Genomic DNA, 49,916 nt, shown 5'->3' on the forward strand with positions numbered 1-49,916 from the left:
TGTTGATCTGTTAAATTGTTTTCAATACATATCCAAATATCAAGATCAGATTTTACCGATTGTCCAAGAGAGCAAGTACTTCCCATCGAATATAAAGCGGAGATTGCCGGTGGTCGTGTTTGAGTTGGAGTTTGGTCTGTGGGTGGAATAAAATTAAATTTGCTTTTCAGTAGTTTATTTGCATCATTAGATAATTGATAACAAGCAATACTAGAAGGGATATAACCTTCTATATATCCAGGTAATTGAGGCGTATGGTAATGAAAAAGAGCGGGAAGTAGCAAAAATACCTGTTGAAATTCAGGCGACATACCAATAAGCGCACGCTCACGCTTTAAATTGGCAAGATCTTCGAGTTCTTTTTTAAGGTTATTGATATAATATTGCATAGCTTCAATTAGGTAAAACATGCGTATTAAACTAACGCTTTTATTAAATCTAGCATTTTATTCGTGTAAGGTAAATAGAACAACAATTTAAATTAAATGCTGAATAAAATTAATTATTATGATCACAATCGAAAAGATAACAAAACAGATTCAAAAAAAACAGATTATAAAATGTGTTGATAATAAAGCAGCTGTGCTATTGCCGATCGTTCATGTTGATGATCAACTCCAGCTATTGTTTCAAGTCAGATCAAAAAAGCTAAAATGGCAACCGGGGGATATCTGCTTTCCTGGTGGTCGTGTTGAATTAACGGATATTAATCCCGAACACACGGCTAAACGTGAAACCGCTGAAGAATTAGGCATTGCCCTTAATCAAATCACAATTTTAGGACAATTACCCAAATTTATTGCTACGTTAGGTATGATGATTTATCCATTTGTAGGCACAATAAATTCATTAGATGATTTGCAACTAAACCATGACGAAGTTGAGCAGATTTTTACAGTTCCTATTAAGTGGTTTATTGACAATCAACCACAATGTGCAACGATGTTTTTAGGACATAAACCTGCCGATAATTTTCCATTTGATGTTATTACTAATCGTTCAACCAGTTGGCAAAAAAGGTCTGAACATGCGGTCTATTTTTATCAGTATCAAAATTGGGTTATTTGAGGATTAACAGCACAATTGCTTAGATTTTTTATTGATACAATTGGTGAATAATCATTATCAACAAAATAATTAAAAACACACATCGATTAACACCATTTTAAGCAATTAGTGCTAGGTGATCGACAGTTTTATTAAAAGAACTTGAGGATTATTACTGAACGTCTTATAAAGGTGCTAGTTGTTTTACTATTCATTCCTGCCAAAACAACTATATGTCTTAACGCTTTTAACAAGTAGACAATGACAAGGCATTCTGGAGTTCTACAAGTTCGAATAATCTCGAAGCAATACCATTAAATCTGCAAATTAAATAAGCGTTAAATAGTGATTTTCTATTTTAATAATTCAAAAGTGAAGGATTTAATCATGAAACGTTTTACTAAATCTTCTATAGCTTTAGCTGTACTATTATCTTTACCTATTGCTAATCTTTATGCCGCTCAACCATTAACCGCTAAAGAAAGCCGCCACTTAATACCATTGAAAGAAATCTCAGTAACAGGAAGCTATTTACAAGCAGATAATGCTGCTGATGATATTTCACGTGCTGCAGATGAAGCAGGTGCTAAATATTATTATATTACAGCAATGGAAACTCCTGCTAGCGGAACTTCTTCAGATCGCGCTATTGTTTATGCCAATATTTATAAATCTAATGCACAACTAGCTGTCGAGCAAAACCCAACTACTTATAATGGTGTTGTTTCCTATGACCGCTCAAAAGCGCTTTTCTATTTACCATTTGAAGTTGTTAAATTTAAAGGTAATTACAACAACACTTCTGAAATTACTGAAGCAGCAAGTAAATTAGCCGCTGAAAAAAATGCCTACGCGTTTTATATCGATTCTATTTCATCAGTCGGTAGTCAAGACCAAGCTCAAGACATCGATGTTTTATTATATAAACAAGATGCACCAGTAAGAGATTATATCGTTACAACTGCAATACAAGGTCAAGATGCCTACGAAATCAGTAGCGAGGCATTTAAACGTATGACACCATACAAGACTATCAGCTTCCATGGTGTCTTTAACGACACTTCTGAAATCAGCGAAGCAGCACAAAAACATGCTGTTGCTGATGGCGCACATTTTTATTATGTAAAAGAAGTATCAAACAACGCAGCAAGTACAGCGCAAACTGTTTTTGTTAATTTATATAAATAAAGCATAAATTTATTTTTACTAAAATCAGCCCATGCAAGTAATTAACTTGCCTGCATGGGTTTTAGCTTAAAATTCATTCAGGAAAGGTGTTTATTTTATTGAAGTTTTTATTTTAATAAAAATGAACTATTTAATTACAATTAAGCAAGTAAAAGCACCGCTAAAATTCTATTCAGCAATGACAAATCTGCATTTTTATTTAATTAAAATGATATTTAGATAAGTAACATCCACTAAAAAAATAGTTATGTATGCATAGTTTAGTGTAAATAGTTGGCTGGGGTATCAGGATTCGAACCTGAGCATGGCGGGATCAAAACCCGCTGCCTTACCGCTTGGCTATACCCCAATGAAAGGGAGTGTGATATTTGGTATGGGTAGTGAGATTTGAACTCGCATACTTTCCGAAGCTATAATCTAAACCTAGCCGTCTACCAATTTAACTATATCCATTTAGGATAATAGAAAGAAGAAATTGCAAAAACAATAATAGACTGAATAATCAGATATCAAAAAATTGAGCAGTTGGAATGGCTGGGGTACCAGGATTCGAACCTGGGCGTGGCGGGATCAAAACCCGCTGCCTTACCGCTTGGCTATACCCCAATAAGGAAGACACTAAAATTAAATGGTGCGGGTGGAGAGACTTGAACTCACACACCTTGCGGCGCCAGAACCTAAATCTGGTGCGTCTACCAATTTCGCCACACCCGCACTGAATACTTCCAGTAAAAGTACTACCTAATCTTAATGGTGGCTACGACGGGACTCGAACCTGTGACCCCATCATTATGAGTGATGTGCTCTAACCAACTGAGCTACGTAGCCATTCATTCGCAACGTCATAACCAACACTGCGAGGCGCATTATGCTTGTATTACGCTAACTCGTCAACCATTTTTTTTAGATATTTTGAAAAAAAGTGACAACCGATTAAGATGCAATCAAATCCAGTTTAATAACGCTTCAATTCGCCTTTTTTGCAGTTCAAAATGAATCTGCTTTCCGGTGTAACCATCGGCAATAATGTGTTGTACATTGACATTATTGGCAACCTTATAAGCTTCTTTTAGATAATTTGCTTGTACAAATTCGGGAGTTTTGGCAAACGCTTGGCTTGCTATAATCAGTTGTTCAAGGTGTGAAGGGTTACGCCAGACATCGATACTATTTAGTAAAGAGACAATTTGCTCAGCAGTGAGCATTTGTATATGCTCAAGATCATGGCGATATTGCTGAACCATAACGGCGATTTTAGTGTAATGGTTAGGTGCTTTGATTTTTTTGCATAATACTTCAACCATTGACTTATTAGGTAACTGCGCGCATAACATGGCAAATCGGATTGTTAAATCATCAGTTAATAAAGCAGATTGTTTTAGTGCATCAACAATATTGGTTGATAAAACTAATGAGGGAAAGAGCAATGTCAACGCGCCACATTGTTCTAGCACTTGAAAGTAAATTTGCGGATTTTTTGCTGATAATGCTTTTTCGGTCTCTTTCCATACACGTTCGGCAGTTAGATAGCTAATTTCACCGGCTGATACCATTTGTTTCATTAGCGCTAAGGTTTGTGGAGCTACCGTAAAACCTAGCTGATAAAAACGTGCAGCAAAGCGAGCTACGCGCAAAATACGTAGTGGATCTTCACGAAAGGCAGGGGATACATGGCGTAAAATCTTATGTTTGATATCATCCACACCATGATAAGGATCGACAATATTGTCATTTTCGTCCATAGCAATGGCGTTAATGGTTAAGTCCCGACGAATAAGATCTTGTTCTAATGTAATTTCTTTACCAAAATCACAAATAAATCCCGTATAACCTTTACCGGATTTATGCTCAGTCCGAGCTAATGCATATTCTTCTTTTGTGGTGGGATGCAAAAATACAGGGAAGTCTTTACCAACTTGTTGGTACCCTAAAGCCAAAAGCTCGTCTGGCGTGGCACCAACAATAACCCAGTCATAGTCAGAAACAGGCAGATTCAACAATTTATCGCGTACACTGCCACCTACAAGATAGACTTTGCTCATCTATCACATCCAACGATCTTTCTTGCGTCGGTTAGGTATAATTCTTGGCAATATTAATCCTAAAATAAGTCCGCCTCCAGCAACAAGCCCTCCATAGGTAAACCAAGTTACAATAAGATCACGGCGTTTATCATCCACTTGATTTAGCAATGATTTAATCTGTGAACTCTGCTCTTTAACTTGTTGTTCTAAAGTTGTATTTTTATTTTGTAGTGTTGCTATTGTTTCTTCTGCCTGTTTTAGTTTTTCAGCATAGCCACTTACCAATTTTCGTTGATTGGTTTCAGCGTTATCTACTTTGTCTTGATATTCAGCAAGTTTTACTTCTAATGATGGAAAGCGTTCTTTATAGCTTGGCTGTTCATTTAGTTTATTTGTTTCAATCCAAGCTGTACTGCCATTATTAAGTCGAATTCGGGTGTATTTACCATCTGCACTTTTTTCAAGTTCGGTAACTTTTTCTCCAACTTTAACAGCATTAGAAAACGCATATTGTGAACCAGGACCTCGACGTAAATAAATATCAACATTATCAGTCACATATTTGTCTATAGCATAAGTATCAAAAGCCATCGCCAAAAACGAAAGCATCGCAATAATATTTTGTTTTTTCATTACATTTACCAAAAAAGCTCATAAATAAGCACATAATAACATAAATAAATGGCAATTCGCATAATCATTTTATACTAAGTCGTTTTAAATCTTAAAATGAAATCGATTACAATTTTCATGAGATCTTAATCACAAAATAGGAAATTAGAGATACTATTTATAAAAAATACGATATATTTTATACAAAATAGAAATTACAACTTTGGAGCCACTATGAATTATCGTCTTAGTAATAACAATATTGATGTTTTTTTTCGTACTGAGCCTTATGCTGAATTATGCTATTTTGGTAAACGATTACAAAACTCTCAACCAGAAATGGTCGATATGTTGCTACCTGCTGTGCCTAATTCTCGTATTGATGTCAATGTACCTTTCACCCTTTGTCCTGAAGAAGGCTTAGGTAATTTTAGTACACCGGGGCTTGAAGGGCACCGATCAGGCAAAGATTGGTCACCAGTTTTTTCAACTAAAGAAGTTATTAAAACTGATAATGACATAACGATCATTAGTGAAGATACTGTCGCTAAACTGCGTTTAACTAGTCATTTTATTTTAGATAAAAGCGGCGTGCTGCAATGTCAAAATATTTTAACTAATTTGGGCGATAAACCATATCAAGTTAATCGCTTTTCCATTACATTACCTATTCCTGAACGGGCACAAGAATTAATGGCTTTTAGTGGGCGTTGGATTAAAGAGTTTTTTCCTCATCGAACTAAAATATCACATTGTGGTTATTTGCAAGAAAATCGCCGTGGTCGAACATCGCACGAGTATTTTCCAGGAATGATAGTTGGCACGGAAAGCTTTAAAGAACAAACGGGCGAAGTTTGGGGATTCCATTTAGGTTGGAGTGGTAATCATCGCATTCAAGTTGCAGTTAAAAGTAATGGTAAGCGCTTTATTCAAGCTGAAGCACTTTATCTTGCTGGTGAAATTTCACTTGCTCAAGACGAGTCTTTAACAACGCCTTGGCTACATGCAACTTATAGTGATGAAGGCTTGAACAAAATGAGCCAACATTTTCATCAATACTTACGTAATAATATTATTAAGTTCTGTCATAATAAACCTAGACCTGTCCATCTTAATACATGGGAAGGTATCTTTTTTGACCATAACCCCGATTACATTATGAAAATGGCAACTAAAGCAGCCCAGATTGGTGTTGAGCGCTTTATTATTGATGACGGTTGGTTTGGTAAACGTGATGATGATTACCAAGGATTAGGTGATTGGTATTTAGATAAGCGAAAATACCCAAATGGCTTAGAACCTGTGATTAAGCATGTTAAAAATCTTGGAATGGAATTCGGTATTTGGGTTGAGCCAGAGATGATTAATAAAAATTCAGATCTTTATCGTGTTCACCCTGATTGGTTACTTGAGCTCCCAGGTTATCAACAACCAGAAGGCCGTCATCAGTATTTGCTTGATTTACAAAATCCTGCTGTATTTGAGTATTTACTTGAAAGGCTAACTTGGTTACTCGGTAGCCATGATATTGATTATATAAAATGGGATATGAATCGTGAAATTGTCCAACCTGGGCATGAAGGAAATCCGTCCATTGTGGGGCAAACAAAAACACTTTATCGATTACTTGATATTTTGCAAGAAAGATTCCCTAATGTTGAAATTGAATCTTGTTCGTCAGGTGGCGGACGTATCGATTATGAAATTTTAAAACGTACTCAACGTTTTTGGACTTCTGATTCTAACGATGCATTAGATAGACAAATCATTCAACGAGGTATGAGTTACTTCTTTCCTCCAGAAGTAATGGGTGCGCATATTGGTGGAAAATTATGCCATACCACATTTCGTGAACTACATATGAATTTACGCGGCCTAACTGCTTTATTTGGACATATGGGCGTCGAGCTCGATCCAGTAAAAGAGTCTGAGCAAGAACAAAAAGGTTTTGCACATTATATTAGTTTGCATAAACAATTGCGTTCTTTATTGCATAGTGGTAACACTGTGCGATTAGATGTTGATGATAGCCCTGCTATGCAAAGTTATGGTGTTGTTAGCCAAGACCAAAAAGAAGCTGCATTTATTATTGCTCAATTAACATTACCAACCTATGCGTTAAGTGGTAATTTGCGATTGGCTGGTTTGTTAGCTGATAAGCAATACCAAATTGAGGTGCTTGATATGCCAGATAATATTGATCCAAAAATAAATGGTCATGTTATGAAAGTATTACCACAATGGATGAAAGATAAAACAACACTATCTGGTGATTGGTTAATGAATGTAGGATTGCCGTTACCAGTACTCGATCCAGCAACAGCAATGTTAATAAAGTTAACCGCTAAATAATATTATTAACTTATTACATCATCAATTAGCAACAATTAGGGAATTAGTGCTTTTGCTAATTCCCTAATTGTTATTTTTATATAAAAGTACAACAAATTAATCGGTTTAAAAATACAAATAAAAAATAGTTAACTTTTGTTTTGCGCATCTTTTTTGTATTATATTTTAGGTTATATATAAAACGATATATTGATAAACATTAAATATAAAATTATAACTATCTATTAGTAGTAATTAATTAAAAGGTTTTTTATGACAACAATAAAAGATGTTGCACGTTTAGCTAAAGTTTCGGTTGCAACCGTATCTCGCGTTATTAATAACGCAAATAATGTACGAGATAACACCCGAGATACCGTAAAAAATGCTATGGAAAAATTAAACTACTATCCAGATGCCAATGCTCGAGCTTTGTCGCAACAAAATTCAAATACCATTGGTATTGTTGTAGCTGATGTTTCAGACCCCTTTTTTGGTGCTATGGTTAGTGCCGTTGAAAAAGTTGCCTCGCGAACGGGGAATTTTTTATTGATTGGTAATGGCTATCATAATGAACAACAAGAATATAATGCCATTACACAATTAATTGAACATCGTTGTTCGTCATTAGTTGTACATGCTAAAATGATCCCCGACAGTACTCTAAAAAAATTGATGCTACAAGTACCCGGTATGGTTTTGATTAATCGTATCGTAAAAGGATTTGAAAAACGCTGTATTGCTCTTGATGACCGTTACGGCTCTTATCTTGCAGTCAAGCATTTAATTCAACATGGACATACCCAAATTGGTTATTTATGTTCAAATCATAATATTTCTGATTCATCTGATCGTTTACAAGGCTATAAAGACGCATTGTTAGAACATGGTATTGATGTTAATGAAAACCTTATTGCGATTGGTTTGCCAAATGAAACTGGTGGCGAACAAGCAATGATGTCATTACTTGAACGTAACTGCCATATCACTGCAATTGCTTGTTATAACGATTCAATGGCAGCCGGTGCTATGTCTGTGCTTTATGATAATGATATTAAAATTCCAAGTAGTATTTCGATCATTGGTTTTGATGATCTTGTTTTATCACGCTATTTACACCCTAAATTAACCACCATCCGTTACCCTTTACAAACAATGGCTGAACAAGCGGCTGAATTAGCACTAAAGCTTGCCAAAGGAGATGATATTCCAACAAATTTGATTAACGTCTATATACCAACCTTAACTAAGCGTTATTCGGTAGCTATTATTAATAATAATTAAAATGTAGGTGTAGAAATTCCTCGCGTTGTTTACAGTAATTTGAGAAACACTGTAATAAATATACTCAGGATAGAACATACCGGAAGCGTCTGTAAAGTGAATGATGCAGTAATGTCACTAGCAGCCAAAACCTGCCGAAGCAAGTTAGCCATAAACTAACCGCAGTAGCAATCCCCGTCCTTTAGGGCGGGGAGGGTGTCAAATCTACAACCTTACGTTAAAACCAAACTTCTGTTTGTATACCAAAGCTAATTTGGTGATCTTTACCATTAAAATCAAATTTACTAATATCATTTTGTAACGCTTCTATATAAGAAACATAAAAACGAATATCAGGCCTTGAAGATAAAATACTTTTTCCAACTTTAAATGAATGGTAAAGCGTTGTTTTATATCCGGCTTCAACATAAGTTTTACTTTTAACTTTGTCTTTCTGACGAAAGTAACCTAGTTCAACACCGCTTTGATTGTAAGTATCCCATATATAAGCTGGTCTTATTGCTGATTTAAAACTCTTAAAATCGGTGTGTGCAAGATTAAGATCATAAGAATAAACATCATTCCCTGAAGTTAATGCTAAAGCATGAGCAACAATAATATTATCACTTAAATAGGCTTCTCCCTCTGATACTAGGCGATAAGCTTTACCTCCTGTATGTGTACCAATATAGTCATTATCCGAATTACTAGCAAATTCAGGGTTGTTAGTATTAATGTTAGCCAACTGTGAAGCAACAGAATTGGTTGCGGTCTGTAACGTAAACTGATTAAATCCACCAAAAAATTCATTTTGGCGCAATACAAAGCTACCAAGCCAAGCATTTTTAACCGATACATTATCTTGGATTTTAGATTTATTCGGTACCGAATAACGAGCATTCACACCAAGTGTTGCATTTTGCCATAATGGGATATCACGATAGCGAATTTCTAGTTCGTTTAAATCAACTTCTTCTTTTTTATATTGTTCAATTTTATTAACCTTACTATCATCACTACTAATTATTTCTTTTTTATTTTTCACATTTACATCTGCTCTAACTAATGATAGATCAAGAGCACCAATACCGACGTTAAGATTTTCAATACCAATACCTCCACCTGCTGGCGTTTTTTGTGTTTTCCAATCAAGCATTTGTATTTCATTATAAGGCAAAGAATGTTTACCCACCCATAATTTCGCATCAGGGAAACGTGGCACAAATCCTTTTGTTTCTAAATAAATATCTGAAAATTGCATAATATTGTCATCTTGCGTATTAAATAAACCCGCAGCTTTATTTATTGCCACGTTTCCATCAATCATAACAATTGCATCAACTCGCCTTCCATCTTGAGCATAAACTTTTTGCTTAAAGATAAGATCATACCAACCACCATATTCATTACCAAATCGACCTAATGCACCTTCAGCATAATTTTTAGGTTTACCATTGCTTGAAGTTGACCAACCACCACGGAAGTAACCATTATAAGAAAATCCTATTTCTTCTTTAATATAATCTTTAAATTCAGCTAAAGTAAATGAAGTTTTTTCTGGATGATTGCTTTCTTGCATAGTATCGGTTTTGGGTGTACTAACTAGTAAAATTTGATTATTATTTGCTTGTACAGGATTAACTGGAGCTTGTTGCTTTGTAATTGCTACATTTTGACTATTTTTAAGCACTTTTTTCTGATTATTTATAATAATTTGTTGTTTTTGAAGATGATTATTTAATTTAGAAAGTTGCTTATTAGAATCAATCAGTTGCTTTTTCAAATCATTGGACTCTTGGCTAAGTGCTAATAACTTTTGTTCTAATAACGCTATTCTTGCTTCTAACTCTTCTTGAGTTGCAGCCATAGCATTTGGTAAATAACATAAGCCTAGTATAGTTATTAAAACAACTCGTTTTGGTTTGATTTTACGTACTATTTTTTTTGAAATTTTCATTTTTCCCCCTATTCATTATTTTAAAAATAGATAAATATTTTTTAAATTTGAGAAAAAAAAACCTAAAGAATAGTTATAGCTATTCTTTAGGTTTTGCCCGCTATAAGTCGGTAACAATCCAATACTTTTTAATAGGTAGTTTCAATATAACCAATAAAAACGACTATTCAAAAACTAAATACTCATATTGTGATTAATCTCACATTAAAAATTATCATTTTATATACAAAGATAGCAAATATAGTCATCAGTTTTTAAATTGGTCAAAAACAATAGAAGTTATACTTAATAAATATGTATACGGTTACATAAAATGTTAACTAGATCACTGTTTTTAGCTGCATGTAATTTATAATTCTTAAAAATCAATAGTAATCCTTGTAATTATCATGAATCAGTATTACATCACAAACCGAATAGGTGGAGAATATATGAATCCTACTTTCAATGAAATTATAAACCGTCGCGATTGGAATAATTTATCTGTTTTGAATTTAAATCGACTTGAAACACATCCTAAATTTCATAGTTGGCGAGATAAAGAGCAAGCTAAAAATAATAGTGATTCAAATGCTGTATTATCATTAAATGGGGAGTGGTTTTTTAGCTATTTTACAAGTCCCAAGCAAGTTCCAGAGTCATGGTTACAAAAAGAACTTGATGCAACTACAATTGAAGTACCATCTAACTGGCAGTTGAAGGGATATGATGCGCCAGTTTATACCAATATACGTTATCCTTTTCCTTATAATCCGCCTTATGTGCCAGATGAAAATCCAACAGGATGTTATTCACGATATTTTTCTATGACTAAAGAGTGGCTAGCTAAAGGTGATACACGGATTATCTTTGATGGAGTTAGCGCTGCATTTCATCTTTGGTGTAATGGACAATGGGTTGGTTATTCGCAAGATAGTAGAATTCCAGCAGAATTTGATCTAACGCCTTTTTTGAAAGTCGGTAAAAACCGCATAGCTGTATTAGTTCTAAAATGGTGTGATGGCAGCTATCTTGAAGATCAAGATATGTGGCGGTTAAGTGGTATTTTCCGCAGCGTTTCATTATTAAATAAACCTAAATCACATTTACGTGATATTCACATTGATACTTTACTTGACGCTTGTTATCAAAATGCCACTTTATCTCTACAGGCCGATATTCAGCATGATGGAAATATGGATTTATTGGATGTAGGTATTGAATTGTGGCACCAAGATAAGTTAGTTGTCGAGCATATGCAATCAATTGGTTTACCCTTTGTTGACGAAAAAGGAGGATACACTGACCGTTTATGTTGTCAAATACCGGTTACTAAACCACAATTATGGAGCGCTGAAACCCCAAACCTTTATCGAATTGTGGTTAGTTTATATCACAAAAAAACAGGATTAATTGAATCAGAAGCTTATAACGTTGGATTTAGGACTATTGAAATTAAACATGGACAACTATGCTTAAATGGTAAACCACTATTAATTAAAGGCACAAATCGCCATGAGTTCTATCCTGATTTAGGATATGCATTAACCGAAGAAGCTATGTTGCATGATATAAAATTAATTAAACAACATAATTTTAATGCTGTTAGGTGTAGTCATTATCCTAATGATCCGCGTTGGTATGATCTTTGTGATCTATATGGACTTTATTTAGTTGATGAAGCCAATATTGAATCACATGGTATGTTTCCTATGTCTCGTTTGTCGGCCGATCCTAGATGGCTTGCAGCTTATAGTGAGCGAGTAACGCGAATGGTTCAGCGCGATCGCAATCATCCCTCTATTATAATCTGGTCACTCGGAAATGAATCAGGGCACGGATCAAACCACGATGCCCTTTATGCTTGGATCAAAAGTAACGATCCAACCCGCCCAGTACAATATGAAGGTGGTGGCGCTAATACTACCGCCACCGATATAATTTGCCCAATGTATGCCCGCGTTGAACAAGATCAGCCCCATCCTAACGTTCCAAAATGGGCAATACAAAAATGGATTTCATTACCTGACGAAAATCGTCCACTTATTTTATGTGAATATGCCCATGCAATGGGTAATAGCCTAGGTGGATTTTATAAATACTGGCAAGCGTTCAGACAATATCCTAGGCTACAAGGTGGGTTTATTTGGGAATGGGCTGATCATGGTATACGCCGTAAAAACCAATCTGGTGAAAGTTATTGGGCTTATGGTGGTGATTTTGGTGAGGCTTATCATGATAGGCAATTTTGTTTGGATGGATTAGTCTTTCCGGATAGAACTTCTCACCCAAGTTTGATTGAAGCCAAAAAAGTACAACAGCCATTCCAATTTAAGCTAATTAGTCAAAAACCGTTGGTTATTGATATTACAAGCGAATATCTATTTCACCATGCAAATAATGAAACTTTATATTGGGAATTGTTAGTTAATGGAAAAAAACATCAAAGCGGGAAAATAAAACTTGATATCAAGCCAGATAGTTCATTGCAAATAACTTTACTTGACAATATAGCAAATGATTTAAATTGTGAAGACTTACATTTATTAGTTCGTGTTATTCAAAACAAGGCTACACCATGGTCACAAGCTGGTCATATTGTTGCATGGGAACAGTGGAAATTAGCTAATTCTTATATTCCTTCATTAACTTTTTGCCAAGCAAACAATAAACTAAAATTGACTGAAACTAAAGATGATTACATCATTAATTACAAAAACCAAAGTTGGCTATTTAATAAAAAAACTGGCCAGCTTTACCAATGGACAAAAGGTAATAAACCATTATTAGCTTCACCTTTTGCTGATCAGTTTGTTCGTGCACCTATTGATAATGATATTGGTATTAGTGGCGATTTTGATAGTAATAATAATCCATTCGCTTGGGTTGAGCAGTGGAAAGCCGCTGGTTATTACGATCTAATCCACCAATGTTTAGGGATGCATATTACACAATCAACAGATAAGATTGTGATCGAAGCACTGCATGGATATTTGTTCAAAAACAAAAAAGTCATTCAAACTAAATGGCAATACCTGTTCGATCAAGAAGGCAAATTAACTTTATCTGTGCAAGTTGATATTGCTAATGATATGCCTGCACCGGCACGAATCGGTTTATGTTATCAAATGAAACAGATTCCTAAAAAAGTAAAATGGCTTGGCTTAGGGCCTCATGAAAATTATCCTGATCGAAAAACATCAGCTATTTTTGGTGATTGGTCGTTACCTTTTGCAGAACTTTATACACCTTATATTTATCCATGTGAAAATGGGTTACGTTGCGAGGTTAAAAGATTGCAACTTAATGAGATGATCATAACTGGACATCAGTTTAAATTTAACGTTAATCAATATGGGACAGAGCAATTAATAGAAAAAACTCATCGTCATTTATTGGAGCCTAGGTCATGCGCGTATATAAGTATTGATGCTTATCATATGGGAATTGGTGGAGATGATTCTTGGACACCAAATGTACATCGTGAGTTTTTATTGACAGATAAGCATTATAGCTATCAACTAGTATTTAAATGTTAATATGTAGGAAAACGCCAAGTTGTTTACAGTAGTTTTTCAAATTACTGTAAACAAAGTGAGTAATTTCGATAGTTTAAAATATATCAATAAATCAATTAGTCGTTTATTGACGGTTTACAAGAGGAGTGTGATATATACTCCCCCTATTTTATAGAGTGGATAAATTCATATCTATTTTTGCATTACACGCGTTTAAATATTTTAAAATCGTTTTTATATTTGTGTTAAGTGGTGATTTCTCAATTCTATTTATATTCGATGATGCAACACCTAAACGTTTTGCTAGCTCAGTTTGAGATAGTTTCGCATTTTTTCTCGCTTTCAGCAATAATTCACGCAATTTCCACTCGTCTTCAGCTTCATCATACGCAGCCCTCACCGCAGGGTTGGCGAGCGCGATATCTTTGATTTCACTAAATGTTGTGCTGTGTTTTTTACTCATCGTCAATCATCTCCTTTAGCCTTGTTCTTGCAATTTGTAGAGCGCTTGCTGGCGTTCTCATCGCTTTTCTTAAATAGATTAATTTAATTTGATTAGGAAATGTATAGTTAAATGGTGGGTCGTGAGCGATTATTCGGCACATCGTGTGCCTCACCCCTGCGGGGCCAACACTGCGTGTTGTTCAAATTTGTTCCGGACAAATTTGTCGAACACTGGCGTTCTCATCGCTTTTCTTGTTTTTGATTAGATCGATTTGATTTACTTAAGATTTATGTAGTTAAATGGTGGGTCGTGAGCGATTCGAACGCTCGACCAACGGATTAAAAGTCCGCTGCTCTACCGACTGAGCTAACGACCCATCTAGAGATGGTGGGTGATACCGGGTTCGAACCAGTGACCCCCTCCTTGTAAGGGAGGTGCTCTCCCAACTGAGCTAATCACCCCAAATGTTTTATCTCTAAAACGTCACGGCAAAGATTGGTGGGTGATACCGGGTTCGAACCAGTGACCCCCTCCTTGTAAGGGAGGTGCTCTCCCAACTGAGCTAATCACCCTTACCGTGTGGATGTGCATTATAAGGCACGTCTTGTTTCAGTCAACCTTTTTTTTTAAATTTCTCTAAAATCCACCTTGTTCGATTTAATTTTAAACATTTTTTGGGTGCTAGTTCGCAAAAATTACTTTTCTCTATTTTTATTTGGTAAAGAATTACTATGATAAAGCGATTCGGTTATCACAGATAAAAGTTAATTCATCATGGTTTTTAATAAAGAACGCGTCATTATTTATGTTCAGCCCGCTATTTTACGCTATAAGGCAGTTAGCTCTGCCAAGCAGATAACTACATTAGACACAAGCGATGGTTTAATTGCATTTCATTATCAAAATGAAGCCGATGTAGATTTATTTTTAAGTGATTTACAAAAAAAATTTGCTGGACGGACTGAATTTGAAATTAATTTGGATACCAATTTAATCCAAACGCAACAACTTGTCTTACCAGATATAAAGTTAAATTTAAGTGAATTGATTTTATATGTTGAAGCTAATATTTATAAATTATTTCAATTACCCACTAAAAATGTATTTTTTGATTTTATTTATCCAACTAAAAAAAATGAATATGTTACCGTGATGATAGCTGAGCGTAATTATATTGAAAGCTGGATAAATCTTTTTAAAAAGTATGAATTACCATTAACATTTGTTGGTTGTCGAGTTGACCATGCTAAAATTAATTTTTTACCGTGGCGACAAGAAAAGCAAATAAAACACCGGCGGCAATTAGCTTACACGATTGTTAGCCTTATTGGCGTAATTAGCTGTTTGCTTTGTTATTGGTGGATTCAAGCCCGAAATGAACAGCAATATTATGAGCAAAAACTGCTAGAACAGCAGCAAGTGGTACAAAAACTCACAGCTGAATTATCTAATTATTTACCTAACCCATCATTAAGTCAAAAACAGATTCAAGACGCATTATCGTTGCTTTCAGTGCAGTTACCTTCGGTGATTTGGTTGGACTCTTTTTATTATGAACAACAAAAAATTACGATTGATGGGCAAAGTTTTAATTATGTTGAGTTAACTAATTTTAATCAAAATCTATTAACGCTGAAAAATATCAGCGACAGCCGAATAAGCACTGTCTTATCTAATAAAACAAACTTAGTTTTTGAAATGGAAATACGCCTTAATGAACAGTGACTTTTTTAATCGCCCAATTTGGCAACAATATCTACTGTCTATATTTTGTTGTTTGACCGTTTTTGTGGTTGTTTATCTAATTTTTATTTACGACATTGAGCAACAAGTTAAATCAAATGCTAACGCGTATCGGCAAAAAATTACTGAAACGCAGCTATTACAGGCCAAAGTGAATCGTTACCAAACAAGTAAAAATAGTTTATATAGCTTGATATCAGAACAAGAATTAGCACAGGCGATCGAACAACATCACCTTGAGTTGAGCACCTTCAAGCGTTATCAAACAGACCAAACAGTGAATTGGGATATAGAGCTAAATGGTCAGTTTTTTAATTTTATGAATTTAATTTCATCATTGACCGATGACTTTTATTTTCTTGATTTTCAAAATCTAAAAATCAGTAAACAAGATCAGCAGTTACAGTTCAGCTTTACATTATTGTTTAAAAAGGATAATGGGTGATGCGTTATTTATTTTTATGCACCAGTTTATTATTTTTTGTCTGTTTTGATCTTAAAGCAGATAAACCTTTAGAACGGGATCCTTTTCAACCCTATTATTCGGTTTCTTGTAGTGAACAAAGCGAACAATTACTTGAACAAATTCAAGCTTGGCATTTTAGGGGGATGATGAAACAAATTGATCAACATTATCAGCAGATTTGGCTAGTATCTGATAATCAATGGCTAGCAATAACCGACGATGCGGTGCCAAATGTCTTATTTCCTTGGCATGTGCAATCTTTACTCAACGATAAAATTATTTGGCAAGCAGATTTACCTGATTATTGCCATCAAACTCTATCATGGACAATGCCTATCAATGAATAACGACACTAAAAATCAACGGCTAAATCACACTATTAACCTTGTGTGTCAAGCTAAAAGCAATTTGGCAATAACAATTATTTTCATTTTTTTTATTATTGGAATAAAAGTTAGTTATGCCAATATCGATCAATCATTAACAGTCAAACAGCAAAAAAATGTCTCAATGACATTTTATCAAACCGACATTGCCATCATTTTACAGGCGCTAGCCGATAGTAAACAGATGAATTTGGTTATGACAGAAGATCTCCCCATAAAGCAATCCATAAAATTAAATAACGTTGATTGGCACAAAGCACTAAAGATTGTATTAGACTCAGCAAATTTACACGCTGACATTGATGACAATATTTTGTTTATTTCTAAAGCGCCTGATCCTGATATATTATTGCAAAAAAAACAATTAGAACAAAAAGAACAAGAGCTTAGCCAACCACTTAACTCCTTATCAATAGCGATTAATCATGCTGATCCAACAACGTTAATCGAAACAATTCAGCAGCAAGGGCTACTATCCGAAAGGGGAAAGATAACACACGATAAACGCACCAATTCACTGATTATTACTGATTTAGCCAAACAATTTACTCACATCAAAAAATTAGTAAAAACGCTTGATAAACCTATGCCCCAAGTTCATATTTCAGCGCATATTGTCACTATGAGTGATGAAAGCATGTCACAGCTTGGTATTAAATGGGGGTACACAGGTAAATCATCGCAATTATTGGATAAGTTTGATGTTGGTCTTGGTGTTGCGCATCCGTCCACAACAGTGGGGTTTAATTTAGCAAAACTATCGGGGAGTTTGCTTAATTTAGAACTATCAGCACTTGAATCTGAAAATCAATTAGAAATTATCGCCAGTCCGAATTTACTTACCTCTAATCAAAACATGGCATCAATAAAACAAGGTACCGAAATCCCTTACGAAGTATCTAGCGGTAGCAATGGTGCAACGTCAATTGAATTTAAATCAGCGGTATTAGGGTTAGAAGTGACACCGAAAATACTGTCTGATGGTCGCATTATTTTAGATTTATATATTACACAAAATACGGCAGGGCGTTCAATAAAACGCAGTGATGGCGGTGAAGCGCTGGCAATTGATACGCAAGAGATCAAAACACAAGTACAAATAAAAAATGGAGAAACCCTGGTATTAGGGGGAATCTTTCAACAAGTTAATACTAATAACAAACGGCAAGTCCCAGGGGCTAGTGACATGCCAATAATTGGCAATTTATTTAAACACAACAGCAAAAAACAACAAAAACGCGAATTAGTTATTTTTATTACACCGCAATTGGTTGAGTAAATGTTAACACAGTTGTATCATACTAAAACTTGTGTTTAATCTTTGCTTTGATTGTCATTATTATTCAAAGCATATTATTTTAGCCATTACTATTTATTAGAAAAGTCGAGAATATTATGCATGTTGTTGCTTCTGATTTAGACGGGACTTTATTAACTCCTGAACATAACTTATCGCCTTATACCAAACAAGTTCTTCAAGCTCTACGCAAAAAAGATATTCACTTTGTTTTTGCAACTGGCAGACACCATATTGATGTTGCACAAATGCGCGAAAACATGGAAATAGATGCTTTTATGATAACCTCAAATGGTGCAAGAGTACATGATAGCCAAGGTAATTTAGTCTTTAGCCAAAGCATTGAACCATCACTGGCAAGCCAAATTGCTCAAATGAGCATGGATGATCCGCTAATTTATACTCACTTATATCGTGGTGATGATTGGTTAATTAATAAAGAAGATACATTTTCGTTAGCGTTTTACCGCCATACGCAGTTTACTTATCAATTATTTAATCCTCTTGACTTTGATACTACTAATATTGCTAAAATTTATTTTACAACGACTGATAATGCGCTTTACCAACACCTTGTTCAGCTAAAAAATCGCCTAGAGACAAAATTTGGTAATAAAATAAGTGTTGCCTTTTCAACATTAAATTGCCTTGAAGTTATGGCCGAAAATGTTTCTAAAGGCAGTGCATTAAAAAACGTTGTTGAAAAACTGGGTTACAGCTTAAAAGATAGCATCGCTTTTGGTGATGGTATGAACGATTACGAAATGCTAAAAGTGGCAGGTAAAGGCTGTATAATGCAAAATGGTAGTGCAGAATTAAAAAAATTATTGCCAGAATTAGAAGTCATTGGATCGAACGCTCAAGATGCAGTGCCTCATTATCTAAGTAAACTATTTTTATAATTAACAAAATATTAAAAAATGAACATAACTATCGACAAAGAACTCAACACACTTGGATTGCGTTGTCCAGAACCTATTATGCTAATTAGAAAAACCATCCGAGAACTTGCCATAGGGCAAGTTCTTTATATTATTGCGGATGATTTTGCCACCACGCGTGATGTGCCTAGCTTTTGCCGTCATATGGATCACGAATTACTCTCATTACAGATAGAATCTGAACCATATCAGTATTGGATTAAAAAATCACATTAATTAAAAGCCATCTTGGCAAAAAGTTTTAGAAAAGTATGTAGTTGCATCAAGTGAATTCAATCTGTTTTAAATAAAAACGTAATGTTCGCCAGTCATTAGGTTGAAGGTTATCAACCATTAACCAAAGTGTAGCGTTTTTTCCGTTTCGTCGAGATTTTAAATTTAAAATAACAACATAACGGAATATCAATGGCTTATGCATTAGGTACCAACGTTGTTTGTGCCAATATATTTGATTGATATAGTGAAATAATGCAAATTCCCCTTTAATTGTTTTCAAAAAACACATACTACGCCACCATTGTATTATTAATAATGGAATAATAATAAATGTGTAAAAATTTAAATATGTGTTAGCAAACATAACTAGGCAAAGTATGATTAATATTAAATAAAAAATCGTTGAAATTAGTAATTGTTGCTTTGATATACTTAGTTTTGTGCTCCACATAATACTTACTCTACTTAGTTAAAATAGAATTATTTCATGATTTTGTTAAAAAATGCTTAAAATAAAGCTAAAGATGGGAGATAATACACAAATATAATTATGTCTTAAAAGATGGGTGAACAATCATTATTCTGTATTGTATTAATGTGATATTCCTTTATTTAAAGACAATTTCACTAAATTTGGCGCAGAAAGGCTTCTGATGCATCGTTTTTGCTTTAAAAAATGTAGATAGGAAAGATTTGTGATATTAATTAGAGTGTTAAAAATTATTCTAAAACTATTCATTGGCCTATTTCTTTGTGGCTTAATTATTGGCATTTCAGGTTATAGTTATTATTCTAAAGACCTTCCTGATGTTGCAACATTAAAAGATATACGCTTACAAACACCCATGCAGGTGCTAAGTAAAGATGGTGAATTAATTGCCATTTTTGGTGAACGACGCAGAACACCGTTAAAATATGACGAGATTCCGCCAATAGTTGTTAATGCTGTTATCGCAACAGAAGACTCACGCTTTTACGAACATTTTGGTATCGACCCAATTGGTATTGCGCGAGCGATGTATATTGGTTTAAAGCAAAAAGGATTTTCTCAAGGGGGGAGTACTATCACTCAACAAGTTGCCAAAAACTTCTTTCTAACGCCTGAAAAAAGCATTGCACGGAAAGCAAAAGAAGTAATTCTAGCGATTCGTATGGAAAAAGAGCTATCAAAAAAGGAGATCATGGCACTATATCTTAACATGATCAACTTTGGCTCAAGAGCATACGGCGTTGCTGCGGCATCTTACACTTTTTTTGGTAAAACACCCGATCAATTAACAATTGACGAAGCGGCCTTATTAGCGGGCTTACCTAATGCACCATCAGCATATAATCCCATTTCTCATCCTGAACGCGCATTAACTAGACGTAATTGGGTATTAGGACGTATGTTAGATCAATCCTATATCACCCAAGCACAATATAACGAGGCCATTAACAAACCGCTTGGCACAAGTTATCACACACCACAAATCGAATTTTCAGCTCCTTATGTTGCCGAAATGGCGCGCCAATTTATGTATGATAAATTTGGCGAAAATGCCTACACAGACGGTTATAGAGTCTATACAACTATTTCAAAAACTGATCAAATAGCAGCAACAGAAACAGTACAAAAACATATTATTGATTATGATATCAGACATGGTTATCGTGGTGCTGAAAAAGTCCTATGGCAACCAAACGAAACCGCATGGGAAACAGATAAAATCCAACAAACACTTAACAAATACATATGCTATAGCGGCATGTGTCCAGCGGTAGTTATAACATCATCAGATGAAGAAGCAACAGCGGTACTATCTGATAAAAGTACTATAACCATTACATACCAAAATATGAAATGGGCGCGCCCATTTATTAGCGACACAAGACAAGGCGCTTTCCCTAAAAAAGTGTCTGATACGCTCAAAGCAGGGCAACTTATTTGGGTTAAAAAATCGGCTGAAAACTGGGAGCTAGCACAAATCCCTGCAGTTAATGCTGCGCTGGTATCGCTTGATTCAGACAATGGTGCAATTAAGGCAATTGTAGGTGGCTATGATTTTAACTTAAGCAAATTTAATCGAGCCACACAAGCACTAAGGCAATTAGGTTCTAACATTAAACCATTTATTTATGCGTCAACTTTAGAGCAAGGGCTAACAATGGCGACACTTCTTAATGATGCGCCTATTGTCCGCTCAGCCGGCAGTGCCACATGGCGACCTAAAAACTCACCACCAACTTATGCAGGACCATTACGGCTAAGAATTGGCTTAGGAATGTCTAAAAACGTCATGATGGTAAGGGCGTTACGTGCCGTTGGTATAGATTATGCGGCAAATTATTTAGAGCGTTTTGGCTTTCCTAAAGAAAACATCTCGCATAATGAATCATTAGCATTAGGTTCGGCCTCGTTTACTCCGTTACAAGTAGCAAGAGCGTATTCGGTTATTACCAATGGTGGTTACTTAATTACACCATATTTAATTGAAAAAATAGAATACAGCAATGGCACAGGCATGATTTATCAACATCAACCAATGATTGCTTGCCAAACTTGTAATGACGATGTCGTCACTGAGGATGTCAAACCCGTGGTATCGTTAGATAATGTCGAAAATGAAGTCAACGCAACAGACAGCGAAGAGCCAGAACAAGCCAACCTTAAATCTGACGACGATTTAGTATTGCCTAATATCAACCCAAATGACAATAATGCAGATGACACACCAAAATATGCACCACATACACTAAATAGTGGCATTGCCTTTATTATGAAAGATGGGCTTCGATCGATTGTATTTGGTGGTTCAGATTGGCAAGGTACGGCATGGCGCGGAAAAGCACTTGGCAGGAAAGACGTTGGCGGTAAAACAGGAACAACCAACTCATCTAAAGACGTTTGGTTTTCGGGCTTTGGTGGCAATATAGTGACCACCGTTTGGATGGGTTTTGATGACCACCGTCGTAACTTAGGACGAACATTCCGAGCCGAAGCGGGCGCTGTAACAGCAAATCCTATATGGGTTGATTATATGAAAGTAGCCCTAAAAGATGTTCCTGTAAAACAAGATGTAAAACCTGACAATGTGATTTCGGTCACTATCGATCAAAAAACAGGCCTATTACCTAGCTCTGGCTCTAAAACCATGTCAGAATATTTTATCAAAGGCACTGAACCAACGGGTTATGCGACAAAAGAAGTGGGTACGAAAGTAACCGATTCTGAAGGCAACACATCAGAACTATTCTGATAAAGGGCTTAACATGAATGGCTCAATAAGAATTATTGGCGGAAAGTGGCGTGGGCGAAAATTAACAGTGCTTGACAAGCAAGGACTACGCCCAACCACCGATCGCATTAAAGAAACCCTATATAACTGGTTAATGCCGGTTATCCATGGCAGCCATTGCTTGGATTGTTTTGCAGGTAGTGGATCACTTGGCTTTGAAGCCGCATCAAGAGGTGCCAAAAGCGTCACCTTGCTTGAAAAAGACAAACAAGTTGCCCAGCTACTTAACAAAAACAAACAACTAATTGCGTGCGATGTTATCGAAATTTATCAAACTGACACCCTTGAGTGGCTCAAAAAAACAGCCCCAAAACAGTTTGATATTGTATTTATCGATCCGCCGTTTCACCAATCATTGGTTGCCAAAACAGTCAGCCAACTTGAGCAAAATAATTGGCTCAAACCATCGGCTTATATCTATATTGAAACAGAAATAGGGCACGACCTAACAACCTATATCCCAACTCATTGGCACTTACATCGCGAAAAAACCGCCGGTCAAGTTCACAGCTACCTTTTTATACGGAAAGACAATTAATGTTCATCTTTATTGGCAAAACTTTATACTCATTGATGTGGCTATTTTTATTATTTAACCTAATTCACCCTTACCCAAAACCAGCAAATGTGGTTGCTATTGTAGGGTTAATCGCTTTTGCGGTTACTCATGGCTTACAAGCATGGATGTTAAACTCAACCATGACCAAACAAGAAAAACAACAAGACAAATTCAAAGTATTGCGCCTGTTTTTATTTGGTTTTTTTGAATCACTTAGTTGGAAAGATAAAAAATAAAAAATAATGGTAAAAAGTGGTTGCTAGACACAAAAATTTTTGTATAATGCTCCCACTTCTTTCCAAGTACCTCAATAAGCGGGAATAGCTCAGTTGGTAGAGCACGACCTTGCCAAGGTCGGGGTCGCGAGTTCGAACCTCGTTTCCCGCTCCAATTCATAATGCATAACGTTGTTAAACTTTTCGAATTTAGCGGAGCAAAACTTCCATTTTATGCATGGAAACTATTTTAAAAACCAGAAGGCTTTATTTCAAAGCAGGCGTTGCTCAGTGTCAAATTACTAAAAAGCGACAGATGGAAATGTTGATTGATGCATATAACTACGCTTTCAACTATCATGACAACAAAATTAGTTTTCGTTCCGGTGAGGGATTGTTGGATTATCCATATGACAGTGAAGGTTACAAATATTTAAACTTAGCCTTAATTACCTAATTACTTAGGAAGTATTAAATTATTAAATAAGAATTACTTTTTAATTATTTTTTTAATACTGGATCATTACTAGGTAAACAGGACTTATGTAACACGGTCAAAACGATCATTTTCTTTGAATCTTGGATAAAGTAAATAATATGACTTTGACTGGGAAAATAGTAAATTCCCTTATCATATTGCACGGCAATACTTGGCGACTGAGCAAGCAAAAAGATTGTTTTATGCAAGCCTATAAGATAATCTTTCGCTTTCTCTTTACCCCAGTTTTTTATAGAATACTGATAAATATTTTTTATTTGTTTGGCTGCATGTCGAGTAATTTTTATTGATAGCACGATTAGCCCTTTAATAGATTATTAAAGAAGGCATCGGCATCTACTATGCTAGCTTCTTCAACGTCTTTTAATCCAAGCTTGATTTGCGCATCAACATGATTTTTTTTCATCGTTTCAAATAGCTGATATTCTTCCATCGACATCATCACTAACACGGGCTTACCGTTTTTAGTGACTGTTACCGGTGCAGCTTGTGCACTAAGAATTGCCTCGCCAAATCGGTTTTTGACCTCATAAGCGGTTAGAACTTTAGTTGACATTTTATTTTCCTTTCTAGCTAAAATAGCTAATTTGTCTAAATTTTACCTGTTCTAAAAAATGCGTCAATAATTACTTTATAACTGTTTGATTATTTTTTATAAAACATGCAACTACATTATTATCAAGCATATATTTCACTCGTCGATTCCCTCTAGTGGATCGCTTTCTTCAATGCCTTGCTCTCTAGTTTCAGGGCTTAAGAAGTTATCTGGAACATCGCCAGAAGCATTAGCTGTGGCTATGAGTTTTAATAGCTCACTCCAATTATCATTTTTTGGGATAAAATGACACTCCTGTAATTGGGTCTTTTTTTATAAAAACCTCTTTTGTATCAAATCTGAACTTAGCTAGTAAGCGAACTGCTTGGCTACGGCCTGTCATAAATATTTTAGCCGTTTAAGTCATATTTGTTTTTTGTGATATATATTATGATATGTATCAGCATTATATGCTCTACATCAATCAAGTCCACCTCAACGAATTACTTCGCTAAATCAAAAATCCCCGCAATGATTTGCCGACTATAAACATCACTCATTTGCCAATCAATCGCATTTTGCGCTGCGTTATCAATCACTCGTTTTAACTCATGCTCATTTATATTGAGTTGCCCAAGCGTGGTTGGCGTGCCGATTTTGTTGAACCAAGCTCTTAATGCTTCAATACCTTGTTCAGCCGTTGATAAACCAAAAATTTGTTCAGCAAAACGTTGGAACTGTTTTGGGTTACGACTGTGATACCATGTCATCCAAGCGGGCATAACTACCGATAATCCCGCACCATGAGGAACATCACAAATGGCGCTCATAGCGTGTTCAATCATATGATTTGGATAGCTAAATCCAGCGGTACCTACATACGTTAAACCATTTAAGGCTAACGTTGCCGCCCAAGCAAATTCACCACGTGCATCTAAATCATTGGGATTTTGCAGTAGCCGTTCAGTTGTTCGCATGACGGTTTTTATATTGGCTTCGATTTGCAAATTAATCAATTCGGGTTGAACAGTTGCGGTGAAGTATCCCTCAATAGAATGCGCAATAATATCAGCGGCAGAATAGACCAGATAATCACGGCTAATGGTGGTTTGTAATTTAGGATTAATCACCGACACTTTTGGAAACAAACTAAAACCATGAATTGGGTATTTTTGTTTTGTATCTTCGTTAGTGATAACGCCGCCATTGTTCATTTCGCTACCGGTTGCAGCTAAGGTCATGACATCAAAAATATTAAGCGCTTTGGTTACTTGGGTGCCAGTAAAAAAATCCCAAACATCGCCATCGTACAAACTACCAGCTGCAATCGCTTTAGCGCTATCTAAACACGATCCACCACCAATACTAAGAACACTATCAGCACCAAATTGTTTAGCTATTGCAATCCCTTCACGCACTTTGCTTAAAACGGGGTTACTTTTTATTTTACCACATTGGGTAAATTCAATGCCGTTTTCGCATAGGCTAGTTGTAATATCATCAAATAAACCAGACTGTTTAATGCGGTCACTGCCAAAGATGATAACGACTTTTTTGGCGCCAAATTCTTTCATATAGCGCCCTATGTTTTTTTCTTTATCAATACCAAACTCTATACGCGTTGGATTTTGAAAACTAAATTCATGCATAATTTATTCCTTTAGATAATATAATGTTCATTCAAAATTAATTGTTGTTATCCCACCAATATTTTGCTGTGGCGCCACCATCGATTAATATGTCACTGCCAGTTATGTAGGCGCCTTTGTCTGACATAATAAATTCGGCAAGGTTAGCGACTTCGTCAGGTGTACCGCCTCGGCCAGCGGGAAGCTGTTTTAGCATATTGCGATAAAAGTCCTTGCGTTCACCATTAAGTTCGTCATTTGCTAATGGTGTGTGGATAATGCCTGCGCTAATGCAGTTTATCCTAGCACCCCGATGCCCCCATTTGACAGCTTCAGCTTGTACTTTTATAGCATTGCCACGCTTGGCTAGTTGATAAGCTTTTAAGGTATCGTTAACGTTTTTTATAAACGGTAAATCAAGCAAGGCTTCTGTCGGCGTAAGGGCTAGGGCTTGGGTTTGTTCTTGTGTTAGTGGTGCTAAGCGGTGTGAAGATTGCGAACCAATGACTAACGCTGAACTGCCTTTTGCCATGACAGGACTAAAAGCGTCTAATAATAGCGCATTACCGTATAAGTCAACGTTAAATATTTGGGCTACAGAAGCTTGCGATGGCGATACCCCTGCTGTATTAACTAAGCCCATTATTTTGCCTAGCTTTGTGGCTGTTTCGACTAATTTGTTGACCGATTGAGGGTTTGATACATCGCAAGCTGCGGTATGCACATTAAACCCTGCATTGCGTAGTTGTTGTGCTTGATGTTCGGCATGTTCTGGGTTTTTGTCGGCTAATAGGAGTTGTTTGCCTATTGCTATGCGCCTGACGATTGCAATGCCTATCGCACCTGATCCGCATAATACAATCACGTCTTTTGTCATGCTCTCCCCTTAATTTTGTAGGTTGTTTGTGGGTTATTTATTTTGGATGTGATTAGTTGCCATTTTAACGAGCGCTTTTATTGAGATAAATAAGGGCTTGTTTTATAGTGTAGTGAATTAAATTCACTAATAGAGCTTGATTATGTATAACCTAAATGAACTAAATTATTTTATTACCGTGGCGCAGACTTCTAGCTTTGTTAAAGCTGGGCAATTGTTGGGGGTGACTTCATCAGCACTAAGCCATAGCATGAGGAATCTAGAAACTCGGTTAAATCTGCGCTTATTGAATCGCACCACGCGCAATGTCTCACTGACCGAAGCAGGTGAACAGTTATATCGGCAAATTTCGCCGTTATTTGATTCTATTCATCAAGAAGTTGATGCGTTAAGTCATTTTGTTAATACACCATCAGGAACCATTCGAATTAATGCTCCAAGCATTGCTGTTGAACAGATCATCTATCCTAAATTACGCGACTTTTTGCCCCGTTATCCGCAAATTAAGATTGAAATTCAAGCCGACAATAGCTGGGCGGATATTGTTAAGCAAGGCTTTGATATGGGGTGCCGTTTAGGGAGTGATATAGCCAAAGAGATGATTGCCGTTAAAATATCTCCACCACTAAAAATGGCTTTAGTTGCTAGCTCCAATTATTTGCAGGCAAAGGACGTACCTGTATCTATTAATGATTTGGATAAACACAGCTTAATTGGTATGCGAATATCTTCGGATCATGGTACGGAATTGCCGTGGGAATTTTTACAAGCAGGAAAAATGGTTAAATACCATCCGCATTCGCAGTTTATGATTAATAATCATTTACGCAAGCAAGCCGCATTAGATGGTTTAGGCATTACTTGGCTTGCTCGTTCTAGTGTTGAGCAAGAATTGGCATCGGGCGAGTTGGTTGAGTTGTTGGCTGAATTTGCCATTACTTATGATTCATTTTACCTTTACTATCCAAGTCGCAAAGGGCATTCAAATGTTTTTAAATTGATTATCGATTTGTTAAAGTGTGAATAATAAATTTAACTAATTATAAATAAACTAAAGAAGTAATAGTAAAAATGAGGCATTTAGCCTCATTTGGTTTTGTATAAAATCGATAGTATATTTCTAACTTATTACTCAACCTATAGCAAGTAACAGCTTAATGTTTGTTAAGAATTTCTGAAAAAGGCCTAACAGTACTATTAGGCATAACAACTCGATCATTACCTTTTTCTTTATTAAGAGTAGCCTGATCAATTTCATAACCCAAAAGATTAGATAAAATATATTTATTCATAAGCCCACTTAAATAACCACTTTCCCCACGAAACGATTCAATATACTCACAGTTATAACGTGGGTTGGTTGATATAAACATAAAAGGGATTAGAAACTGATCAACATTGTCCCCTATACCATGCCCAACATTGACAATTTCACCATGATCTGAAGTATAAATTATAGTATAGTTATCACTATATTTATTGATAACATCATATAATGCTTTAACTGTACGATCGGTATGGTGAACAGTTAGATCATATTCCTCAGCATCAGGTAAAGCCTGTTTATCAATGTCATCATAACCGTCTTCATAAGGTTGATGGCTACCACGCAAATGCACCAAAATAAATTTTTGGGGCGAGTTATCTTTTTTCAGGGTTTTTTCTAATAGCTGACTTAAATTAATATCAATAGCTGTATCAGAAAAAGAAATAACATCACTTTTACGAGCAATAAAACCAAATTTAGTATTTAATGTATCTTGAATTTGTTGTGCAGCCGATGCTAACCAATAGGTTTTGTAATGGTTGAATTTGGCCATTTCAATAATCGATTTATTATTAAATAAATTATCATCACTTTCAGGTACATTAAATGAGAGTGTCATAGGTATTGAATCTCGAGTAAAAGCTGCAGCTGAGTGGCTATTTGGCATAATACACCCGCCATTTTGGCTAAAAATATTGGTCATAAAAGGCGTAGTTTGCTTATGATAACCATAGCTACTATAGCGATTTACGAAAGAAGATTCCCCCATAATAAATACAATCAAGTCGTTATCCGGCTTATTAGGCGGTAAAAGAACAGCGTCATTAAACTTTTCAATTTCATGACTATTTGAATAGATATCTGTTGTAGTATAACTAAGTAAAATATAGGATAAATTAGCAAGTACAGCAGAATAACATTTACGTATTGGACTAACAGCAGGTTTATAGATCCCACGCTTAAGATCAGATTTTATTGCTGAATAGTTTGCTAAATAATAGATAATAAAGAAAAATAGAAACCCATAAATGGTTATGGGAACAAAAAGTCTAAATTTAATACAGACAAATTTTTTAAGAATAAATAAAATAAGCAAAGTCGCAATAAATGCAGGGCCAATGATCATTAACGCTTGCTTAGCCATTGAGAGTAGTTCGTAAGAATTAGTCTCAACAATAGAATCAAGTAGGCTGTCTGATATCATGTCCCCATAAAAAATAAAATAGCTAACTTCTGATAAAAAAAGGAATAACAATAAAACGCCAAAAATAACAACAAGCTTATAACCGCTACAAAGGCAATTATGTACAATCATAATAAAAAATAAAGTTGTTATTATCATTATATAAAAATAGAGATTATCTAAAATAGATTCGCTAAAATTAATATAAAAATGATATTTATAAAAGCGGTAAGACCAAATCGCACTAATAAAAGTATAGACTAATAGCAGTAACATTGATGGAAAGATCTTTTTTTATCCTACATAAATTCATAAAATATGCCCCAATCCTATATTCAAGTATTTTTGTCAAAAATAATTGTTATAGTTAATTTTTGTTACTATTTATAATAAATCAATGTAAATATTGTTTAATTGTAGGAATTTCTACAAACTAATGAAAATAAAAACGGTATGCATTTTACATGTTTTTTTATATTGTGAAATAATTATTGAATATTTTTTATTATGTTATACAATTCATTTACTTTCAGTAAAGAGAGTAAAATTATTTTATAAAAAATGTAAGAAATATTTAAGGAGAAAATTATGATGTATTTATCTGCGATCCGCGCCCAGGCAAGAGCTTTTTTAGGCAAATTCATTAAAAACGAACAAGGTGTTACTGCGATCGAATATGCAGTTGTTGCAGCTGGTATTGCGGTGGTTGTTTTGGCTGTTTTCAAAGCAGGTGGCCCTGTTGACCAAATGTTAAAAAATACGTTTGATCAATTAAAAACGAAGATGCAGACTGTTATTACTGGTGCTGGTAATAGTTCTAGTGGCTCTTAATCGACTGCATTTTCGCTATGCATAGCTAATATGCTTTTATTTAAAATTATTATCTAATAACATTTGTTATTTTGGGGTAATAAAATAAAGCTATTGGCAAAATAAAAGCCAATAGCTTTATTTATACAGGGTGCTGATGAATAAACATGGATAATGAAAAACTTCCACAGTTTTCTAGTGAATGGGGTAAGGTTCGTGATTTGGTGTTTCAAGTCATTGATCTAGATTTAATTGAGCAACTAAAAAACGAACCTAATAAAATCCTGCGCGAAATTCAAACTATAATCAGAGATATTGTCAATTCAGGCAATGCTTATATTACTGCCGATGAGTCAAATATATTGGCCGGTATGATTTGTGATGAAATTATTGGTTATGGTCCAATTGATTCATTAATGAAAGATGAATCGGTCAATGATATTTTAGTCAATGGTCCTTTCAGCATTTATGTTGAACGTGGTGGTGTGCTTAGCAAAACCGATAAGTTTTTTATTAGCGAGCGCCAACTGCTTGATATTGCAAGGCGGTTAGTGAATAAAGTTGGTAAAAATATTGATGAAGCGCACCCATTAGTCGATTCACGAATGCCCGATGGCAGCCGCCTTAATGTTGTTATTCCACCGATTGCGATTGATGGCACCTCAATGTCGATTCGTAAATTTGGTACCGGTCGCCGAACATTTCACGATTTAATTAAATATGGCTCACTAAATGAAGATATGGCTAATTTTTTAGTCATTGCAGCGCGTTGTCGAATGAATATTATTGTTTCAGGTGGTACTGGTTCTGGTAAAACCACAATGCTAAATGCATTATCAGGCTTTATTGGCGAACATGAACGTACTATTACCCTTGAAGATGCGGCCGAATTAAGGCTACAGCAAGACCACGTGCTTAGGATGGAAACCAAATCAGGCGGTGAAGATGGGCGTGGACGGGTAACAATGCAAAATCTGTTAGTTAATGCACTACGGATGCGGCCAGACCGAATTATTTTAGGGGAGTGTCGTGGTGAAGAGGCTTTTGAAATGCTTCAAGCTATGAATACAGGGCATAACGGCTCAATGTCAACCCTGCATGCTAACACAGCTAAAGATGCTTTATCGCGTTTAGAAAGTATGATCATTATGGCTCAGTCCGAATTACCTATTGTGGCAATTCGGCACTATATTGCCTCTTCGGTTAATTTTATTATTCAAGTTTCTCGTTTGCCGGATGGTCAACGTAAAGTAATGAGTATTACCGAAGTTATCGGTTTAGAGTCTGAAAATATTGTTACGCATGATGTATTTAAATTTAAAATTCATGACGAAAGAAACGAACAGGGTAAGATTCAAGGTGAATTTGTCTGTAATGGCTTAATAAAGCGATCAGCCCTTTATGAAAGTGCCCAATATTATGATATGTCAGATGTATTAGAAAAACTAATGTTCAGCGCAGCAGGGATTAACATATGATTTTTATTTTGTCAATTGCGCTTATTCTTACTGCTATTATAAATATGTGGACGTTGCGTCGTCGTAGAGAGCGATTACAAGTTTTTTATAATGTTGAAGTTAAAAACACTTCTTTGTCTAGTTTGGTTGAAAGCCAACTATCTCAAAGGCAGCAATCATTATGGCAGCGAATTAGCTTTGATTTTAACGTAATGATGCGATCTTATTATAACTTACTTATCATGGGGCAATCTAAAAGTCGGTTGTTTGTTTATATTTTTGTCGGTACGGTTGCGGGGATAATATTAAATGGACAGTATCTTCATTATGATAGTTATACTGTAGCTTTAGTTAGTGGTATTGGCACGGTTGTTATTATGCTTTTTCTTAAAAAAAGAAAGTTGAAAAAAGAATTTTACAATACATTTCCTGAAGCATTAAATACCATTACTGGTATTGTATCATCGGGTAGTGCCATAACAACAAGCTTTAAAGCGTGCGGCGACTCTATTGAAGGCGTTGTTGGTAAAACATTAAAGGAAGTAGATAAGCGAATAGAAATTGGTGATAATATTGAAGGGGTTTTAATGAACTCTTATCAACGACTGCCTTTCCCTGAATATTACTTTTTTATTTTAACGGTCATGGTTAACCTTGATAGTGGTGGCGAATTAAAAGAGGTGCTTAATCGGTTAACAAAAATGTTAACAAACAATCAGGTTTTAGTTAAAACCAGAGATGGTAAAACCGCCGAATTAAGAATGACGATGACAATATTAGGCTGTATGCCTTTGGGGTTTATCTTCTTACTTAAATTGATTTCACAGACGCATTATGATTATTTAATGGATACATCAGTGGGTCGCGGTATTTTGTACTATGTTATAGGCAGTGTGGTTATTGGTGTTATCATTATAAAGGGAATGATTAATAAAATCGTTTAAATTATGACTAGTTTATTAAATATATTAATTCCAATTATTTTAATTTATATTGGCTGCAAAGAGTTAATTGGTTCTTATTTATTAAGTAAAAGAAAACAAAAAATCAGCTTGCTATTAAATAATGAGAATCAAGAAAAAAAAGCACCTAAAAAACATGTTAATCAAAAGAATGTTGCTTTTGAAAAAATTGCCGCAAAAAATAGTGTAAGCCTTAGTTTTTTGCGCCAATTTCAAGAACAAAATAGTTGGAAGATATATGCTGTTATTATCGTGTTTTCACTTTTTTATCTTGTCAATCAGATATTTTCGTTTATTGAACTTGATTCTAGCATCTTAACGATTGCTATATTTATAATTATAGTTATGGTTATTTTTATACCTGATAGGTTGTTAAAAAGACAAACAGAAAGAAGAATTAGAAGAATTTCACAAGATTTACCATTGGTTATTGATATGATGGCTATTATGGTTAAATCGGGCATGACCGTTGAAAATGGTTTTAGGTATTTAAGTACAAGGGTAAAACCAATCAATAAAGATGTGGCAGCTATTTTAGAAAGGGCTTGCTTAATGATGGATGTTAATGGTATTGAGCTCTCGATTGATTTAATTCAGCGAGAGGTACCAAGTAAAGAAGTTAGAATGTTTTGTGTTACCTTAAAAAGGAGTATTAGCTATGGTAATTCAATTTATGATGCTTTATTAGATTTATCAGCTGAAATGCGAGAAATGCAAAAATTATCTATAGATGAAAAAATTGCTGCGATTGCAGCCAAAATGACACTGCCAATGATGATATTGTTTTTAGCACCTTGTCTTGTTATTGTTGCTGGACCTGTCGTCATGAATATTATAACAGTATTAAGTGATAGGATGTAGAAATAATGAATTATTTTTCAATATGCTGTAAATCAAAAAGTTTGATAACCCACAAACTCGTGGTGATATGTTCAATGTTATTTATTGTTACTGGGTGCCAAAATAGTACCGTTAGATACGATTTAAATGACAAACAAAAAATTTATGTCCATGAAGCAACTAAAAATTATGGGGGGTTAATTGAGCTTTATAAACAACGTTTACAACGTTCTGATAGCGAAGATACTCGATATAAACTTGCTCAAGTCTATTACCTTACTCATGATTTTGAAGCTGCAAAAAGAACATTAATGCCAGTGTTAAAGAAAAGTAAAAATGATAATGTTTTTGTTTTATATGGACATATTGAGTCTAAAATGCGAAATAATGACATAGCATTAGAATATTTAGACAAAGCCATTGCAATTAACCCCAAAAATGGTGAGGCGTATAATGTAAAAGGTATCGTTTTGTTGAAAAAGAAACAATATGATGCAGCACGTTATTCGTTCAACCTAGCTCGAGACAACTTTTATGACGAAAATAAAGTCACAAATAATTTGGCAATGCTATCAATTTTGAATAAAGACTATAATGAAGCTTATCGGTACCTAAATATTTTATATACAAAAGGGTATCGTGATCAAACCATTCTTCATAATTTACTTTACACTTTGGTAAAGTTAAACAAAATACAATTAGCTAAGTCATTTTGTATAGGGCATAGGTTATCAAACGAGCCAGAAATTTTAATTCAAGAATTAAAACAAATTGAACCAATCGATGCAATTAAATTTAACGAGATCAAGCCAACACAAAGTGAAAGTCAAAAACAGTATACGATTGAAAAAACAGCATTACAAAAAGCACCTAAAACAGATGCCGTGATTAAACCTAAAAAGGGAACTAAAGCGCAAACTACAACTAAGTCAGAGGTTAATGCTAAATTAGCAAACATAGCAAAATTAGACACTGAAACCGAAACCGACGTTAAAAAAGGTTCTCAAAAAAATAATCAAGCCAATCAATCCAATCAGGCGGTAACTAAATCGACTATTTTAGCCGTTCGCTCCGGTGAACATGACAAATTCAGTCGAGTCACCTTTGAAACAGTCAGCCCGTTGAGCAAAAATCAATACTTGCTTGAGAAGATTTCTCCAACCGAGTTCAAGTTATCGCTTTATGATGTAACGCTTCCAAAAGCAGGAATAAACTATATCATTAATCGAATTGCTCGTAGTGATCGTGATTTTAGCAATGTAACAGGCACTTTAACGGCTGAAAAAACATTAATTTTACAAATAAAAACAAAGCGAAATTCAATAGTGAAGGATTTTGATGCAGGTCCTGATGCTTGTAAAGCAAAGTGCTTTGTGTTTGATTTTTATTTAGAAAATAAATAAATGCAACAAAAATAAATATAACATCACATGGAGTTTGCATGAAAGAAAAAAAATTACTAGTTCTGTACATATTAATGTTATTTGTCGGGCTAGCATTACTGTTTACAAAATCATCGCCAGAACCCGTTGCTGAACCGCCGGTTCAGCAGCAGGTTGTGGTTGAAGAACCTAAAAAAGAAGAGCCCCAAAAACAAACTATTACAATCGCTGTTGCAAAACATGATATTAATAAAAATACAATTTTGACTAAGGCTGATTACTATTTTAAATCAATTGAAGTTGAAGCAGGAAGCAACGAAGTATCCAAATATATCAGCGATGCAATGGCAATTGATGCTTATGTCGCTATAAACAATATTGCTAAAGATACTGTAATAGAAAGTCAGTTTCTTGCCTCGCCTAATTCAGAACAATACCGACTACTTGCACTAAAAGATGGAAATTATATGTTTCCGTTCAAAATAGATGAAATTGATTCTTATTTAGTAAAAAATCTAAAGGCCGGCGACCTTGTCGATCTTTATGTCTTTTATGCTGACAACGAATTAGCAAACGCTAATAATAAAGGCTATGGTAATGATAGACTTGTTTCTCCTAGTGATAATTTTACTAAAAATCGCATAAAACCAATTATTGTAGGTAAAAAAATTATTTACATTGATCTAAATGAAGGAATTAAATCGAGCTTTCAGAATAGAAAAGAATCGGCTCAAATTCAATTAGAGCTTTCAAATCAAGAAATTAAATTGTTAAGAACACTAATGGCCAACTCTACAGTTATTATGTATCCAAGTACTTATAAAAGGGGTATTGATGATGGATTACGTTTGTTAAATGACAAAGAAAAAAACTGGCCACTAACGGATAAAGCGATTTTTTCAAAAAAGAAAAAACCGCTTAATTTGCTAAAAGGTAACTAAGAATGCTAATAAAAATTAAACCAATTATAAACACAATTAAACAGCTAGTTTGCTTATTATCTATTAGCTTTTCCTCGTTGGTTTTTGCTAATATTCATAACTTACAAATTGGGCAAAGCAAAACAATTGTTTTACCTGAAAATGTAGGCACTGTCTTTATTAGTCAAGACAGCGTAGCTAATTACGAAGTTGTTGATGGTAAATCATTAATTATATATGGCAGATCAAATGGTAGAACTAGTTTACTCGTTTATGATGATGCAAATAATATTATTATTAATGATACTATTAATGTTGATCCACTTTTATCGCAAATCACACATAGAATAGCGCAAAATTTTCCAAATAGCAGCGTAACAATAGATCGTTATGATAACGGCGGCGCAAATGGTAAATTTGTTTATGTATTAAATGGTACCACGCCAGATACGACAACAAAAAGTAAAATTATCACGCTTGTAGGGACACTTGTTGGGCAAAATGCGGAACGTATACGAAGCAAAGCATCAGGTGAGTTTGGCGATGTAGAGCTTACATTTCAGGATTATTATGTCTATAACAATATTATTGATAATATTAGAGTCATTGAAGAGTATCAAGTTAATGTAAAGTTGACCTTTGTTGAGGTGAGCAAAACATTTAGTGATTCGTTGGGTATTGAGTGGCAAAGTTTAACTTTGGAAAGTATGGCCAAAGGTAAAGATTTTAAGCCCAATAATATTGGTGAATTTACATTATTGGGTCTAAAAAAAGGATTTGATATTCATAATATTGTTACCATGATTCGTGCAATAAAAAATGATCGCTTAGCTAAAATTTTAGCACAGCCTAATTTATCTGTATTATCAGGTGAAAGCGCCTCATTTTTAGTCGGTGGTGAAATTCCAATTATATCTACTGGTAAAGATGGTGACTCTAACGTTACGTATAAAGAGTATGGTATTAAGTTAAATATCAGCACAAAAGTAAATAATGATAAACGTATTAGATTATTTATTAATAACGAAGTCAGTTCGGTTGTTGGTTCGTATGCGTTTAATAACTATAATATTCCAACTTTACAAACACGAAAAACCAGTTCAACTATTGACTTATCTGATGGTGATAGCTTTGTAATAGCTGGATTAATTAGTGAGCAAGATACAGAAACATTATCACGTATTCCTTTTGTTAGTGATATCCCTATTTTAGGGGCATTGGCTCGTAGCGTAGGAAACGGACGTGAAAAGACCGAAATGGTTGTATTTGCAACAGTTAATTTGGTTAACTCTAATAATAGTTTTAATGGTGTAGAGCTACCAATTTTAGAACGTACCGATGTAATTAATAGCTTTTTTAATATTAAAAATAATATGGATAAGCAGCGACGCAAAACAGTGCCTGTATCTAATGAAAGTGAAAAATTTATTAACGACATGGGTTTTATTGAATAAAAGGCTAGTGAGATTATTATGCAATTATTTGGTAGTAAAAAAGATAATGATACATCAAAAAGCGCTTCACAAGAATTTGTGGTTGGGCGTATATCCGGTTTTCAAGTGGCTATTTTAAGTAAAAGAAGTGAGTTGATTGAAAATATTCGCTCTGTGCTTTTTCTTTACAATGTATTAGGGATGGAGATCTTTCCGTTAGAGTTATCTGATTTAAAGGAAGCTCCACACTGGAACAGATATGATGCTATTATTTTAGATATCGAAGATCAAGACAATGCAGAAATTTTATCAGAAAATATTAACCGTTTTTTTCCAATTCAAGCATCAACAATACTCATTGGTAGTCATGATTCGATTAAGTTTTCTGAATTTTTGTTAAAAAAAGGAATTCATTTTTTATTAGAGAATAGTCAATTAGAAAAGATTCCAGATATTTTACACACAAGGAGTATCACTCCACCAGGTTCAAGCCAAAGAGTAGGTAGCGTTATTGCGTTTTTAGGGTGTAAAGGCGGAATTGGTACTTCATCGTTAGTGGTCCATACACTAAAAAATATTAGTTCACTAACAAATTATCCTCTTCTTTATATTCAAGGTGCAACAGCAAGTCCTAATGCTGATTTTTTATTTGAAATGCCAATCCCTCAAGATGGTTCATTAGTTGATGTTGAACTCTCGCTGCAAGTAAAAGTCGAGCCAAGTGATACCGCTTGGAAATACGACAATTTAAACTCAGGGCAATTTAATATTACAGTTATTGATCAAAATATGGGATTAGCCTCTTCATTTAAGCACTTTGAAGAGATTATTACCTTGTCTAATATTGTTTTTATTGTAATAAATCGCGATCCCTTTTCGATCAAAATTGCTAAAAAAATGTTAGACGAAATATCTCGCCTTACCACACAAAATACAGATTTCCAAAATAAACGTTTTTTGGTTTGTTTAAATGAAGATGTTCCTTATGATAAAAAAAATGCTTTGCAAGATAGCGATATAGAAGAATTTTTAGGCCGAAATATTGATTTTACACGCAAATTTATCCCAAATTTGGATAAATTTAAAAAAGCACATAGCAGTAAAGAAATAAAAGAAATAGCTTCAACCATTATAGGTAATAAAAAAATCGAAACAAACAAACAAAAATCACCTTTTTCAATATTAAAGAAAAAGAAAGATTAATCTTTAATATAATAAAATAGAGCAAAATTATGTTGAAATATTGGAAATTATTTTTTCGCCAAAAAAAAGCAAGTGTCTCGGTAGAATTTGCAATTGTTTTTCCTTCGTTAGTTGTTCTATTTTTGTTCGTTCTTGAATTTAGCCGAATTATGTTTATTGGTTCAGCTTTGGATTTAATGACTACAGAAATAACCAGAAAAGCAGCAATTTCGCAACAGTCGAGTTATCAACAACAAATGCAGCAATTGATCGCATCAGAATCAGTTTTATTTCCCTATATTGCTGATCCACAAAAGTTTACAGTAACAGTAAAATATTGTGAAACAGTCAAGCAGGTAACTGATGGTGGTTGCCAAGCTGCGCTTGCTGATAATACTCAGATACTGTTATTTGAATTACGGTATGAATATTCAGCCATATTTTCCAAATTGTTTAGTCGTATTCTTGATACCTCTTTGACAAAAAAAACTATCGCTTACCGAGAGTTTAATAAAAATAGTTGATAATTTAAGGAATAAAATAACAATGAAATCTTCTGGCAATTTTTTGCGTAATAAAGATGGTATAATGTCAATAGAATTTGCTGCATGCTTTTTTTGCTTTTCAGCTTTGGTATTTATTATTTATGATGTATATAGTAGCATTATGTTACAAAGTAGATTAGAGCGTGCAAATTATGCGGTAGCTTCGATTTTTCGTGAAAGGTCATCTTTGTATCCAATCATAGATAGCTCAAGTGTTCAGAATACATCTTCATTATGCAGTAATTCTAACTCTTGCTTTCAATCTCATGAACTGTTTAATGAAACTCAAGTAAAAGAACTTAGCCAATTAGCAAGTTCATTATTAGGTGGACGCAATGTGGCTGTAAAAGTAGATGGTTTATTTATTTTTCAAGATGTTAATAACCCTGCAAGTTTAAAAGATGCTGAATTTGTTACGTTAAGTGCTCAATCTTGTCCTTCTGGCGCCTGCAATGATGGCATTAGCAACTATTTTTCTGCATTACCTAATATGGACAATCGTTTAGATGGTTCACTTACTAACTATTCAAAACTCGTTCCATATGTTCCAAGAATTGGTGATTTGGCAAATAAATTAGAAGGGCGTTGGATTCCTCTGTATCGCGTCAGTATGTGTATTGTCAACGAGGAAAGTCTTTATTTAAAATTGGTTAACTCAAACAGAACTGCCTCTGGTTTTTTACCAAATTTATGTAGTAATTTTGTTGTGTTGTCTCGCTGTAATGATATTTTAAATCCTACAGACACAGCTTGCCCAATTTATCATCGCTAACCACACGCATATTAGAGGTCTATATGAGTAATAACAAATCTGAACACAAAAAAAATCATAATAAATCTTTTTTTAAGTGTAATTTAGGTAGTGTGGCTATAAGCTTTGCGATTATGGTTCCTGCTATGCTTGCTTTTATGGTAGTTTCGATAGAACATACCCAAACAATGCGCAATCGTGCTAGGCTTTCTGAAGCAACTAACGAAGCCTCGTTAGCGATTATCGCTTTAAACAATAAAAATATTGATGAAACAGCCATTAAAAATAATCGTTCAATGGCAATGAATTATATCAATTACTTTTCCTCTCAAAAAATTACTGACACGTTGGGCGATGGCGATAGTATTGATGTTGAATATAACAAAGAAGAAAAAGTATATAGTATTAAATATAAACAAAAATTGAATTCCCAAATTACTGATGAACAAACCGGTGAGTCAAAATCTATGTTTGTTACTAATAAATCCGACAGTTACGGGAATACAAAAAAATTTGAACGTTTTGATTCATTTGATATCGCTTTTATTGCTGATTTTTCAGGCTCGGCAACGTGCCAATATAATGACTCAACTTGTAACGATTACTTAGGAACAAATAGCCCACAGCAACGCCTTCAATACATGAAAGCGGCAATCGTTGATATTATTGATCAATTTAAAGGGGATTCTAAATTTGCATTAGTTCCTTATGACATTGGTGTACCGGTTCAGCAAGATACTAAAAATCCAGCAGGCGGAGAAAGCTACGCTTGCTCGGTTATGTATAAAATGAAATCGCCTTATGACAAAATTGATTATAATTTTTGGGCTAATAAAAATATTGCGTATTCAAAATGGAGTAATTTAAAAGCAAGTGGAGAGATTAATGACTTTTCATCCTATAACTACTTTACTAAATTTGAGAATACTGTTAATTATTATTTAGATTATTTTAATTATCGTTATTATTCACAAATTATTGGGCCGGCAAAAGGTCTTAATAATGATCAAGCTTTAGTCAATAGCGGATTATGTCGCAATCGAAATCATGTTGATCAGCTTAATATGGGATCGGCAAAATATGCTTGTGGTGAAGATGATCCTAATTACCCATTACATGCTAGAAATGAAAATATCATTAAAACACAATATGGCAATATAGTTCAATTGTATGATTATATGTTTTCAGGGGATTATCCTGATGTGCATTATTCATTTGCCAACACTAAAACAGTCGATGTACAAGGTACAATTGATACCTTATTTAGTGGTATCAATAGTAATACAATAACATTTAATCGACCTATTTCGCCAGCTGTTGGTGATTTTTCACCGTTTTTGGGAATGTGTCAATCACCTTTATACAATAATAATATTATGAGTAAAGATGTGATTAATATGAGCTCTAACTTCCAAAGGTTTAAAGAAACCGCAAAATATATTGGAACATTTAAATCATCCCCTCATTTAGTGCCTTTTAGTGCAGATAAAAATCACAATCTAGATCTACTAAATTATATTAAAAATGGAAACTGGCAACCAGGTGGTGGGACAGATACCATAACTGCTTTATTAAGAGCTGTTCCTGTAATGGCAAAAGGTGAGAGTAATAATAAAATGATCATTATTATTACAGATGGCAAAGATGATGCAGGAGCGGATATTCTTAGAGATAACTTCTTGGATGCAGGTGTTTGTCAGGCAATAACTAGCGGGTTGACCTCATTAGATAATCAAAAAAATGGTTATATTAATAGAGCAGCTAAAACAGCGATGATCCATTATATAAAACTAGATCCACAAGCAGGTAATTCGACAGCTTCATACGGAAAATGGTTTACCAAGTGTATGAATGGTAATGAAAAATATGTGCACGAGGCTAATGATTATAAGACATTGTTCGATACAGTGGAAAAAATTATTCAAACAGAAACTGGGAATTTTATTAACAAAGGTGAGTCTAATTAATCAATAATATGATAGGAGCAATTCTAAATGAAACTGATTAAATTAGTAGTATTGTTTGTATCTTGTTTATGTTGTTGTTCGTTATTTGCCAATGAGCGAAGTGATGCTGTATTGTTTTCAATAAAATCAGGATTGCAGATCCCTACCGCATCTAACTCAGCTTATACGGGCATAACAATCGAAAACGGTGATCTTTGGATTTGGGGATATAGAGATCTAGGTCTACAAGGTAATGGTGTTTATACTGTTTCATCTAGTGCGCCTCCTGCCAGAGTGAAAAGTTTTGTTGAAAAAGGACTTAGTATTACACAAGTTGCAACTGGAATTGCTCATATAATTGCATTAGATGATCAAGGTAATGTTTGGGGATGGGGGCAAAATGGCTATCAGGAAGCTGCTGGAGGTAAATATAAAGGTTATCCAACTTCGCCCGTTTTAGTGTTAGAGAATAAAGATGTTATTATGATTAATGCAGGGGAATATACTTCTTATGCATTGACAAGAAGTGGCGAAGTTTATTCTTGGGGATATAATCTTTATGGGCAAGCAGGGCAAGGAACAAAAAGATCAATAGTTGGAGTTAATCGTATTGCACAAAAGTATTTTAATAATAGACCTGTAGTATTAATCGGAGCTGCTTATGAAAGTGGTTATGCTATTAATGATAATGGCGAAGTTTTTGCCTGGGGGGATGAAGAATCAAATGCGTTTGGTTTTGAAAATATATCCGCTCATGTTTTTGATTTTCAACCGAAGCAAATCACAAATTTACCCGTTGATGGAAAAAATATAGCACAGATAACAGGCGGAAATCGGTTCACGACTTTTGTAACATCATCCGCTGACGTTTACTCTATGGGGGCAGCAAACCACATAGGAATTGGTTGTGACTCACATAATGATGCTCGGTGTGAAAGAGGCATAAAAGATCCTCAATTAATTACTGGTAATGTTGGTATGCTATATTGTCGCTATGCAGGATGTATTGCTACCACAAAAAGCAATAAAATATCAGTATGGGGTGTAACTGCCGGTGCTTTTAACCATATCATATATGAAGCAACCCCAACAATTAAAAGCCATATTGGCAATTTAACAAAAGTTGATGGAGGTAAAGAAAGCTTGTTATATTGGAATGATGAAGGTAAAGTTTTTGGCGTTGGCTTTCCTGGCACAAATAAATTTCGCTCAGGAACAGGGCCTGTTGATTGGCCAGGCGTAGAATTAAAATTTGTTACAGACGAGATGAAAAAAGTATATGGTGAAGATTATATTCCAGGGCAAGGTTTCTAATGATTAGTCAAGAGTTAATTAATGATATTATTATTCTAGCGATTTGGCTATGTTTGTTAGTTTCTTGTTATACGGATTGGAAGTACCGAACAATCTCAAATAAAATCGTCATAATAATATTCATTTTGGCTATTTTAAATTTTTTGTTCGGTCAAGGACAGCTAAATTATGGCGCATCAACGATATTTTTAGTCTGTGGTTTACTTATGTTTTATTGCCGATTAGCCGGTGCGGGGGATATTAAATTAATTACGGCACTTTTAATAACAATTCCTGTAAGCAGCGTTCTGTTTTTTTTGGTGGTGATTACATTTTTTGGTTTGCCGCTAGCAATCTTTGTAATTATATATAAACGTTTAAAGAAACCCGAAGGCGGTATTACATTACCCTATGGAATTGCAATAAGCGCAAGCTATTTTTTAACATCAATTACACTATTTAAGGTTATATTGTAATAGTAAACTCAATATTCGGCTTAATGATATATGTATTTTGATAATCAGTATTAGTGTTTCTCATTCTAAAGCAAATGATTGAGAAACATTCCTTTCTTAAATGACATTAACTAACAATACGTTATACCTGAACGATAATTACAGCATATGTAAACCCAACTGACTGTATAAAAAAATAAGTGATTGCTTGATTATACGCAAATCTTATACACTAATACCACTTTTTGTTTTAAAAGATAATTATTCTTGTTTTACGCAAAGATATAATAAAAATTTGTTAAAAATTATTACATTAAATTATAATTATGTATAAGATGGATGTTTTTGTTTTATACTGAAACCTAGTATTTCCTGAAACTTTTTTACAAAAATTATTATCTTTAGTCATATGAATTAAAGATGTACACATTATATAAAGATATTTTTCTATACAATTTTGTGTATACCAAGTTTTTAGATCATTATAAATTTATTACTACAGGATGATGAATCATTATAATTATTTTTATTAGTTTTTGGCGTAAAAAGTAGTAATGATATTAACTTGCATTTATCAAAATTTGTTAAAGTTATAACATGGTTATTTCTTATAGATAACATTGGGTATAATTATATTTACTACGGCATTATAGAAATAAATTAAGAGGAGACATGCATATGGAAAATCATAGCAGTAATACCGTTGCTTTTGTTAAAAATCGTCGTGCTTCATTAATCAGTGCCATTTTTTTAATGGCGACATCGGCAATCGGTCCGGGATTTATTACTCAAACCGCTACGTTTACCGTTACGCTTGGTACTGCCTTTGGCTTTGGTATTTTGGCTTCTATTATTATCGATTTTGTTGTTCAACAAAATATTTGGCGAGTGGTTGCATTAACCAAAATGAATTCATCAGATATTGCCAATGCCACAATTCCATTTAGTGGTTATCTATTAGCGGTGCTAATTATATTTGGTGGGTTAGTGTTTAATATTGGTAATATTGCCGGCGCCGGATTAGGTTTAAATGCACTTGTTGGGCTTGATCCTAAATGGGGCGGAGCAATTAGTGCATTTTTAGCGGTTTATATTTTTTCATCACGCAAAGCTAGCAATTTTATTGATCGTTTAATGATTGGTTTTGGTTTACTAATGATTGTTTTAACGTTATTTGTGGTGTTTGCATCGCAGCCTCCAGTTGGTGAAGCGTTAAAAGAAACCGTGTTTCCGAGCGATATCAATTTTGCTTCAATCACAACTATTGTTGGTGGAACCGTTGGGGGATATATTTCTTATGCTGGCGCTCACCGTTTACTTGATAAAGGTATGGTTGGTGTAGAGCATATTGATTATGTTTCAGGTGCAGCCACAAAAGGAATTGTTGTTGTTGGTTTAATGCGTTACATTTTATTTTTAGCGATTTTAGGTGTCGTGGCAAGTGGTGTGACAATTGATATTTCAAGTTATGCCGCCAACCCTGCATCGCAAGCCTTTCAGGCAGCTTTGGGTCAGCTTGGATTACGCCTTTTTGGTTTGATTTTATGGGCGGCAGCTATAACGAGTGTTATTGGAGCCGCTTATACTTCAATGACGTTTATTACACCTTTTAAACGAACAATTACAGATAAACAACGCCAATTTGCCACCATTATCTTTATTGCTGTTTCGCTTGCGATCTATTTAGCTATGGGAACCGCACCTGTATCATTACTTGTTTTTGCCGGTGGTTTTAATGGCTTAGTGTTACCGCTTGGTTTGACCATTTTTGTGTATATTGGTTGGCGACGAGCTGATCTTATGTCTGGATATCATTATCCAAGATGGTTATTACTTTTAGGTGTGATAGTGTGCGCAATTACTTGGTATATGGGCATAATGTCGGTCGCGACTATTTTTAACTATTTAAAATAGAGGACAATATGACAATCACCAAAAGTATTGATTTAAACAGTGACCTTGGCGAAAGCTTTGGTCAATGGCAAATGGGTAATGACGAGGCAATGCTAAAAGTTGTTAGCAGTGCCAATGTCGCTTGTGGATTTCATGCTGGTTCGCCAGCAGGTATTTTAAAAACATTGAAAGCGGCCAAAGCCAATAATGTCGAAGTGGGTGCTCATGTTGGTTACCCTGATTTAGTGGGATTTGGTCGTCGTAATATGGATATAGCAACTGATGAGTTAACCGCTGATGTGATTTATCAAATTGGCGCACTTAAAGGATTAGCCACATCAATCGGCACCAAAATAAGTTATGTTAAGCCACATGGTGCATTATATAACACCATTGCGCATGATAAGCGTCAGGCAATGGCGGTGATTGATGCGCTTTGTGCGGTTGATTCGACATTGACTTTGGTTGTTCTTGCAGGCTCAAAATTGATTGAATGGGCTAAACAAAGCGGTTTGAGCGTCGTTGCTGAAGCGTTTGCCGATAGAGCTTATCATGCCGATGGCACATTAGTTTCGCGTAAAGAAGCTGGTGCTGTATTGCACGATCCTGATTTGGTTGCCGACCGTATGTTGCAATTGGTTAATGAGGGTGGCGTGATGTCTATCGAAGGGCAATTTGTGCGTATTGAGGCAGGATCAATTTGTGTCCATGGCGATAGCGCTGGCGCTTTAGCGATGGCACAAAAAGTGCGACAAAAACTACAACAAAATGGTATTCATATTGCCTCGTTTACTAAAAGTAATAATAACTAAATTAGTTAATTTTTTGAAAAAGTTAATTAAATTAATAAAAAAAATACAAATATGATTAGACAACACTTTACTAAGTGGGCTATAAACTTGGCCTTTAATATAACAAAACAATATAAAATATGTGTTGTTAGTGATTGGATATTGATCATATTTCGAGGTACTTAATGCGATTTTTACCCGTTAATATCGATGCGTTTATCGTAGAATTAAACAGCCTTGAGCAAACCATGGCACTTACTGATGTGCTTCAAGGTGTTATTGCTGATTGGCATATCAATGAAATAATCCCAGCGGCACGAACCCTATTAATCCGTTATAACTCCATTGTGACCAATGCTAATATACTTGCAAAGCAGATTGCTCAATTAGATATTTCGGCAAGCGTTATGCAATCTGGCGAATTGGTAACAATACCAGTTCGCTATAATGGTGAAGATTTACCTCAAGTGGCAGACTATCTTGGCATAACGGTTGCCGAAGTCATTGCAAGGCACACTGATAACGAGTATCAAGTGGCTTTTTGTGGCTTTGCTCCGGGGTTTGCTTATATGGTATCTAAAACGGCTCAGCTTAATGTGCCACGTCGAAACTCACCACGAGTCCGCATTCCTGCAGGATCGGTTGCTTTAGCAGGGGAATTTAGTAGTGTTTACCCACAAGCAAGCCCAGGTGGTTGGCAACTTATTGGTATTACTGACACCGCAGTTTGGGACATCTATCGTGATGAGCCAGCGCTGTTCAAACCGGGGACTCGGGTTCATTTTATTGATGTAAGCCAATCGAAAACAACTTATCATTTACCTGCTCATTTATCAGCAGCTAAAAAACAAGATGACCTTGTTGAGCAACAAGATATAACCGTATTAACGACAGGACTGCAAACATTGTTTCAAGACAATGGCCGAATTGGGCAGGCGGTGTTAGGCATTTCTGAATCAGGAGCGATGGATAAAAGCGCATTACACAGCGCTAACCGTGTGCTAGGTAATTCAATTAATGAACCGGCGTTAGAAATTACTCAAGGCGGTTTTAGTGCACAAATACACCATTCCATGTTAGTTGCGGTAACTGGGGCTGTATGTGATATCACCATTACCACCGCCCAAGGCGAAGCCTATACTTCGCCCATGTATCGGCCAATTCAATTAGAAGTAGGCGACATTATCCGCCTAGGCAATGTAAAGCGTGGCGTTCGTAGTTATTTAGCGGTGCGTGGTGGTTTTCAAGTATCGCCAATTTTAACCAGTTGTGCTTATGATACGCTTGCGCAAGTAGGACCATTACCGCTAAAAGCAGGGCAAACATTGGCAATAAAGCAAACAAATGCGTTAAGATCCATTTCATTAACCGAAACCTCTGCTATCGATTACCCAACCAGTGAGGATGTGGTTGTTTTAGATATTGTGCTTGGGCCACGTACTGATTGGTTTACTCAGCAAGCAATAGCGCTTCTTACTTCACAGCTATGGCAAGTAACGCCAGCTTCTAACCGTATTGGATTACGCTTATCTGGTGAACAACCACTAAGTCGTGAAAAATACCAAGAATTACCGAGTGAAGGAACTTGCATCGGCGCAATCCAAATTCCTGCTAATGGGCAACCAGTACTATTTTTGAATGATCACCCTTTAACGGGTGGTTATCCTGTTATTGGTGCAGTATGTAATTATCATTTAGATTTGGCAGGTCAAATACCAGTCAATGCCAAAATAAAATTTAATCCGATAGGGATATTTAAAGAATTTGAAGGGAGTGATGTTGATCATGTCTGAAAATAATCAAACAATAACGCATAAAGTATTAATTGCTAACCGTGGCGAAATTGCCGTACGCATTGTGCGTGCTTGTCGTGATATGGGATTTTTATCTGTTGCGATTTATGCTGATGCCGATATTAACGCACTTCATGTACAAATGGCCGACGAAGCTTATGGGCTAGCAGGCAATATGCCAAGCGAAACGTATTTAGATATTGATAAAATTATTGCTATAGCTAAAAAATCAGGAGCAACGATGGTGCACCCTGGTTATGGTTTTTTATCTGAACGTGTTGAATTTGCAAAAGCGGTACAAGATGCAGGGTTAATTTGGGTTGGACCCAATCCCGAAACGATTGAAATATTAGGTGACAAAGTCAAAGCAAGGCAACTTGCATTGCAAGTGGGTGCGCCATTGGTTGTGGGAACAAAAGAACCAGCTAAAAACGCTAAAGAAGCGATCGAATTTGCCCATGCACATGGTTTACCTATTGCTATAAAAGCCGCATTTGGTGGCGGTGGTCGAGGCTTAAAAGTAGCTTGGCAAATAGATGAAGTAGAAGAGCTTTACCATTCAGCCGTGCGTGAAGCAACTGCCGCTTTTGGGCGTGGAGAGTGCTTTTTAGAACAGTTTTTACATAATCCTAGACATGTCGAAGCACAAGTTATTGCCGACAAATTAGGTCATATTGTTGTGGTAGGTACGCGTGACTGTTCATTACAACGTCGTAATCAAAAATTAATTGAAGAATCGCCAGCTCCCTTTATTAACGAGCAATTAACCGAACAAATAACCCAAGCATCAATAGCCATTTGTGCTAAAGCAAATTATGTTGGTGTAGGAACGGTTGAATTTTTACTCAGCCAAGATGGCAAATTATCGTTTTTAGAAGTCAACACACGGTTACAAGTAGAACATCCCGTAACGGAAGAAACAACAGGCATTGATCTTGTTGTTGAACAACTGCGTATTGCCCAAGGTTTGCCATTAAGCATTAATGAAACGCCAAAACCTAAAGCCCACGCTATTGAATTTCGTATCAATGCCGAAGATGCCGCTAATGGTTTTTTACCTGCGGCAGGCACTATTACACGCTTTGATGTGCCATTAGGGGCAGGTGTTCGCATGGACAGTGGCGTAACGGTGGGGTCAACAATTCCTGCCACGTTTGATTCACTGATGGCAAAATTGATTGTGGTTGGTCGTAATCGACAACAAGCCATTGCTAGAGCTCGCCGTGCGTTAGCAGAATTTACAATTGAAGGAGTTGCAAGTGTTTTACCATTTGATCGTGCTGTGATTGAACATCCTGACTTTTGTGATGATTTTAATGTACATACCCGTTGGATCGAAACCGAATTAAATGCCACAATCACACCTGCAAAAAGGCAAATTCCTGCCAAAGAAGAAGCATTAATAAAAACAGTTATCGAAATTGACGGCAAACGCTGTAAACTGGGCTTACCAGCAAACCTATTTGCTGGATTTGCTATGCAAACCGAAGCAAACGTTACCTCATCGACTTCAACTTCTGCTAATGACGTACTATCCGATTCTGTTGTACCATCGCCAGTATCTGGTAATCTTTTTAAATGGTTAATTGATGATAAGCAAAATGTAAACGAAGGTGATGCTATTGGCATTATGGAAGCCATGAAAATGGAAGTACAAATTATTGCACACCGAAGTGGCACATTAACCAAAACAGTCCAAGAGGGCGATTATGTTAATGCAGGTGATGCCGTTGCTGAGATCTGCTAGTGCTTAGTTAGCTTCAATTAACCTAAATTTTGGCACTTCTACAGCCTAATAGTTAAGCTTTAATAACTAGGGGCTGTTGAACTTTGCTGTACATAAATTACTCAACAATACATTGGCAGCCACATTAACATAAGTGCCAGTGATACCATACTGGCATAATCCCTTTCTAACTTATCATATCTAGTTGATATTGAACGATATTGCTTGATTCTAGCAAAGGCATTCTCGACTAAATGACGATAGCGATAAAGGCACCTATCCA

General features: G+C 35.2%; 46 protein-coding genes, 8 tRNA genes and 1 pseudogene (1 of these 55 cut by a window edge). 34 read left to right on the forward strand and 21 right to left on the reverse strand.

The annotated features are described in order from the left end of the window. A protein-coding gene (locus tag GQ590_RS00555; protein WP_160405887.1) for a class I adenylate cyclase crosses the window boundary here: on the reverse strand, positions 1 to 410 show its start. 2,098 nt of this gene lie to the left of the window's left edge; 410 of the gene's 2,508 nt are visible here — the first part of the coding sequence; its start codon is at positions 408 to 410; its stop codon lies off the left edge, out of view. Positions 411 to 507: 97 nt separating this feature from the next. Here GQ590_RS00555 and GQ590_RS00560 point away from each other — a divergent pair, with 97 nt between their 5' ends. Then, positions 508 to 1,068, forward strand: coding sequence for a CoA pyrophosphatase (locus GQ590_RS00560; RefSeq protein ID WP_160405888.1), 561 nt, complete (start codon positions 508 to 510; stop codon positions 1,066 to 1,068). Positions 1,069 to 1,434: 366 nt separating this feature from the next. After that, positions 1,435 to 2,235: a YdgH/BhsA/McbA-like domain containing protein gene (locus tag GQ590_RS00565; RefSeq protein ID WP_160405889.1), complete on the forward strand. Its 801-nt coding sequence runs from the start codon at positions 1,435 to 1,437 to the stop codon at positions 2,233 to 2,235. Positions 2,236 to 2,509: 274 nt separating this feature from the next. Here GQ590_RS00565 and GQ590_RS00570 read toward each other — a convergent pair. The 6 genes from GQ590_RS00570 to GQ590_RS00595 all read right to left on the reverse strand — a co-directional run bounded on the left by GQ590_RS00570 (position 2,510) and on the right by GQ590_RS00595 (position 4,892). Further along, positions 2,510 to 2,584, reverse strand: a tRNA-Gln gene (locus tag GQ590_RS00570). Positions 2,585 to 2,766: 182 nt separating this feature from the next. Then, positions 2,767 to 2,841 (reverse strand) — tRNA-Gln (locus GQ590_RS00575). A gap of 23 nt (positions 2,842 to 2,864) precedes the next feature. Beyond that, positions 2,865 to 2,949 (reverse strand) — tRNA-Leu (locus tag GQ590_RS00580). 37 nt (positions 2,950 to 2,986) lie between these two features. Then, a tRNA-Met gene (locus GQ590_RS00585) sits at positions 2,987 to 3,063 on the reverse strand. Between the two features lie 116 nt (positions 3,064 to 3,179). Continuing rightward, positions 3,180 to 4,277 carry a multifunctional CCA tRNA nucleotidyl transferase/2'3'-cyclic phosphodiesterase/2'nucleotidase/phosphatase gene (locus GQ590_RS00590; protein ID WP_160405890.1) on the reverse strand — a complete coding sequence of 366 codons (1,098 nt, stop codon included), beginning with the start codon at positions 4,275 to 4,277 and terminating at the stop codon, positions 3,180 to 3,182. 3 nt (positions 4,278 to 4,280) lie between these two features. Further along, on the reverse strand, positions 4,281 to 4,892 hold the full coding sequence (locus GQ590_RS00595; RefSeq protein WP_160405891.1) for a TIGR04211 family SH3 domain-containing protein: 612 nt from the start codon (positions 4,890 to 4,892) through the stop codon (positions 4,281 to 4,283). A 213-nt stretch (positions 4,893 to 5,105) separates the two neighbouring features. On the opposite strand from GQ590_RS00595, the gene GQ590_RS00600 reads away from it, so the two are divergent. Together GQ590_RS00600 and GQ590_RS00605 are read left to right on the forward strand one after the other, a co-directional pair. Then, entirely contained in the window at positions 5,106 to 7,223 is a 2,118-nt protein-coding gene (locus GQ590_RS00600; protein WP_160405892.1) for an alpha-galactosidase, read from the forward strand. A gap of 252 nt (positions 7,224 to 7,475) precedes the next feature. Next, positions 7,476 to 8,486 (forward strand): substrate-binding domain-containing protein, encoded by a 1,011-nt coding sequence (locus GQ590_RS00605; protein WP_160405893.1) that lies wholly within the window; start codon positions 7,476 to 7,478, stop codon positions 8,484 to 8,486. A 217-nt stretch (positions 8,487 to 8,703) separates the two neighbouring features. Here the strand turns inward: GQ590_RS00605 and GQ590_RS00610 are convergent, their stop codons facing one another. Continuing rightward, a complete protein-coding gene (locus tag GQ590_RS00610; RefSeq protein WP_160405894.1) occupies positions 8,704 to 10,422 on the reverse strand; it encodes a carbohydrate porin in 1,719 nt (572 codons plus the stop codon). A 431-nt stretch (positions 10,423 to 10,853) separates the two neighbouring features. Between GQ590_RS00610 and GQ590_RS00615 the strand changes: the two genes are divergently transcribed. Beyond that, a complete protein-coding gene (locus GQ590_RS00615) occupies positions 10,854 to 13,940 on the forward strand; it encodes a beta-galactosidase (protein WP_160405895.1) in 3,087 nt (1,028 codons plus the stop codon). Positions 13,941 to 14,088: 148 nt separating this feature from the next. Here the strand turns inward: GQ590_RS00615 and GQ590_RS00620 are convergent, their stop codons facing one another. From GQ590_RS00620 to GQ590_RS00640, 5 genes are all read right to left on the reverse strand, one after another. Further along, on the reverse strand, positions 14,089 to 14,382 hold the full coding sequence (locus GQ590_RS00620; protein WP_160405896.1) for a helix-turn-helix transcriptional regulator: 294 nt from the start codon (positions 14,380 to 14,382) through the stop codon (positions 14,089 to 14,091). Then, positions 14,375 to 14,524 carry a hypothetical protein gene (locus GQ590_RS00625; protein WP_160405897.1) on the reverse strand — a complete coding sequence of 50 codons (150 nt, stop codon included), beginning with the start codon at positions 14,522 to 14,524 and terminating at the stop codon, positions 14,375 to 14,377. Before GQ590_RS00625 ends, GQ590_RS00620 begins: the two co-directional genes overlap by 8 nt. A 140-nt stretch (positions 14,525 to 14,664) precedes the next feature. After that, positions 14,665 to 14,740 (reverse strand) — tRNA-Lys (locus GQ590_RS00630). Between the two features lie 9 nt (positions 14,741 to 14,749). Then, positions 14,750 to 14,825 (reverse strand) — tRNA-Val (locus GQ590_RS00635). Between the two features lie 35 nt (positions 14,826 to 14,860). Beyond that, a tRNA-Val gene (locus tag GQ590_RS00640) sits at positions 14,861 to 14,936 on the reverse strand. A 202-nt stretch (positions 14,937 to 15,138) separates the two neighbouring features. Here GQ590_RS00640 and GQ590_RS00645 point away from each other — a divergent pair. The 6 genes from GQ590_RS00645 (at position 15,139) to tusA (ending at position 19,413) form a co-directional block, all read left to right on the forward strand. Next, positions 15,139 to 16,089, forward strand: a complete 951-nt coding sequence (locus GQ590_RS00645; protein ID WP_160405898.1) for a PilN domain-containing protein — start codon at positions 15,139 to 15,141, stop codon at positions 16,087 to 16,089. Then, complete coding sequence (locus GQ590_RS00650) at positions 16,079 to 16,552, forward strand: hypothetical protein (RefSeq protein ID WP_160405899.1); 474 nt, start codon at positions 16,079 to 16,081, stop codon at positions 16,550 to 16,552. The genes GQ590_RS00645 and GQ590_RS00650 overlap by 11 nt, the downstream gene beginning before the upstream one ends. Next, positions 16,552 to 16,920, forward strand: coding sequence for a hypothetical protein (locus GQ590_RS00655; protein ID WP_160405900.1), 369 nt, complete (start codon positions 16,552 to 16,554; stop codon positions 16,918 to 16,920). Before GQ590_RS00650 ends, GQ590_RS00655 begins: the two co-directional genes overlap by 1 nt. Continuing rightward, positions 16,913 to 18,238, forward strand: a complete 1,326-nt coding sequence (locus GQ590_RS00660; protein WP_202112817.1) for a secretin N-terminal domain-containing protein — start codon at positions 16,913 to 16,915, stop codon at positions 18,236 to 18,238. Before GQ590_RS00655 ends, GQ590_RS00660 begins: the two co-directional genes overlap by 8 nt. A 113-nt stretch (positions 18,239 to 18,351) precedes the next feature. Then, the gene (locus tag GQ590_RS00665) at positions 18,352 to 19,158 is read left to right on the forward strand and encodes a Cof-type HAD-IIB family hydrolase (RefSeq protein WP_160405938.1); all 807 of its coding nucleotides are present in this window, start codon (positions 18,352 to 18,354) and stop codon (positions 19,156 to 19,158) included. An 18-nt stretch (positions 19,159 to 19,176) separates the two neighbouring features. After that, entirely contained in the window at positions 19,177 to 19,413 is a 237-nt protein-coding gene (gene tusA / locus GQ590_RS00670; protein ID WP_160405901.1) for a sulfurtransferase TusA, read from the forward strand. Between the two features lie 46 nt (positions 19,414 to 19,459). Here tusA and GQ590_RS00675 read toward each other — a convergent pair whose 3' ends face one another. Then, positions 19,460 to 19,864 carry a protein YgfX gene (locus GQ590_RS00675; protein ID WP_160405902.1) on the reverse strand — a complete coding sequence of 135 codons (405 nt, stop codon included), beginning with the start codon at positions 19,862 to 19,864 and terminating at the stop codon, positions 19,460 to 19,462. A 244-nt stretch (positions 19,865 to 20,108) separates the two neighbouring features. Between GQ590_RS00675 and GQ590_RS00680 the strand changes: the two genes are divergently transcribed. The 5 genes from GQ590_RS00680 to GQ590_RS00700 all read left to right on the forward strand — a co-directional run bounded on the left by GQ590_RS00680 (position 20,109) and on the right by GQ590_RS00700 (position 23,922). Further along, positions 20,109 to 22,652 (forward strand): PBP1A family penicillin-binding protein, encoded by a 2,544-nt coding sequence (locus tag GQ590_RS00680; RefSeq protein WP_202112819.1) that lies wholly within the window; start codon positions 20,109 to 20,111, stop codon positions 22,650 to 22,652. A 13-nt stretch (positions 22,653 to 22,665) separates the two neighbouring features. Then, the gene (gene rsmD, locus GQ590_RS00685) at positions 22,666 to 23,229 is read left to right on the forward strand and encodes a 16S rRNA (guanine(966)-N(2))-methyltransferase RsmD (protein ID WP_160405903.1); all 564 of its coding nucleotides are present in this window, start codon (positions 22,666 to 22,668) and stop codon (positions 23,227 to 23,229) included. Next, complete coding sequence (locus GQ590_RS00690; RefSeq protein ID WP_160405904.1) at positions 23,229 to 23,486, forward strand: DUF1145 domain-containing protein; 258 nt, start codon at positions 23,229 to 23,231, stop codon at positions 23,484 to 23,486. The genes rsmD and GQ590_RS00690 overlap by 1 nt, the downstream gene beginning before the upstream one ends. A gap of 78 nt (positions 23,487 to 23,564) precedes the next feature. Continuing rightward, positions 23,565 to 23,640 (forward strand) — tRNA-Gly (locus tag GQ590_RS00695). Between the two features lie 63 nt (positions 23,641 to 23,703). Further along, positions 23,704 to 23,922, forward strand: a complete 219-nt coding sequence (locus GQ590_RS00700) for a hypothetical protein (protein WP_160405905.1) — start codon at positions 23,704 to 23,706, stop codon at positions 23,920 to 23,922. Between the two features lie 44 nt (positions 23,923 to 23,966). On the opposite strand, the gene GQ590_RS00705 is transcribed toward GQ590_RS00700, so the two are convergent. The 5 genes and pseudogenes from GQ590_RS00705 to GQ590_RS00720 form a co-directional block, all read right to left on the reverse strand. Then, positions 23,967 to 24,260 (reverse strand): type II toxin-antitoxin system RelE/ParE family toxin, encoded by a 294-nt coding sequence (locus GQ590_RS00705; RefSeq protein ID WP_160405906.1) that lies wholly within the window; start codon positions 24,258 to 24,260, stop codon positions 23,967 to 23,969. Positions 24,261 to 24,262: 2 nt separating this feature from the next. Further along, positions 24,263 to 24,520, reverse strand: coding sequence for a type II toxin-antitoxin system prevent-host-death family antitoxin (locus tag GQ590_RS00710; RefSeq protein WP_160405907.1), 258 nt, complete (start codon positions 24,518 to 24,520; stop codon positions 24,263 to 24,265). 135 nt (positions 24,521 to 24,655) lie between these two features. Continuing rightward, positions 24,656 to 24,902: pseudogene (locus GQ590_RS12810) on the reverse strand (antitoxin). Between the two features lie 100 nt (positions 24,903 to 25,002). Continuing rightward, the gene (locus GQ590_RS00715; RefSeq protein ID WP_160405908.1) at positions 25,003 to 26,148 is read right to left on the reverse strand and encodes an iron-containing alcohol dehydrogenase; all 1,146 of its coding nucleotides are present in this window, start codon (positions 26,146 to 26,148) and stop codon (positions 25,003 to 25,005) included. A 37-nt stretch (positions 26,149 to 26,185) separates the two neighbouring features. Beyond that, positions 26,186 to 27,004 carry an SDR family oxidoreductase gene (locus tag GQ590_RS00720; RefSeq protein ID WP_160405909.1) on the reverse strand — a complete coding sequence of 273 codons (819 nt, stop codon included), beginning with the start codon at positions 27,002 to 27,004 and terminating at the stop codon, positions 26,186 to 26,188. Positions 27,005 to 27,146: 142 nt separating this feature from the next. Between GQ590_RS00720 and GQ590_RS00725 the strand changes: the two genes are divergently transcribed. Beyond that, positions 27,147 to 28,031 carry a LysR family transcriptional regulator gene (locus GQ590_RS00725; RefSeq protein WP_160405910.1) on the forward strand — a complete coding sequence of 295 codons (885 nt, stop codon included), beginning with the start codon at positions 27,147 to 27,149 and terminating at the stop codon, positions 28,029 to 28,031. A gap of 127 nt (positions 28,032 to 28,158) precedes the next feature. On the opposite strand, the gene GQ590_RS00730 is transcribed toward GQ590_RS00725, so the two are convergent. Beyond that, the gene (locus tag GQ590_RS00730) at positions 28,159 to 29,475 is read right to left on the reverse strand and encodes a sulfatase-like hydrolase/transferase (RefSeq protein ID WP_160405911.1); all 1,317 of its coding nucleotides are present in this window, start codon (positions 29,473 to 29,475) and stop codon (positions 28,159 to 28,161) included. Between the two features lie 567 nt (positions 29,476 to 30,042). On the opposite strand from GQ590_RS00730, the gene GQ590_RS00735 reads away from it, so the two are divergent. The 17 genes from GQ590_RS00735 (at position 30,043) to GQ590_RS00815 (ending at position 49,654) form a co-directional block, all read left to right on the forward strand. Beyond that, the gene (locus tag GQ590_RS00735) at positions 30,043 to 30,285 is read left to right on the forward strand and encodes a Flp family type IVb pilin (RefSeq protein WP_160405912.1); all 243 of its coding nucleotides are present in this window, start codon (positions 30,043 to 30,045) and stop codon (positions 30,283 to 30,285) included. A gap of 146 nt (positions 30,286 to 30,431) precedes the next feature. Continuing rightward, the gene (locus GQ590_RS00740) at positions 30,432 to 31,742 is read left to right on the forward strand and encodes a CpaF family protein (RefSeq protein WP_160405913.1); all 1,311 of its coding nucleotides are present in this window, start codon (positions 30,432 to 30,434) and stop codon (positions 31,740 to 31,742) included. After that, positions 31,739 to 32,665, forward strand: a complete 927-nt coding sequence (locus GQ590_RS00745; RefSeq protein WP_160405914.1) for a type II secretion system F family protein — start codon at positions 31,739 to 31,741, stop codon at positions 32,663 to 32,665. Before GQ590_RS00740 ends, GQ590_RS00745 begins: the two co-directional genes overlap by 4 nt. 3 nt (positions 32,666 to 32,668) lie before the next feature. Beyond that, complete coding sequence (locus GQ590_RS00750; RefSeq protein ID WP_160405915.1) at positions 32,669 to 33,544, forward strand: type II secretion system F family protein; 876 nt, start codon at positions 32,669 to 32,671, stop codon at positions 33,542 to 33,544. Positions 33,545 to 33,618: 74 nt separating this feature from the next. Continuing rightward, positions 33,619 to 34,926 (forward strand): lipopolysaccharide assembly protein LapB, encoded by a 1,308-nt coding sequence (locus GQ590_RS00755; protein ID WP_160405916.1) that lies wholly within the window; start codon positions 33,619 to 33,621, stop codon positions 34,924 to 34,926. Between the two features lie 38 nt (positions 34,927 to 34,964). Beyond that, a complete protein-coding gene (locus tag GQ590_RS00760) occupies positions 34,965 to 35,846 on the forward strand; it encodes a hypothetical protein (RefSeq protein WP_160405917.1) in 882 nt (293 codons plus the stop codon). Positions 35,847 to 35,848: 2 nt separating this feature from the next. Further along, positions 35,849 to 37,279 (forward strand): type II and III secretion system protein family protein, encoded by a 1,431-nt coding sequence (locus GQ590_RS00765; RefSeq protein ID WP_160405918.1) that lies wholly within the window; start codon positions 35,849 to 35,851, stop codon positions 37,277 to 37,279. 18 nt (positions 37,280 to 37,297) lie between these two features. After that, positions 37,298 to 38,461 (forward strand): hypothetical protein, encoded by a 1,164-nt coding sequence (locus tag GQ590_RS00770; protein WP_160405919.1) that lies wholly within the window; start codon positions 37,298 to 37,300, stop codon positions 38,459 to 38,461. Positions 38,462 to 38,490: 29 nt separating this feature from the next. After that, positions 38,491 to 38,964, forward strand: a complete 474-nt coding sequence (locus GQ590_RS00775) for a TadE/TadG family type IV pilus assembly protein (RefSeq protein WP_160405920.1) — start codon at positions 38,491 to 38,493, stop codon at positions 38,962 to 38,964. A gap of 22 nt (positions 38,965 to 38,986) precedes the next feature. Next, positions 38,987 to 39,757 (forward strand): tight adherence pilus pseudopilin TadF, encoded by a 771-nt coding sequence (gene tadF, locus GQ590_RS00780; protein WP_160405921.1) that lies wholly within the window; start codon positions 38,987 to 38,989, stop codon positions 39,755 to 39,757. Positions 39,758 to 39,780: 23 nt separating this feature from the next. Next, positions 39,781 to 41,703, forward strand: coding sequence for a TadE/TadG family type IV pilus assembly protein (locus tag GQ590_RS00785; protein WP_160405922.1), 1,923 nt, complete (start codon positions 39,781 to 39,783; stop codon positions 41,701 to 41,703). A 27-nt stretch (positions 41,704 to 41,730) separates the two neighbouring features. Beyond that, positions 41,731 to 42,996, forward strand: a complete 1,266-nt coding sequence (locus GQ590_RS00790) for a hypothetical protein (RefSeq protein ID WP_160405923.1) — start codon at positions 41,731 to 41,733, stop codon at positions 42,994 to 42,996. Continuing rightward, the gene (locus GQ590_RS00795) at positions 42,996 to 43,451 is read left to right on the forward strand and encodes a prepilin peptidase (protein ID WP_160405924.1); all 456 of its coding nucleotides are present in this window, start codon (positions 42,996 to 42,998) and stop codon (positions 43,449 to 43,451) included. Before GQ590_RS00790 ends, GQ590_RS00795 begins: the two co-directional genes overlap by 1 nt. Positions 43,452 to 44,102: 651 nt before the next feature. Next, positions 44,103 to 45,344, forward strand: a complete 1,242-nt coding sequence (locus GQ590_RS00800; protein ID WP_368669139.1) for an NRAMP family divalent metal transporter — start codon at positions 44,103 to 44,105, stop codon at positions 45,342 to 45,344. A 14-nt stretch (positions 45,345 to 45,358) separates the two neighbouring features. Next, the gene (locus GQ590_RS00805; protein WP_160405940.1) at positions 45,359 to 46,135 is read left to right on the forward strand and encodes a 5-oxoprolinase subunit PxpA; all 777 of its coding nucleotides are present in this window, start codon (positions 45,359 to 45,361) and stop codon (positions 46,133 to 46,135) included. A 164-nt stretch (positions 46,136 to 46,299) separates the two neighbouring features. Further along, positions 46,300 to 47,907 (forward strand): urea amidolyase family protein, encoded by a 1,608-nt coding sequence (locus tag GQ590_RS00810; RefSeq protein ID WP_160405926.1) that lies wholly within the window; start codon positions 46,300 to 46,302, stop codon positions 47,905 to 47,907. Further along, positions 47,900 to 49,654 carry a biotin carboxylase N-terminal domain-containing protein gene (locus GQ590_RS00815; RefSeq protein ID WP_202112821.1) on the forward strand — a complete coding sequence of 585 codons (1,755 nt, stop codon included), beginning with the start codon at positions 47,900 to 47,902 and terminating at the stop codon, positions 49,652 to 49,654. The genes GQ590_RS00810 and GQ590_RS00815 overlap by 8 nt, the downstream gene beginning before the upstream one ends. A 101-nt stretch (positions 49,655 to 49,755) precedes the next feature. Here the strand turns inward: GQ590_RS00815 and GQ590_RS00820 are convergent. Continuing rightward, positions 49,756 to 49,916 (reverse strand): transposase (locus tag GQ590_RS00820; RefSeq protein WP_160405928.1); only part of this gene is annotated, 161 nt, incomplete at its 5' end.

Origin of the sequence: Gilliamella sp. Lep-s35 (assembly GCF_009795845.1) — a bacterium.
Classification (GTDB): Bacteria; Pseudomonadota; Gammaproteobacteria; order Enterobacterales; family Orbaceae; genus Gilliamella.

Coding starts and splice junctions, on each gene's coding strand:
- GQ590_RS00765 (WP_160405918.1), top strand. CDS start 35,849: ATGCTAATAAAAATTAAACCAATTATAAACACAATTAAACAGCTAGTT.
- GQ590_RS00660 (WP_202112817.1), top strand. CDS start 16,913: ATGAATAACGACACTAAAAATCAACGGCTAAATCACACTATTAACCTT.
- GQ590_RS00590 (WP_160405890.1), bottom strand. CDS start 4,277: ATGAGCAAAGTCTATCTTGTAGGTGGCAGTGTACGCGATAAATTGTTG.
- GQ590_RS00760 (WP_160405917.1), top strand. CDS start 34,965: ATGAAAGAAAAAAAATTACTAGTTCTGTACATATTAATGTTATTTGTC.
- rsmD (WP_160405903.1), top strand. CDS start 22,666: ATGAATGGCTCAATAAGAATTATTGGCGGAAAGTGGCGTGGGCGAAAA.
- GQ590_RS00795 (WP_160405924.1), top strand. CDS start 42,996: ATGATTAGTCAAGAGTTAATTAATGATATTATTATTCTAGCGATTTGG.
- GQ590_RS00740 (WP_160405913.1), top strand. CDS start 30,432: ATGGATAATGAAAAACTTCCACAGTTTTCTAGTGAATGGGGTAAGGTT.
- GQ590_RS00650 (WP_160405899.1), top strand. CDS start 16,079: ATGAACAGTGACTTTTTTAATCGCCCAATTTGGCAACAATATCTACTG.
- GQ590_RS00645 (WP_160405898.1), top strand. CDS start 15,139: ATGGTTTTTAATAAAGAACGCGTCATTATTTATGTTCAGCCCGCTATT.
- GQ590_RS00620 (WP_160405896.1), bottom strand. CDS start 14,382: ATGAGTAAAAAACACAGCACAACATTTAGTGAAATCAAAGATATCGCG.
- tusA (WP_160405901.1), top strand. CDS start 19,177: ATGAACATAACTATCGACAAAGAACTCAACACACTTGGATTGCGTTGT.
- tadF (WP_160405921.1), top strand. CDS start 38,987: ATGAAATCTTCTGGCAATTTTTTGCGTAATAAAGATGGTATAATGTCA.
- GQ590_RS00700 (WP_160405905.1), top strand. CDS start 23,704: ATGGAAACTATTTTAAAAACCAGAAGGCTTTATTTCAAAGCAGGCGTT.
- GQ590_RS00755 (WP_160405916.1), top strand. CDS start 33,619: ATGTTATTTATTGTTACTGGGTGCCAAAATAGTACCGTTAGATACGAT.
- GQ590_RS00730 (WP_160405911.1), bottom strand. CDS start 29,475: ATGATATCAGACAGCCTACTTGATTCTATTGTTGAGACTAATTCTTAC.
- GQ590_RS00720 (WP_160405909.1), bottom strand. CDS start 27,004: ATGACAAAAGACGTGATTGTATTATGCGGATCAGGTGCGATAGGCATT.
- GQ590_RS00595 (WP_160405891.1), bottom strand. CDS start 4,892: ATGAAAAAACAAAATATTATTGCGATGCTTTCGTTTTTGGCGATGGCT.
- GQ590_RS00775 (WP_160405920.1), top strand. CDS start 38,491: ATGTTGAAATATTGGAAATTATTTTTTCGCCAAAAAAAAGCAAGTGTC.
- GQ590_RS00750 (WP_160405915.1), top strand. CDS start 32,669: ATGACTAGTTTATTAAATATATTAATTCCAATTATTTTAATTTATATT.
- GQ590_RS00745 (WP_160405914.1), top strand. CDS start 31,739: ATGATTTTTATTTTGTCAATTGCGCTTATTCTTACTGCTATTATAAAT.
- GQ590_RS00600 (WP_160405892.1), top strand. CDS start 5,106: ATGAATTATCGTCTTAGTAATAACAATATTGATGTTTTTTTTCGTACT.
- GQ590_RS00655 (WP_160405900.1), top strand. CDS start 16,552: ATGCGTTATTTATTTTTATGCACCAGTTTATTATTTTTTGTCTGTTTT.
- GQ590_RS00810 (WP_160405926.1), top strand. CDS start 46,300: ATGCGATTTTTACCCGTTAATATCGATGCGTTTATCGTAGAATTAAAC.
- GQ590_RS00625 (WP_160405897.1), bottom strand. CDS start 14,524: ATGTGCCGAATAATCGCTCACGACCCACCATTTAACTATACATTTCCT.
- GQ590_RS00560 (WP_160405888.1), top strand. CDS start 508: ATGATCACAATCGAAAAGATAACAAAACAGATTCAAAAAAAACAGATT.
- GQ590_RS00610 (WP_160405894.1), bottom strand. CDS start 10,422: ATGAAAATTTCAAAAAAAATAGTACGTAAAATCAAACCAAAACGAGTT.
- GQ590_RS00690 (WP_160405904.1), top strand. CDS start 23,229: ATGTTCATCTTTATTGGCAAAACTTTATACTCATTGATGTGGCTATTT.
- GQ590_RS00565 (WP_160405889.1), top strand. CDS start 1,435: ATGAAACGTTTTACTAAATCTTCTATAGCTTTAGCTGTACTATTATCT.
- GQ590_RS00725 (WP_160405910.1), top strand. CDS start 27,147: ATGTATAACCTAAATGAACTAAATTATTTTATTACCGTGGCGCAGACT.
- GQ590_RS00800 (WP_368669139.1), top strand. CDS start 44,103: ATGCATATGGAAAATCATAGCAGTAATACCGTTGCTTTTGTTAAAAAT.
- GQ590_RS00790 (WP_160405923.1), top strand. CDS start 41,731: ATGAAACTGATTAAATTAGTAGTATTGTTTGTATCTTGTTTATGTTGT.
- GQ590_RS00715 (WP_160405908.1), bottom strand. CDS start 26,148: ATGCATGAATTTAGTTTTCAAAATCCAACGCGTATAGAGTTTGGTATT.
- GQ590_RS00605 (WP_160405893.1), top strand. CDS start 7,476: ATGACAACAATAAAAGATGTTGCACGTTTAGCTAAAGTTTCGGTTGCA.
- GQ590_RS00675 (WP_160405902.1), bottom strand. CDS start 19,864: ATGTGGAGCACAAAACTAAGTATATCAAAGCAACAATTACTAATTTCA.
- GQ590_RS00710 (WP_160405907.1), bottom strand. CDS start 24,520: ATGTCAACTAAAGTTCTAACCGCTTATGAGGTCAAAAACCGATTTGGC.
- GQ590_RS00815 (WP_202112821.1), top strand. CDS start 47,900: ATGTCTGAAAATAATCAAACAATAACGCATAAAGTATTAATTGCTAAC.
- GQ590_RS00615 (WP_160405895.1), top strand. CDS start 10,854: ATGAATCCTACTTTCAATGAAATTATAAACCGTCGCGATTGGAATAAT.
- GQ590_RS00735 (WP_160405912.1), top strand. CDS start 30,043: ATGATGTATTTATCTGCGATCCGCGCCCAGGCAAGAGCTTTTTTAGGC.
- GQ590_RS00785 (WP_160405922.1), top strand. CDS start 39,781: ATGAGTAATAACAAATCTGAACACAAAAAAAATCATAATAAATCTTTT.
- GQ590_RS00770 (WP_160405919.1), top strand. CDS start 37,298: ATGCAATTATTTGGTAGTAAAAAAGATAATGATACATCAAAAAGCGCT.